This window comes from Methanoculleus thermophilus (assembly GCF_001571405.1).
GTDB classification, from domain to species: Archaea; Halobacteriota; Methanomicrobia; order Methanomicrobiales; family Methanoculleaceae; genus Methanoculleus; species Methanoculleus thermophilus.
On record NZ_BCNX01000004.1, the window covers coordinates 228,304 to 274,822 of the forward strand.

Sequence of the window (46,519 nt, forward strand, 5' to 3'; positions counted from 1 at the left end):
TTTAACGTGGTTCTGATGAGTGCCCAAAATCAGGTATCCAATATGTTACTAGGAAAAAGCGTTGGATTGATCCAATTACAGACCCGAAACCACGAGCGAAAGGGAAAATGTGGTTTCCGGTTGATATGCCTTTGTTCAGATACCGTGTTAAAAGGATTCCTCTAACTCATCCTCTGCCCAGTATCCTACAATTCCACCGACTCCGGCGCTTATCACCTCATTCCTCAGTGTTCGCACTTCAGCCGCCAGAGTTGCCGGCGGGCGGGCCGGATCCGATCGTTGTGGGTCACCCATGCCCCTCTAATATTTTTGTGGGTCAGATATTGTGTTTTGTGACCCATAATCCCCGGGATATGGTTTGTATATACTCAAATATACACAACGAACTTTGCGTATATCAGATCGGGATTTTGATATACACAAACTTCTTTGCGGATATCAGGGTATCCGAAACCGGTTCCCCCCGGTCACCTCAAACGTCGTGATGATCGGCCTTCTCCCGTCTTGCGGGAATTCTTCTAAATATAGTTCCGTAGCCTCTTTGAGGTTAGCTACCGCCCTCGCACCTACCGATGCTCAAGCTTCCGGTCCGAAAACGTGAAGCGTTTTCTCAAGTTCCGGTCTCTCAACCCCCCGCCCTCCCATAGAGCGTCATCCCTTGCGGTACTCTGCTCACGATACCCAAAAACCCGAACGGCCCCGGTAGAGCGGCAGGATTTGAAAAATCCTCGTTACCGTGCGGGTAAATGCCCGAAAAAAGAGAAAGGCTTTTTGTCGATTCGCATGCACTCCCACGTATGACTCATCGAGCAATGACCGTTCTCCTGATGGCGTCCGTTCTGCTCCTCGTCGCTGCAACGGGATGCATCGCCACAACGGAGGAGAAGAACGAGCCTCTTTCACCGGCCGACGAGGCTTACGCCCGGGGGCTCGCCGAATACGAGGCCGGCAACTACCGGATTGCCGAAGAACGGTTTACGGAGGCCTACACCCTCTATAAGGCCGCCGGGGATACGGAGAAAGCGCTGGCAGCGCGGAACGGCATCTTCCGGGCGAACCGGACATACCTGGAGTTCCCGTTCGACCGTAGCGCCGCAGAGGCGGCGATGCGGGAGAGAATCCCCGGGATCACCGATGCCGAGATAGCCGATTGGCTGGATAATCGTGCCCAGATGCTCGTCTCGGAGAACGAGACGCTCTACTACTTCGACGTTGCCGGGAACTACCTCTACGCGCACCCCGGGTTGATGCAGGAGCTGAAGGTGAGAGATCTTGACTTCGACTACGTCGGCCGGTTCGCCTGGGCAGAAGATCGGCCCAACGGGACCGGGCCGTACGTGAATCCGGTCCGTTACGCGGGGGTCGAGCGGCTCGAAATCCCGCACGAGGCGCTTCCCTCAACCGGCATCCTGAAGATCTGGCTCCCGCTCCCGGTCGAGACGGACTCGCAGAGGGACGTCACCGTCACGAACCTCTCGTATCCGGAGTACATCGTAAAGGGCCCGTTCACCACGGGGGATATCGGCTACGTCTACTACGAGATCCCGGTCGATGCGGTCAACGGCGACCTCGTCATCACGGCGGATATCGCGTTCACCTCCTACGAACAGATCTTTGAGGATATCGACCCGGCATTGGTCGGAGAGTACAACACAAGCGATCCGGAGTACCTGCTCTACACGAGGTCCGAGCGAAACATCGAGATCACGGACGCGATCCGTGAGAAAGCGATGGAGATCGTCGGGAACGAGACTAACCCGCACCTGCAGGCGCAGATGATCTACTACTACATCATCAAGACCTACCCCTACAGCCACGTTCCGCACATCTCGCTCGATGCCCGTGAGCCAAAAGCAGCTGAGTCCACGCATATGTTCGAGACCGGCCACGGCGACTGCGGCACCCAGAGCATGCTCTTTGCCGCGCTCTGCCGGTCGCTCGGGATCCCTGCCCGTGCCACCGGCGGCTACCAGATGATCCTGGCTGAGACGCCCAGCCCCCACTTCTGGGCAGAGTATTACCTGCCCGGCTACGGCTGGGTCCCGAACGACCTGACGCTTGCCGATGCGGCCGACTGGGTCGTCATGCCCGAGGAGAAGCGGACCGCGTTCAAGGACTATTACGCGGCAAACCTCGATCCCGCACGCCTGGTCATCCAGAAGAATGTCGACGCCCCGATGGACCCTGCCCTGCCCGACGATGCCGTCACCTTCCGAATCGTCAGGCAGGTTCCGGCGGTCGTCTCGGATACGGCGGACTACGACATCGATCTCTTCTGCGCGGATAATTTCAGGATCAGCCTTGAGGCCGTCGACTGATCCCACCCTTTTTTTGCACGGGCTGCTCTTTCCCGTGGGCATGCTGGCCCCTTATAATCCTGGATCGGAAACTCCGTATTGTAGTCCTAATCTAGATTAGGATCTCAGCGGCAATGAGCGGACCAGGCATCGAATCGTGCACTGCACACCGCAAAAAGTGTGGGTTGCCGGCCTTCCGTTATAGTGGACCTCCGGCCGGCCCCGGCGGGGTGCTACCTGCCGGCACCTCCGCTGTATAGATCTCCCATTGATCGGTGTTGTTGCCCATCCAGACGACCCTCCCCGCGGAGATATCCGGGAGTGACTGGTCGTACTGGTCCTCGACGAGCGGCGTCTCCACCCCGGTGCGGATGTCGTAGACGTAGAGGTCCAGGTTCCCGTTCCGCCAGTCCGAGTAGACCACGTAGTCCCCGTCGACCGCGACAGCGTCGGGCTCCCCGGACTCACCGGTCACCAGGGTCGTGTTATCCGTCGTCAGATCGTAGAGGTACACCGCCGTCTGGATGTTGAGGGATTTGATCCAGGCGACGCGGTTCCCGTCGCTCGAGATGTCGGGGTACACGTCCTCGCCCGCACCGCCAAGAAGCATAATCCTATCCATTCCTGGGGCCGCTACCGCTATATCGAGGTCCCCATCATCTGTCTCGTTGTCCGCCCAGATGAACGTCTCGGCGGCGGTGTCTGGCCAGAGCTGCAGGTACCGGTCCATAGTCGCGGGCATGGTGGTCCCGTTTGCGATATCATAGACGTAGACATCGCCGAGCTCGTCCCCGGCCACCCAGACCACATAATTCTCCGAGACGCCCGGTAGCCCAGGTCTCCCGGTCTCGTTCGCCACCTGCTGCAGCGTGCCGGAGGAGATCTCGTAGAGGTAGATGCTGGTCTCTCCCTGCGGGTTCTCCGCCGTCCAGACAACATAATCACCGCTGATGGCAAGCTCGTCCGACAGCATGAGGGGCCTCGACGCTTCGTCGGAGATCACCGTCGTGTTCCCTGTAAGGAGATTGTGGAGGTGCACCGACGAAGTGTTCTCGTCGAACCAGGCGACCTGGTTTAAGGAGATCACCGGGTTGAGTTTGTTTCCCGGGCCGCTGGAGAGCTGCATAACTGTGCTCGCCGTAGCGTTCTGTGGGGCGGGTATCTGATCCTGCGGTGGCCTCACCCCCGGGACCTGCTGTGTCGGTGCGGTCGCGGGCGGCTGCTCGCGTCCCGGCGCGACCGTCGGCTGCGCAGGAGTGGTCGTCTGCGTCTGCGTCGGTGTCGGCGGCGCGGTCGTTGGCGCTGGAGTCTGCGTGGGTTCGGCTGTCGGCGTAACCGGAAGGATCCCAACCGGTTCCTCCGGGAGCATCCCTATCGGCTGCCGCACTGTTGGTGTCGGTGTCGGCGTCGGGGGTTGCGGAGGCCCGATCACCGGCGGCGACTGGATGGGCTCTATTGGGATCACCTGGGCCGAAGCGAGTCCGGTCAGAAAGGCTATGGTGATGACGGCGGCGATCATCACCCTGCATACCATACTGTTCATACACATACGCTCACTCACCTGCTGCCCGCTCTCCTGCTTCAGAGGAGGGGGCCTGGGGCGTGCGACCTCAAAGCCCGTCTGCGGCCTTCCGTGATGGATGATGAGTGCAGGCCGGGATCTCACCGGCAGCGCCTGTGCCGCCGGGTATATGCATCTCCCTTTGGCCCTTCTCGAACAGGGCGATCTCCCTGACGATGATGTTTGGTGCGGTTATCCGTGGTACTGGTGGTCCACGCCGCGGTGGAATCGTGGATGGATATCATAAAGTTTACCGTGATGGCAGCAGGGATCCAGACCAGCCCCGGTACGGGGGCGGCGGACCGTTCTCCCCGTTCCTCGCTGTCACGAAGCCCCATTCACCGGCACAGATGGGCTCCATCCTGAAGATGCGGCGAGGCATCGAACCGGATCGCTCGCCCATAGACGGGGTCTTCCCGTGAGGGCGGTTAAAGTGTGTGGCCGGCAGCGGGCAGAGCCGGGCTTCTCCCCGGATACCAACCATTAAGTGATCTCAGGATTACGGGGGGGCCGCAGCCTGGCTGCAGATGGTGAAGTGAGATGGAGGAACAACTGAGCACACCTTCCTACCAGGTGTATACGAAGGGCATCGACTACCCGAAGTCCAAGCAGGAACTCATCTCCTACGTCAAAGAAAAGAACGCTCCAGACGCCGTGGTCCGCGTCATGGAGGCGATGGAAGAGAAGCAGTTCACCTCGGCGACCGATCTCGCCCGGGCCTTTGGGGAGGCAAAAGACCGTCTTGAAGGGCGACGGTGACCCACCTACCCGCATGGCGGGCTTAAAGCACGTCCTCTTTTTTTGACCGGTAGGTCCTCCCTCTCCTGTATCATCTTGTCGATAGCGTAGATGATCACGATCATCGGTGCCGTGCACGCCCGGGGAACGTTGCAGGGGCAAAACGGCGACTTTTTCGGCACTTATTTATGCGGACCTGCACGATGATTATGTATGCGCCATCCCGTGGAGCGGTTTGAGCACTTAGTCTATGTTGCGCTGATTGCATTCCTGATTGTGCTGCTCTTTTTTATGCTCCTTGAACTTGGGTGGATGGTGGCCGTGGGGATCTTTGAGATCTCCGTCTACCGGCTCGACAGCGGGGAGATCTTCGGCCTCCTTGGTCACTTCCTGCTGGTCCTCATCGGCCTCGAACTCCTGGAGACGATACGAGCGTACCTCGACCGGGGTGAGTTCCACGTCGAGATCGTCATTCTCGTCGCGATCATCGCCATCGCAAGAAAAGTCATCCTCCTCGAATCTGCGGATACAGGCGAACTCGTCGGCGTTGCGCTGCTCATCATCGCCCTCTGCAGTGGCTATTTCCTCGTGCGCCGGGCGAGGGTGCTGCCCTCTCCCCTGCCGGACGACGGTGCGCCCTCGCCGGCGGAGCGAAAAGAGTCGTAGCTCGGCGGTGGGGTCCGGCTGCCCTACTGCGCAAGGATCTTCTGCTTCTCCCGCTGGAACTCCTCCTCCGTCAGGGCCCCCATCTGCTTTAACTCAGCAAGCTCCCTGAGCTGGGCCATCTTCTCCTCCTGGGTCATGCCCGTCGGGGCGGGCGCCTGCTCCTCTGCCTGCGCCTGCGCCGTCTTCTTCATCTCCCTCTCCCGCATCTTCTTATCGACAGCACGGGTAGTCACGGTGGCTGTCCCCGCGATCACCGCGGTGCGGGCCACGGTCCCGATAAGGCCCGGCCGGCCGACTCTCATGGTGCCGCCTCCAGCGCTTTCTGCTCTTCGGGCTTCCATGCCAGCGCGGCATCCACCGTCTCTTTCGGGATGCGCTCGCCCGCGATCAGCCTCCCATTCGCGGCGAGAACGGCGTCGCGGAACCTCGTCGCCCAGACGTGCTCAAAGAGGAGCAGGGCCACGGAACTGTTCTTCTCCATGACCTCGCCGACCTTCTTTACATCCTCGTCGGAAAAGAGCGTGCTCGCCTCCCGTGCGAGCGGGGCGAACGCCTCCGCCGCCTCCTTCTCGAGGTCGGCAAGCTCCATCACGCTGAGGTTGCCCTGCTCATCTTTCCTCATAAAGACCAGATCGATGATGCGGATGATGCCCTTATCGACCACCTCGCGCAGTGCCGGGATGATATCGCCTTTGAACTGGTTTCCTGGGAATTCGACGACTATGTACTCCACCGGACCAAGGGACATACTGCACCTCCGGGGCAGGATGCCTGTCCGATTATATAACTCAACCTGCTGGGTACCTCGCCGTCTTCTCTTTCGTGCTCTTCGTGAGACGCCTGCCCTTCTCCGATTGCTCGGTAAACCCACCCAGGATCTCGTAGATGGCAAGGATGATCCCGACCTCCACGAACGTCATGACAGCCAGGATGAAGGCGGGGTCGAGACCAAGCCCCATACCGACGAAGGCGGCGTTCGCCGGGAGAAGGAGGGTGGCGACGACCTCTACCGCCGAACCGGCGGGGCTCCGGGCACCGGCGTTGCGGGCAGCATGAACGCGGCTGCAAGACCCACGAGAGCGAACACCGCCAGGACAACCAGGGCAAGGGCGTAGCCCAGGTTCCCCTCAACAAGGCTGGAGACGATGACGGTTCCTGCAATGGCCACGCCGAGCGATGAGCCCAGGTTCGAGACGCTGCGAGAGAGGCCCGATATCTCCCCCTGGTCCTCTTCGGGGAAACTGGACTGGACGACGGTGACCGAGGATGTCAGCATGACCCCGACGCCCAGACCGACCAGAAAGAGGCCCGGCACGAACGTGAAGACGTTGGACGTCTCCCGTACCAGCAGCAGCAGGAGGAAGACGCCAGCTACTGTCACGATAAACCCCGCCCGGATCAGCGTTGCCTGGGAATACTTCCGCGCCAGCCTGCCCGCGGCCATCGAGGAGAGCAGAATGCCGATCGTGGCCGGCGTAAGGATCAGGCCGGTCTCGATCGCGCTGTAGCCCCGCACGGTCTGCACATAGACGGAGACCACAAAGGAGAGGCCTAAGAGGACCAGCCACTGGATGTTCTGCGTGATGAGACCGAGATTGGATGTGCGGTTCTTAAACATCCTGGTGTGCAACAGAGGCTCCTTGCCTGCCCGTTCCATGGATCGGATATGCCAGAAGAACCAGATCAGCAAAATCGCTCCGATGAACACGAAGACCCATACCGGCGAGATGCCGCCTTCCGGGATCACGACCGTGCTGCCGATGACGAAATCCTGGCTGGCCTTGAACCAGCCGTACGTCGAGGCCTGCAGGATGCCGACCACCACAAAGAAGAGTCCCGCCGCCGAGAGGATGGTTCCGACGATGTCGAAACCGGGTTTCTCGCCCTGGACACCCGGGTCGACGATCTTTCGGCTCTGGATGATGATTATTCCGACGACAAGGGCCTGCACGACAAAGGCTGCCCGCCAGCTGATCGCGGTGGTGATGATCCCGCCGACCAGGGGACCTGCTGCCGCCCCGACCCCGCCCGCCGCACTGATCGCACCGAAGGCGCGGGCGCGTGAGGTGAGGTCGGGAAAGAAGACGGTTGCGAGGATATACACCGGCGGGATCAGCAGCGCGGTCCCGATGCCTTCGAGGAGCGAGTAGCCGAGGATCAGGATCCCGAGCCCCGGTGCCGCTGCCGCTACCAGTGCTCCCACCCCGTAGACGAGGAGGCCTCGCCTGAAGAGGTACGTGCGGCCCAGGATATCCGTCAACTTGCTGCCGGGGATCATCAGGGCTGCCATGGTAAGCGTAAAAACGGCGATGGTCGTCTGGACGCCGCTGACCGTCGTCCCCAGATCGGTGGCGATGTTGGTTATGGCCACGTTCATGTTGGAAGCAGCGTAACTGCAGATGAACTGGGCCAGCGCAAGCGGCAGGAGCACGCCCTGCGGGGTTGCGGTTGCTGTCCCGGGAGCCGGATCTGCGGTAGTATCCATCGTATCAGCCCTCGAATCGAATGTGTCAGATGGACCCGGTGTATATTAATGTAATTGCCCGGGCAGTGTACCCTCTGTACGGGAAAGCGGAGGGCCGATCCGGCGGCAACGGCAAGCATATCGTGGTCAGTTTTCCGTTCGAGTTGATGTGTTCCCCCGCTATCACAAATAAGAGACCTCAGGCGCTGCATAGTGCCGTTAGGGCAACCCGAAATTAAATTCTCCAAAAAATATATCATGTTCAGGATGGTCTGGCTCGCGCATGACACTGAGAACGTTTGTACCCGGGACGTCCGAGGGGCGGCGGCTGCTCGAGATCCGCGACGACGGTATCCCCTGGCGGCGGTGGGGGCCCTACCTGAGCGAGCGACAGTGGGGAACGGTGAGGGAGGATTACGGGGAGGACGGCAATTCCTGGGCCTACTTCACGCACGATCAGGCACGGTCCCGCGCTTACCGATGGGGGGAAGACGGGATTGCCGGCATCTCCGACGATACCCAGCGCCTTTGTTTTGCGCTCGCCCTCTGGAACGGTAATGATCCCATCCTCAAGGAACGGCTCTTCGGTCTGACCAACAGTGAGGGAAATCACGGGGAGGACGTGAAGGAGTACTACTACTATCTCGACAACACCCCGTCGCACTCCTACATGAAGTACCTCTACCGGTACCCGCAGGCCGCGTTCCCCTACAACGACCTTGTCGAGACGAACCGGCAGCGTAGCCGGTATGACCTGGAGTACGAACTCATCGACACCGGCATCTTTGCCGACGACCGCTACTTCGACGTCTTCGTCGAGTACGCGAAGGCAACGCCTGAGGATATTCTGGTGCAGATCACCGTGCATAACCGCGGACCTGAGGAGGCATCCCTGCACCTGCTACCCACCCTCTGGTTCCGCAACACCTGGTGGTCCGGGGAGGGCGCAAAGAGACCAACCCTCCAGAAGGCGGAGGGTCCATCGGGGATCGGTGTCGTTCAGGCCGGCCACCCGGACCTCGGGCAGCGGTATCTCTCCTGTGAAGGCGCCCCCGACCTGCTCTTCACCGAGAACGAGACCAACACGGAGCGGTTGTTCGGGATGCCGAACGCCTCGCCGTTCGTAAAAGACGGCATCAACGACTACATCGTCAAGGGGCGGACCGATGCCGTGAACCCTGAAGGTGTCGGGACCAAAGTTTCCGCACATTACCGGTTGACCCTCGCTCCGGGGGAAGCGCAGACGGTACGGCTGCGGCTCGCCCAGACCCCGCCCTCCGGGGAGGCACCGTTCGGGAGCCCCTTTGAGAACGTGCTCGCACAGCGGCAGAGGGAGGCGGACGCATTCTACGAGAACATCACCCCTCCATCGGTCGGCTCCGATGCGGCGAACGTGATGCGTCAGGCACTTGCCGGCATGCTCTGGACGAAGCAGTACTACCTCTATGAGGTCGACCGCTGGCTGGATGGGCACGATCCGGGCCAGCGGTCCTCGCTCAGGAACAACTCGTGGTTCCACATGATGAATGCCGATATCATATCGATGCCCGACAAGTGGGAGTACCCGTGGTATGCGGCATGGGACCTGGCATTCCATACTGTTGCCCTTGCCATGGTGGACCCGGACTTTGCCAAAAACCAGCTCGACCTGATGCTGCGCGAGCGCTACCTGCATCCGAATGGCCAGATCCCGGCCTACGAATGGAACTTCAGCGACGTCAACCCTCCCGTGCATGCCTGGGCCGCTCTGTTCATATACCGCACGGAGAAGGAACTTCTCGGCGCGGGGGACGTGCAGTTCCTGGAGAGAATATTCCAGAAATTGCTGATGAACTTCACCTGGTGGGTGAACCGCAAGGACCGCACCGGCCAGAACGTCTTCGAGGGCGGGTTCCTCGGCCTGGACAACATCGGGGTCTTCGACCGCAGTGCACCCCTGCCCACGGGAGGATACCTGGAGCAGGCCGACGGGACGGCATGGATGGCCCTCTTTGCCCAGACAATGCTGGAGATTGCCTCTGAACTCGCCGTCCACGATCCAGTCTACCAGGAGATGGCGACCAAGTTCTTCGAGCACTTCGTCTGGATCGCCGCTGCGATGAACAGCCTGGGTGAGAACCAGGAGGGGATGTGGGACGAAGAGGACGGCTTTTATTATGATCTCCTCCGCCTGCCTGACGGCAGTGCAACCCGCCTCAAGGTGCGGTCCCTGGTGGGGCTGCTGCCTCTCGCTGCAAGCACGGTCTTTACCCGGGAGATGGTCGAGCAGATGCCGGACTTCATAGAGCGGGCTCGATGGTTCAACCAGTACCATACGCGTATGGCGTCCACCATCTCGAACATCGGCCGGACCGGTGTCGGGGGACGGCTCCAGCTCTCGCTCCTCACCGAGGAGAGGCTGCGAAGGGTTCTTTCGCGAATGCTGGACGAGAACGAGTTCCTGAGCGATTACGGGATCCGGTCGCTTTCCCGTGCGCACCTAAAGAACCCCTACGTCTTTTACCTGGACGGGCAGGAGTACCTGGTCGAGTACCTGCCGGGGGACTCCGACTCGAGCATGTTCGGCGGGAACTCCAACTGGCGGGGCCCCATCTGGTTCCCGATGAACATCATGCTGATCCGGGCGCTGCTGAACCTCTATGGCTACTACGGGAATGATTTCACGGTAGAATGCCCGACCGGGTCGGGGAACCGGATGAACCTCTACCAGGTGAGCGAGGAGATTGCACGGCGCCTGACCCGGGTATTCCTCCGCGACGAGAGCGGTCGCCGTCCGGTCTTTGGCTACGCCCGGAAGTTCCAGGACGACCCCCACTGGCGCGACCACCTCCTTTTCTACGAGTACTTCCATGGGGATAACGGAGCCGGGATCGGTGCCAGCCACCAGACCGGGTGGACGGGGCTCGTTGCCCGGATCATCCAGCTCTTCGGGTATATGAGTCCTGAACAGGTACTGGGGGAGGAAGCACGGAAGCTCGTTTACAGGAAAGAGGGTTCTCCTCCCCCACCGGTGGAGGGGCCTGCCGCCAGATAAGGGATATACAGGCCCGGAAAGGCGGCCCGGTCCGGCGAAATCCTCCTCGCTCCGCCGGACCGGGCCGGATGGGTGAGGACAGATACCTATATATGGCGGCACCGTGCCCTCCGCACGGTGTTGTCATGGTTAACACGCAGTTTGGTGCCGGTTCCGTTGAACCCGGCGCTGCTCTGGCTCCGTCACGCTGGCTCGTCCTGCTGCTCGGCATTATCGCGGTCATCTTTGGCGTTCTCTTCTTCATCTACCCCATCCCAACGCTGGAGATCCTTGTCATGTTCCTCGGCCTGTACTGGTTGGCGAACGGTATCGTCGTGTTCATCAACCTGTTTACGGATAAAACCGGCCGGGGCTGGAAACTGCTCGTCGGTATCCTCGGCATCCTCGCAGGAGTCCTCGTGCTCACTTATCCCCTCTACAGCGCTATCCTCATCCCGACCGTCTTTGCCATCATCATCGGCGTGGAGGGGCTGATCATCGGGGCCGTCTACATGGTGCGGGGATTCTCCGGCGCCGGGTGGGGAACGGGGATCCTCGGCATCCTGAGCATCATCTTCGGCCTGGTCCTGATCGCAAACCCCCTCGTCGCGGCTGTCGGCCTGGTGCTGCTCCTTGCGGGGCTCGCCATCGTCGGCGGCATCGCGGCGATCGTCGTTTCATTCCGGTTGCCGGGGTGAAGGAGGGGAGGGGTCGGATGGTGTCCCTGGCGTGGAGGCACGATCTTTCCCCCTCTTTGCCCGTAAAGGTGTATTACGTTACCGCTTTCTCCGGTATGAGGGCGTGCGGGAGCGTCGTTGTGTAGTACCCGTAATACATCTGGATAATATTATATAACTGCAGTTATCATTCGGCTCCGGGCAGTCATTCTGCCCGGGAGATGGGTATGAAGAAAACGGGAGTACTGTTCATCGCGCTGGTCCTTGTCCTGGCCTGCGCCGGTGCCGGATGCGTCCAGCCTTCAGAGCAGGAGGCGGAGGCGCAACTCTGCCAGGATCTCGGAGACCTCAGAGCAGCGCTTGAGAGCATGGAGAACACCAGCCTGAGATCCACTGTCGGAGATCTCCGGGAGGGACGGGACCAGGTCCGGTCCGCTATGGAGAGTGTCAGGGAGTCCGCGGGCCAGGTCGCTAACGTCCGGGTCGACGAACTCAATGCGGCGTATGAAGACCTCGATCAGGCCGTAGAGAACCTCCCCAATGATGCGACCGCCGTTGAGGCCATTCAGACCATCCGCCCGCAGATCCAGGCCGTCCGGGCGGAGCAGCAGAACCTTTACGCGAGCCTGAATTGCACGGAGCAGTGAGTATTGCGAACGTTAGGGTCCGGCGGGAGGGCGCCCCCCGCCTTCCACGTCATGGCGAAACCGGCCGGGGCACGGTGCAACCTCGACTGTGCCTACTGTTTTTACAAAGAGAAGAAAGGACTGTACCCGGACGGCACCTTCAGGATGACCGATAAGGTGATGGAGGAGTACATCCGCCAGACCATCGCGGGGCACACCGTGCCGGAGGTGACGTTCGCCTGGCAGGGGGGAGAGCCGACCCTGATGGGACTTCCGTTCTTTCGGCGGGCGGTGGCGGTCCAGAAGAAGTATGCCGGGCCGAAAACCCGCATCGAGAACACCTTCCAGACGAACGGCCTCCTCCTTGACGATAAGTGGTGCCGGTTCTTCCGCGAGAACAGGTTCCTCGTCGGCCTCTCGATGGACGGCCCCCGCGACCTCCATGACGCCTACCGGCGGGACCGACAGGGCTGCGGCACGTTCGACCGGGTCGAGAAAGCCGCCCTTCTCCTCCAGAAGCACCGGGTCGCATTCAACATCCTCTGTGCGGTCACGAGCACGAATGCCGATCATCCCCAGGAGGTCTACCGGTTCTTCCGCGACGAACTCGGTGCACCCTACATCCAGTTCATCCCCATCGTCGAGCGTGAGGACGGGAGCAGAGTCTCCGACCGGTCCGTCCGGCCGGACCAGTGGGGCCGGTTCCTGATCGAGGTCTTTGATGAGTGGGTCAGGAGGGACGTCGGCCGGTTCTTCGTCCTGAACTTCGACTGGGCGCTCGCGGGCTGGCTCGGGATGGCAGGATCGGTCTGCGTCTTTGCCCCCACCTGCGGCCTTGGGGTGGCGCTCGAGCATAACGGCGACCTCTACTCCTGCGACCACTTCGTCGAACCGGACCACCTCCTCGGCAACATCCTCGCAACACCGCTCGCTGAACTCGTAGCCTCCGAGAAACAGCGGCGGTTCGGGGCGGCCAAGCGCGGGACGCTCCCCCGGCAGTGCCGGGAGTGCAGGTTCCTTTCCGTCTGCAACGGCGAGTGTCCAAAAAACCGGTTCGTCGATGGGGGCTTGAACTATCTCTGTGAAGGGTATCGGGCGTTCTTCTCCCACGCCGACCGCCCGATGCGGATGATGGCCGGCCTGCTCCGGCGGGGGCGGCCCGCGGGCGAGGTGATGCCGATGCTCGCGGCAAAGGTGGGGCGGAACGAGCCCTGTCCCTGCGGGAGCGGCCAGAAGTACAAAAGATGCTGTGGGAGAAGGGGGGCATTTAGTCCCGCTTGATCCAGGCAGCAACCTCCTTCTCATGGTCGACATAGCGCTCGCCGCTGACATCGATCACCACCCGCTCGATGGTCCCGCCCGTAAAGGCGAAGGGTGCGGCATAGTCCGGCGATACTGGCGACCCGCTGTCCCGGCCGACGCAGAGCCCGTCGCCGGTGAGGCCGAAGTATCCGGGCTGGGTCATGATCCGTCCCTCCCCCACCTTCTTCATGTCTATGTAGAGTGTGAGAGTGCCCGTGGCGCTCCCGGTATCAGGTTCGACACCGTCCTTTGTAAACTCCGCCGTGAAGACGTGCCGGCCGGCGGGGACGGTGCTGCTTGAGGAGATCTTCTGGATCACGTCCCCGAGCCAGTTGTAGACGTAGTGCAGTCGCCCATCGGCAATGTAGAGGCTATGCCCGCCCCCGACACCCCCGTGGGCAAAGAGCACTCCCTGCGCTTCCGGCCCGTCGATGACGGCGCCGGCCGCGATCGCATACGACCGCCCCCTAATACTGACCGCCACCGACTCGGGAACCTCGGCGGTATTGGGATAGTAGACGTAGCGGTTCCTGGGCCTGGATGGCTGGGGGCGCGGTGTCGAGATAAGCTCCAGTGCATTGCGGTCATCAATCGGCATACCGTTGTAAACCCCTGCATAGTAGAACCAGAGCCCCTTGAGGAGCTCAAGCACGTCTCTTTTTTCGTCCGCAAGGTTCTGCGTCTGGGTCCGGTCTTCTTTTAGGTTGTAGAGTTCCCAGACGTCGTGCTCGTAGTTGCCCCAGCCCGAGAGGGGCGGATGGACGGTGCATGCAAGCCAGCCCTGGTGGTAGATCGCCCGCTGGCCGAGCATCGCGTAGAACTGGGTCTCCCGTCCGGGGGCATCGGGGTCATCAAAGGTGGCCCTGAAACTCTCCCCCTCGATCGGGCTCTGGGTATAGCCCTTCAGCACCTCCGGCGGCTCGATCCCCAGCAGGTCGTAGAGCGTCGGGACGATGTCCACGGCGTGGATGTACTGGTGGCGTATCTCTCCTTGGGCGCTGATGCCCCGGGGCCACGCAATCAGGCACATATCCGCAATGCCGCCTTCGTACCCGGCAAACCGCTTCCAGTAGGGGAACGGGGTGTCGAACGCCCACGCCCAGCCGGTGCAGTAGTGGTTGTACGCCCTGGGGCCGCCGAGCTCGTCGATGTGCGGCAGGTTTGCCTCGACTGTGTCGGGGACGTTGTTGAAGAACTTGTTCTCGTTGAAGGAGCCGCTTGGACCGCCCTCGGCGCTGGAACCGTTGTCGGATACGACGACGATGATGGTGTTCTCAAACTGCCCGGACTCCTCGAGATAGTCGAGGATCCGCCCAATTTGAGCGTCGGTGTAGGTGACATAGCCGGCAAAAACCTCTGCCATGCGGATAAAGAGCCTCTTTTCGTCCTCGGAGAGCGAGTCCCAGGGCGGCACGAAGTCGAGAGCCGGCCACGGCTGGCCGTCCGGCCCGGTCGTTCCCGGCTCGCCGTGGGGATTGATGGGGGAGAGCCGGGTGTTTTCCGGGAGCAATCCCATCTTCTTTTGGTTCTCGAGGATCTGCTCACGGATCTTCTCGTAGCCCATATCGAACCGGCCTTTGTAGCGGTCGGCCCATTCCTTGAAGACGTGGTGCGGGGCATGGGCGCAGCCGGGGCAGAAGTACATGAACCAGGGTTTTTCGGGGGCAATCACCTTCGCGTCGCGGATGAACTCGATCGCTTTATCGGCGATATCCCTGGAGAAGTGGTAGCCGTCTTCCGGGCGGTAGGGCTGGTCTATCGGGTGGTTGTCGTAGACGAGGTCGGGGTACCACTGGTTGGTCTCCCCGCCGAGGAACCCGTAGTAGCGCTCGAACCCCCGCCCGAGCGGCCAGCGCCCCTTCCACGAGGACATATCGGTCTCCTCGGCCGGGGTCAGGTGCCACTTGCCGATGGCGTAGGTGTTGTAGCCCCGCTCGTTCAACACTTCCGAGATAAACCCGTTCTCGAACGGAATACGGGCGGATAACCCCGGAAAACCGGCGGACGCCTCGGTGATGCAGGCCATGTTGTTGCTGGTTGCGTTGCGCCCGGTCAGCAGGCTCGACCGGGTGGGCGAACAGAGCGCCGTGGTGTGGAAGTTGCTGTAGCGTATGCCCATATCGGCGATGCGCCGCATTGTGGGCGTCTCGATAGGGCCGCCGAATACGTCCATAGCCCCGTAGCCGACGTCGTCCCAGACGATCATCAGGATGTTTGGGGCATCCGCCGGCGCCTGCGGCTGCAGGTAGGGGCCCCAGTCTGGCACGGAATCCCGGATATCGAGATTGGCCGTGCCCTTCCAGCTCTTGGACATCTTGCACTCTCCATGCTGTGAGCGCCGTCTTGGGTGCCATCACGGATTAATCACTTTCGATGCCCGGATCCGGGGGTCGCAACCGGGCCGGCAGCGCCCCGATAACCGGACGGCTCCTGCTCGTTATGGCGGGATCTGCCATTCTGGGGCGCATAACCGCAGACCTGCACTGCGCAGTAACCATAATGTGTGAGCAGTGTGATTGGCGACGGCAGCCTGTGGGTGATGTCCATGTTGCGAAGGAGAGCGGAAGGCGGTCTAGCGCGGCGTAAAGAGGCCGGCGGGGCGCACCGGTATAAGATGCGCGAGAAACTCGTCTCCATCGGGGACGACTACTGGATCGAGGATCATGACGGAAACAAGGCGTTCAAGGTGGACGGAAAAGCCCTCCGGGCGAGGAACACCCTGATCATCCAGAGCAAGGAGGGGCAGGACCTTTACAAGATCCAGGAGCGGATGCTCCGGGTCAAGGATACGATGGAGATCGAGAAGGGCGAAGGCGGCACGGCGGCGACTATCAAGAAGGCGATGATCGCGCCGCTCCGGGAGCGGTGGACGGTCAGCATTCCCGGAGAGGGCGACTGGGAGGTCCAGGGGAACATCCTCGATCACGAGTACCATATCGAGGCCGGGCGGCGGGAGCGGGTTGCCGAGGTCTCGAAGAAGTGGTTCCGGATCCGGGACACCTACGGCGTTGAGGTGGAGCCGGGGCACGACGATGCGCTCGTCCTCGCCGTGACGGCGGCGATCGACCAGATGGCGCGGTGATGAGGCCGGTGCTTCACTGTCCGCGTCAGAAAACCGCCCGGACGATGCCGAGTGCGACGAGCAGGAGGAAGCCGGTGACGAGGACCCATCCCAGCGTGACGAAGAAGATCGACTGGAGTTTGTCCCAGCGCAGGAGCCACCCGATGACGACGCTGGAGTAGAGGCCGATCACAGGGAGCATGGGGAGGACGATGAGCGTGGCTGCACCGTATCTCTGTAAGATCGGGTACCTCTTCATCTTCTCTTCTGTGCTCTTCGTGAAACGTTTGACCCTATCAGACTGCTCGGCGAATGCATCCAGGATCTCGTAAATGGCAAGGACGATCCCGACCTCCACGAAGGTCATGACGACCAGGACGAAGACGGGGTCGAGACCGAGCGAGAGGCCGACGAACGCGGCGTTTGCCTGGAGAAGGAGGGTGGCAACGATCAGGGAGAGCACTCTCCCGACCGGAACGGAGAGGAGAAGGCCGAGGACTACGGGAATCAGGGTAGCGACGACGAAGGCTATGGCGATGGCCCGAAATCCTCTCCGGATCCCATCAATAATCCTGGACCGACTCGTTGTTCCATCCGAACGCCGGGACTCGTCCCTCTCCGGGCGTACCTGCAGTGCCGGCATGCCTCGGAATGCGCACTTCAAAATATGAACCTTGCCCCCGGGCAGATCGTCATCGTCTCTCTCCGGCCTTGTGGGGACGTAGGTTTAAATACCGGGATCTCAACTGGGTGCGATGCGATCTTCGGCAGTCTCCAATGATGAAGCACCCCGACTTCACAAAACCCCGCCTCTCCCAGGTGCGGGGTTCGTCCTCATCCCTCTCCGCGGCCCAATGCTGAACTCCCCTCGTCCCGGCCTCCCATATGGGGCTCAGGCGAAGCCCCGTATGACTCACAGCCGGGTGGAGGATCCCTATGGCGCCTGAGTCCGAGAGGCTCACCGGTATTGTCCTCGTCGTCGCTGTAATTGCCGCCGTCGCCGGGATCCTCTTCGGGTTCGATACCGGCGTCATCTCCGGGGCGATCCTCTTCATCAACGCGGAGTTCAGCCTGACAAGCGTCACGACCGAGGTGGCGGTGAGCGCCGTTCTGATGGGCGCGATCATCGGGGCGCTCTTCGGGGGGCCTCTCTCGGACCGGGTGGGGCGCCGCAGTTCCATCCTGGCCGCATCGCTGATCTTCCTCGTGGGCACGTTCGTGGTCGTTCTCTCCCCCGTCTTCTCTGTCTTCCTCATCGGCAGGATCCTGATCGGGATCGCCATCGGTATCGCATCGTTCGTCGCGCCCCTCTACATCTCCGAGATTGCGCCGGAACACATCCGGGGCGCCCTTGTCTCGCTCAACCAGCTCCTGATAACGGTCGGCATCCTGATCGCCTACGGCGTGAACTACTACTTTGCGGCGGCCGGCGACTGGCGGGCGATGTTCCTCGCGGGCGTCATCCCGGGCACGGTCCTCCTGATCGGCATGTTCCTGATGCCCCGGAGCCCCCGGTGGCTGGTCTTCATGAACCGCTCCGCCGACGCCGCAGCCGTCCTCAAAAAGATCCGCGGCACCGCCGACGTCTCGGACGAGCTCGGGCAGATCGAGAGGAGCGTGCGCACGGAGGGAGCGGGGACGTGGTCGGATCTCGTCGCGCCCGGTGTTCGGCTCCCGCTGCTCCTGGGGGTGGGTCTTGCGATCCTCCAGCAGGCGACCGGGATCAACACCGTCATCTACTACGCCCCGACCATCTTCCAGTTTGCCGGCCTCGCAGAGGCGACCGCCTCGATCGCCGCGACGGTCGGGATCGGCGTCGTGAACGTCCTGGTGACCCTCATCGCCATCTGGCTCGTCGACCGGGCGGGGCGCCGGCCGCTTCTCCTCTGGAGCCTTGCCGGCATGGGCATCGCCATGCTGATCCTCGGGGTCGGGTTTGCCCTCGAGGATAGCGGCGCCGGTGTGGCCGCGGTCTCGCTCGGGCAGATCACCGCGATAAGCCTCATCATCTACGTCGCCGCCTTTGCGCTGGGCCTCGGCCCGATCTTCTGGCTGCTCATCGCCGAGATCTATCCCCTTAGCGTGCGGGGACTGGCCATGAGCCTTGCGACGGTCACGAACTGGACCGCGAACTTCATCATCGCAGTGACGTTCCTCTCGCTCGTGGATCTCATCGGCGAGTCGGGGGTCTTCCTCCTCTACGCCCTGATTGCCCTGTTCGCGTGGATCTTCATCTTCAAACTCGTGCCGGAGACAAAAGGGCTGTCCCTGGAGCAGATCGAGGCCTACTTCCGTTCCCGCGGGCGTCCGGGCGGATAACGGGAGGCCCGCCGATCAGGCCGGGCCCGGGTGAGGACGTATGTTCACCGATGAGTGGATTGGACAGGTGATGGAGCGGATCGAATGAGTGCCGAGACCGGTTGGCCGGTGGGGGGACTGGGAGACCGGGCCCATACAGTATGGAGGGTGCTCTTTCTTGCTCTCCTTCTCGCGGCACTGGCAGGCACGGTCACCGCCGAGGACGATGCCATAGTCCAGGATCTTGCCGGACGCATCGAGCCCGGCCAGGCAATCGTCTACGATCTTGACCTGCAGGAGGGCTGGACCCTGTACGCCTATGCAAAGGGTTCCTCAGGAAACCTGGACCCGTTCCTCGCCGTCGCCCGCCCGGACCTCAACGCGAGCCGGGTACGTACCGAGTTTGCAACCGACGTGACCCGCTCCCTGGCAGCGGGGCAGGACCCGTTCGAGGCGATCCCGGAGATCGCCGGCAGGTACTTCCTCGCCTGGAACGACGATACGAACGGCACGTATGATTCCGCCCTGCAGTACCGCGTTCCCGCCGACGGCGACTATCTCCTGATCGTCATCGGTTCTCCGGCAAAACGCGGGCAGACCTTCGGGGACTACCGCCTTCTGGTCGGGATCGACGCGCCGCAGGTGCTGACCGGCCAGGCCGAGCCGACCGGAGCCGCCGTCGCGGTCCTGAATTCCTCCGCTTCAAGGCCGCGTGTCGGTGTCCGGGAGGTGACGGGGAATCTCTCTGTCAATAGCTCATCGACCTTCTACACCCTCGGCGGGGTAGAGGCGAACGACACGTTCTATGCCTTCATCGAAGCGACATCCGGGGACCTGGTCCCGGCGATGATCCTCCGGGATTACGGCGGCAAACCCCTCGCAGCAGCGGCTTCCGTACCGGGGACGAGGAGTGCCGTGCTCCAGTACACGTTCTCCGGCGCCAGCAGCAACAACCGGCTGGAGGTGCTTGCAAGCCCGCTGAACGGGGCCAACACGACGGGAGACTTCCGTCTGCTCGCCGGCTTAAACGCCCCCGGCGTGCTGGCGGGTACCGAACCGCCGGGGGGAGTCGCCGTCCTGCGGGAACCCATTCGGGTCAAAGTCGGCATCGAACTGGAGCAGATCACCAATGTGGACCAGGTCGGCGAGAACTTTGCCGTAGTGGCCAATATCTGGATGGAGTGGAACGATCCCGCTCTGGCGTTCAGTCCGGACGAATGCAACTGCCAACTCAAGATCTATCGGAGCGTCGATGATTTCGTCGATGCCGAGGGCTCACGGTGGCCGGAGTTCACGCTCTACAACCAGCAGGCGCAGCGCTGGACGCAGAACCAGATCATTGTGGTGCAGCAGAGCGGCACCGCCACCTACTTCGAACACTTCTGGACGACCCTGCAGGCGCCGGACTTCAACTTCAGGGCTTACCCGTTCGATACCCAGGACTTCTTCATCCGCATCGACTCGCTCTACCCCGAAGAACTCTACGTCTACGAACCCTGGCCGGAGAAGACCACCATAGGCACCCAGCTCGGGGAGGAGGAGTGGTACATCACCGCAAGCGAGACCAACATCAGCACGGTCGAGATCACGACCCGGAACTCGCGCTACTCCTTCTACTTCGAGGCGGCCCGCCACCTGACCTTCTACGTCCTTCGTATCCTGGTACCGATCCTGATCATCATTCTCCTGACCTACGTTACGTTCCTTCTCAAAGACTACGGCAAACGGGCCGAGATTGCCAGCGCCAACCTGCTCCTCTTCATCGCGTTCAACTTCACCATCGCCGGAAGCCTGCCGCATCTTGGCTACCTCACGTTCCTCGATGCCGTCCTGGTCGCCACTTTCGTGATCACCGGCATCACGGTCGCCTACAATCTCTACCTGAGGTGGCTGGCGACGGAGAGGCAGAAGGAGATCGCGGATCGTATCGACCGGGTGATGGTCTGGCTCTACCCGGCCGCATACATCGCCGCGCTCGTTCTTGCCTCATTGCTGTTATGAGTTGAGCGGCGTATCGGATCTTTTCCCCCTTTCCCGACTATATGGGGCGGTTCTGGGTGGAAAAGAGGGAGCATTGAAAAGGGGCTTCTTTGAGAAGCTGGTAATGCCAAATTTCTATTCATATATTTTTATATAATGTCGCTCATTTGGTCTTGGCCCGCCTCAGGTGTGCACATTTTCAGGAAGATGAGACGTTCGCAGGCAGAGTTGCCCGGATTCGTATTCCGGCACGGTGACAATCGGGTGCGGGCAGGCAATCTATGCATCTATCATAGGAGGAATGGAAGAATGGCTGAAGTGATGTATGGGCCGATGCAGCTCCTGGTCATCGGATTCAAGAACCCTGACTTCCACGGCCAGATCCGGCAGGCGTTCGGGTCAGCTATGAAAGCGGGTGTCATCAGACTGATTGATCTCCGGTTCGTCTGGAAGGATGCGGACGGAAACGTCGAGGGTATGGAGGCCACACAGCTCAGTGATGAGGAGCGGCAGCGTTTCGGCTCCGTCGTCGGCGCGCTCATCGGCCTTGGCGCCGCCGGTGAGGAAGGGGCACGGGAAGGTGCGGAAGCCGGCGCTACGGCGGCCGCCCGGCGGACCTTCGGTATGACCGAGGATGATCTCCGCTCAATTGCGGATACTATCCCGAACGACAGCGCTGCCGCGATCTTCCTCATCGAGCACCTCTGGGCGAAGGAACTCAAGCAGGCGCTCCGCGATGCCAACGGCTATGTTATCTCACAGGGCCTGGTCACGCCGGAAGCCCTCGTGCTCGCCGGCGCGGCGCTTGATAAAGCGCTCGAGACTGCGGCATCGGGAGAGCAGAAAGAACCGATGGCGGCGCCGGCACGCTGAAGAGGGCCGTGCCGGCCCCGCTCTCAATTTTCCACCAGGGCACCCCGAAGCGAGAGCAATACATTGCGGTGGAATGGCCGGAACGGCTCCACTCTCCGGGTTCGTCGAAACGTATATCCACTCCCCTTCTATCTACTCGCCTCATGTTGCCCGATGATGTTACCCCCGCGACGGAGGAAGGGGAACGGCTCCGGCAGGTCTACAGGGAGGGCGTGCCCTGGCGCCGGTGGGGCCCCTACCTGAGCGAACGGCAGTGGGGGACGGTGAGAGAGGACTACAGCGACGACGGCAATGCCTGGGCGTACTTCCCCCACGACCACGCACGCTCCCGCGCCTACCTCTGGGGGGAGGACGGGATTGCCGGTATCTCGGACGATTCACAGTATCTGTGTTTTGCCCTTGCCCTCTGGAACGGTGCCGACCCCATCCTCAAGGAGCGGCTCTTCGGTCTGACCAACGCCGAGGGGAACCACGGGGAGGACGTGAAGGAGTACTACTACTACCTCGACAACACCCCGACCCACGCCTACATGAAGTACCTCTACAAGTACCCGCAGGCGGCGTTCCCCTACAAAGACCTTATAGAGACGAACCGAAGCCGCACCCGGGATGAGCCGGAGTACGAACTGATCGATACCGGCATATTCGACGACGACCGCTACTTCGACGTCTTTATCGAGTACGCGAAGGCCTCCACTGACGACATCCTGATCAGGATCACCGTGCATAACCGCGGACCCGAGGAGGCAATCCTGCACCTGCTGCCCACCCTCTGGTTCCGCAACACCTGGTGGATCGAGCGGGGCACGAGGAAGCCCATTCTAGCGCAGGTGGAAGGCCCTCCCGGCACGAGCGTCATCCACGCCGCTCACCCGGCTCTCGGGGACCGGTACCTCCACTGCGAGGGCGCCCCGGAACTCCTCTTCACCGAGAACGAGACGAACACGGAGCGCCTCTTCGGGAGACCGAACACCTCGCCGTTCGTCAAAGACGGCATCAACAACTACGTCGTCGAAGGGCGGACCGATGCTGTGAACCCCGGCCGGACCGGGACGAAGTCTTCGGCATACTACACGATGACCATCCCGCCCGGCGAGAGCCGGGCAATCCGGCTGCGGCTGAACGAGACTCCACCTGCGTCTGGGGAGGACTTGTTTGGGGAGAGGTTTGAGGAGATCTTTTGCACGCGGGCAAAGGAGGCTGACGCGTTCTACGACAACATCACCCCCCCGTCGGTCAGCCCCGATGCGGCGAACGTGATGCGTCAGGCACTCGCCGGCATGCTCTGGACGAAGCAGTACTACTTCTACGACCTGGACCGCTGGCTCCGCCAGCACGGGTCCAACATGGCTCAGGGCAGCCAGCGGGCCATCCGCAACAGCCAGTGGTTCCACATGTACAACGCGGACATCATATCCATGCCCGACAAGTGGGAGTATCCCTGGTATGCGGCCTGGGACCTCGCGTTCCATGCCGTTGCCCTTGCCATGGTGGACCCGGAGTTTGCCAAAGAGCAGCTGGAACTGATGCTGCGCGAGCGCTACCTCCACCCGAACGGCCAGATCCCGGCCTATGAGTGGAACTTTGGCGACGTCAATCCCCCGGTACATGCCTGGGCAGCCCTCTTTGTCTACCGTGTCGAGGAGGAGGTCTTCGGCGTGAGCGATGTCCGGTTCCTCGAGAAGGTGTTTCAGAAACTGCTGATGAATTTTACCTGGTGGGTGAACCGGAAAGACCGCTACGGTCAGAACGTCTTTGAAGGAGGGTTTCTTGGGCTCGACAACATCGGCGTCTTCGACCGCAGCGCAACGATCCCGTCGGGAGGATACCTGGAGCAGTCCGACGGGACGGCGTGGATGGCGTTCTACTGCCAGAACATGCTCGAGATCGCTATAACTCTTGCCTCTCACGATCCGGTCTACGCGGAACTCGCCATCAAGTTCTACGAGCACTTCCTCTGGATTGCGTCTGCGATGAACCGAATGGGCGAGAACCAGGAGGGGATGTGGGATGAGTGGGACGGGTTCTTCTACGACCTCCTGCACCTGCCGGACGGGAGTGCGACGCGTCTGCGGGTCCGAACCATCGTCGGGCTCCTCGCTCTCTGCTCGAGCACCGTCCTCTCCCTGGAACTCTTCAAAGGGGCGTCAGTATTCCTCGAACGCGCACGCTGGTTCACCCAAAAACACCCGCTGCTCACCGCCAATATCACGTCGCCCGGCCGGCCCGGGTTCCGCGGCCGCCGCCTTTTCTCCCTGGTAAACGAAGAGAGGTTGCGCCGGATCCTCGCAAGGATGCTCGATGAGAAGGAGTTCCTGAGCGATTACGGCATCCGCTCCATCTCCCGCGTCCATGCTGAGGAGCCCTACACCTTCGTCCTGGACGGGCAGGAGTTCAGGGTCGAGTACGAACCGGCGGAGTCCAATACGGAGATGTTCGGCGGAAACTCGAACTGGCGGGGGCCGATCTGGTTCCCGATGAACATACTGATCATCCGGAGCCTGCTCAACCTCTATGCGTTCTACGGGAACAGTTTCACCATCGAGTGCCCTACCGGTTCCGGCCGGTGGATGAACCTCTACGAGGTGAGCGAGGAGATCAAGAACCGGCTCGAGCGCATCTTCCTCCGCGGCGAGGACGGCCGGCGCCCGGTCTTCGGGCAGGTGGCGAAGTTCCAGGAAGACCCGCACTGGCGCGACTACATCCTCTTCTACGAGTACTTCCACGGCGATAACGGCGCAGGGCTGGGGGCGAGCCACCAGACCGGATGGACCGGCCTCATCGCACGGCTCATCCAGGGATATGCGTATCTAAGGCCGGAACAGATCCTGACACCGGCGGCAAGGCAGCTCACTTACAGGAGAAGAGCGGCTTCCCCGCCTCCTCCGGTGGCGTCGGTCCCCCGTTGAAGGCTCTTATGGCCCACTCCTGTTTTTATACGAGTATTTAGAGATCCAGTTACGGAATCTGCGAGGAGACCGCGGAGGAGCATGGTTGAGCACGCTTGAGTCGTACCTCGATGCACTGCACCAGGGGGTCTTCCAGGTGGTCGTCCCGAAGGACCTGGTGACCGAGCCGCTCGATCCGGGCTGGAAACGGTCCGCCATCAACGTCCCAAGCCCCGGGACCATCGCGAGCTACCGGAAGGGCCAGTACCATGCCCACGAGACGGCGACGGAGTACCGCGTCCACATGGACCGGTACGACCCCGAGAAGAACCCCATCATGCACCTGATCGACGACGCACCCCTGGTGCTCATGATCCATGAGACGATGGAGACCATCCTCGTGACGGCCAAAGATGCAGCGCGGAGAGATCCCCGGCAGCGCCGTTTCGATCAGAAGATGAGCTGGAGACTCCGGATGGGATGTGGAGTGCTCCTATGGGTGATAGCCACGATTCTTTTCATCCTGGCGCTCACCGATCTTGAACCCATCTTTACCTTAATCCTGCCGTCCTTTGTTCTCTTTCTTGGGCTTCTCATGATCGTTAGGAGCATCCAGCAGAGGGAGCATGGGAGCAAGGAGATCGTCCGGGGGAGCCTCGTGGCAGGCGCAGCGATTCCTCTATTTGTCTTCTGGGAAGAGTACCTCATCCTCATGCTGCTGGTTCTCGCGGTCTGGTTCTTTGCCAGCGCCGCCGTCACGCTGCTCCGGGTGATCCGGGAGCGAGGGAATTTGCCGCAGGGCTTCTGATATACGCTCGGGATGGGCGTGAATTCGCTGGTCCTCGGGGTTCTCGCCGTGACCCTGCCGGAGTGGCTGGTCGATCTCCTCGTCATCCTGTTCGCCGTGATCGTGTTCATGGCAGGCGCGTTTCTGGTTCTGGACGCGTGGGGGTTGAGGAATGCCGCCCGGCTGATGGAAGCGGGCAGTTTTGTTTGACGATCGTCTTCTCCGATTGGGGCGGTCGTCCAGTTCTATCAGCTGATACCCTCGGTAACTTGGGGTTTGAAGGCCTGCCATGCAGTGGGCCTCGACCTCATCAAACCCTCGGATCGCTGCTTGGTTGGTTCGTTATAGGTTCCACCGTTTTTCAATGCACCGATAGCAGAAGTTGATCGTCGGTTTGAAGGTGGTATCAATCCGCGTATAGTATTCGATATCCCATTCGTACTCTTTTTCGGCAATCAGTCCCTTGCATACGTTTCCGGCGCTCCCTGCGATGCAGTCCATGAGTCCGTTCTGGACAAGGAGCATGACATCCTGATGATCTTTTATTCCGTAATCCATGTGTGTGGTGAGCCGTTCAAGTTCCATTGAGACGGACTGTATCAGGTTGGCCGGTTCGTCCCCCTCGGGCATTGCGAGGACGAAGATATGAGCCATGCTCCGATCGATCAGTTGTATGCTCAAGCGACGATCGTATATAGGGTCCGATGGATTTCGTGCTTCTTGAGGTCTGTCGTCTAAGTCCTCAGATATGCACGCATTGAGGTAACCGTGCTCCCTGATGGCATCCCTCAGCCAGAGAGGTCGTTCTTTCTCTCCCGGTAGAACGAGCCGTAAATGCCGATGGGAAGCTCTCGCTTCAATCTCTCAAAACGAGTGCGAGGTGCATTCTCCCTGGTCGAGCGCCCCCCCGGAGAAGTCATTAAGAAAGTATTATCATCGCGATATTATAATTATTAGTTACACAATACTAACTAATGTTGGCGATAGGGTTAATATCAGTTATCAATATGTAACTAATATCCATGTTAGGTGAGGTATGGAGCAGACAGTCGTTGAAAAATTCCTGAACGAAGTCCCCTACGAAGCCCGGGCTGCCGTGACGGAACTGAATAGCGATCTCCGGTGGGCCGTGTATATTGCCCTGGTGCTCGAGGGCAGGAAGTACTTCAGCGAGATCAAAGAGATGTTCAAGGCAAACCCGAACAGTATCGGCCCTGTTCTGAAAGGTCTTGTCGACGGCGGGCTTGTGGCAAGGAAGATCGCTAAACTCGAGGACTTTGCCGATAAGCGGAAGGTCTTCTACGAGCCGACCGAGCTGGGGCTCCGGCTATTTCGGGTTCTGAACGATGTCGCCATTCCGGGGGGACGGGCGCCCCGGGGGTCGCGTGTCGGGGTGGAGGCAGGATCGGCTGCCGGCACAGGGACGAAACGGGATACGGGAGTCCGGGGAAACTACGTTGGGCAACCGGGGATAACATCACGAAGTGTTGCGGAGCCGGGAATTCCGTGGAGATGCATTGGGCGACCAGGGATAACGGCATCGAGGATGGGTTTGGTAGTGGGTAGATCCCGGGAAGCAACGAAGGGGATCCGGAACAGGACGCTAAGAAGAAGAGCAGAGTAATGTACCCATGACGGAGGGGAGAACTGCCCGGCCGGTGCCCGGGATGTGGTGAGGGGGAGAGTTGCCAACCGCTAACGGCGCAGGTTGCGTCTCAGAGCCGGGTTCCTCATGGGTACGTCGTCGGGGCTCCTGCGCAGGGCAGTTTTACTTACTTGCAACGGTTCATTCACGCGGGGGTTGCCCGTCGTTATCAGGTTCATCGCCATCGGGAGGAGACAGAGCGGATTTCCGCGAGTGTCACTGCCCGCCAGATCGAGTGGCGAAAGACTGCCGGGCTCCGGGCTAAAAGTACCGGATGGTTATGCGGCCGAGGAATCGGCACTGCCCGCCCGCTGCAGCCTCCGTGCCGCCACGGCGATCAGGAGAACTGCTCCCGCAGCGAATACGGCGTTGCCGGCAAGATCGATGGCGGAGTTGCCGAGAGAAACTGAGGGTTGAGGGAACGCATACCAGGCATAGGTGAGGAGCGCCCCGCCGGCCAGCGCCAGCCGGTGCCAGTCGCCCCAGCCCTGTCGTTCGGACCACGACCGGATAACGACGATCACGACGGCGTCCAGGAGGAGATAGAGGGCCACCGGTATCCACCAGTCTGAAAGATGCAGTGTCTGCGCGAATATCGTTATCAGCATGAATATCGAGCCGGCTGCGAGCGAGAACGCACCGACCGACCAGGCACCCGGTGCCGGCCGCGTGCTGGTATCTGCAGGCCTGTGCAGTTCGGGCGGCAGGCTGAATGCGGCGACGATCAGGACGATGACGGCTGCCGCAGCGCCTGCCAGTTGAGGCACCGGGGCGACAAAGGCCTCGGTGCTCAGGGTGGCTGCCGTTATGGCGATGCTGCCTATGGCGAAGAGGACGAAGGTGCTTGCCAGTCCCGGACGGCCAAGCCAGGGGGTGGTCCGGCGTTCCGGGAAGAGAACCTCGACGAGCGCTATCGGCACGCTGATGCTCCAGACGGTATGGAGGGTAAGCACGAAGAGAGTCCACGGGAGGGCGATCCCGAGCGCCGGCAGAAAGCCGTAATCGAGAAGGCGTTCACCAAGGTAGTTCGGATTGAAGAGCGACTGGGTGATGATGCCTTCTTCCAGAACGGCGTAGGCAAGGGCGAGCACGATCATGCCCGGCCAGCCTCTGCCGGTCCGCCGGACAACCTCCCTGATCAGGAGCGCACCGCCGCCGTACATCGGCGCCAGCACGATAAGGGCGGGGAGCATGGTGATGGCGAGGTTCCCGAGCAGGAACTCGGCGACGAGGGGAGCGAGGAAGAAGAGTATGACTGCGGGAGCGATGCGGCTAAAGGTCATCCCGATTGAATCCCGGGATCCATCGGTTGTATTCGCCGGGCCGGCGGGGGGCATGATTCTACTAGATCAGCCGGATTGACTTAAGCCCTTTTGGTACCGGGTCTTCGGCGTCTGGATGATTGCTTTGACTTCCCGGGGATTCATCCGCACCGATGTCGAGAGGCAGGCCCCGCGATAGCGTTCGAGGATGTTGATCGCCGTGGTGGCAAGGGGCAACCCTTCCGGCTCCATTGCCTCGAGCGCTTTCATCGCCTCTGGTTCGTGCCGGATCAGGTCGATGAGCACGAAGCTTTCCTCATCTCGCGTGACGCTTTCTCGATCGAGTCGGCCAGCTCGGGGTTCGGCCCGAACTCCTTGAGGACCTCGGAGAGTTTCTTCTTTGGTGGGGTATACTTCAGGATCACCTCGGAAAAACTCATCTTCGAGGTGCCTTTTAACTGCAGGAGCCTCTCGTATGCCTCATCGCTGATGCAGTTCGTCCTGTTTCCCACGACTGTGTATCTGTATGTGCCTCTATTTAGGCCCTCCCCGGGGACACAGATGGCGGCCACGGCCGCTACGGGGAGCACGATGAGGTGGTCTTCATACCATTCTCCTGACTGTGTACTTCCAATGCACGAGCCCATTCTGTGGGGAGTCACTTTGACAAGATAATCTTCGATAAACGCTAAAGGATCCGTGGTTCTGGTTTTCCTTTCTCCACATCTAGGTTGGCTCTGAGGCCAATTCAAACTCACTATTGAGGGTAGAAATATTCTGAAATTTTTGGGATAATTGGTAACAAAGTATGATTAACAACCAGTCTGATTGTAGAATTCATTTGATGCATTAAGACGATAAAGAATAGGTTTCCAACCGTAGAATTACATTAATTCGAACTGTTGGAGCCGATCAAAGACTCGCTTCGGGTGGGGCAGATTCCCCACGTTTTGACTGATCACAGGTTCATACCCAAGTGCCTCCCTTCCTCTTCATGAGAGTACTCGGAAAAACTCTGCACTTTTTATCTGCCTGGGATAATTTCCATAATCTCTATCGATCCCTAGGTTTACCAGCGCGTATGCTGATCACTACAGACCTTCTAAATACATACTACCTTTTTGTCCGAACTCATAGATGTAACCCAGGCCATTAAATTTCAAAACAGAATGCTGCTATGGGGATTTGAACCCCAGTCGTCGGCGTGAAAGGCCGACATGATTGGCCCCTACACTATAGCAGCGAGTGTGTGCACCAAAGTGCTATACAACTTCGGCGTCTGAAGATAAAAAAGTTATGCCAGGAGAATCCCCGGCCGCCCTGCGGCCCGGGGATCTCACTCGTAGATCGGGGTTCCTTCCTTCTGGGTGAGGGCTTTGTAGGCCGCCATCAGCTGGCGGGTGATCGGACCGGGCTTGCCGTTCCCGATGACCCGGCCGTCGATCTCGCGGATCGGGCCGACCTCGGCCGCGGTCCCCGTGACGAAGACCTCGTCGGCCGTATAGAGGTCGAAGTAGCCGAGGTTGCGCTCGATGATGGTAAGCCCCATCGACGTAGCGATCTCCAGCACGGCATTACGGGTGACGCCGCGCAGGTTGTTCAAGGTCGGCGGGGTGAGGAGGACGCCGTTCTTGACCAGGAATATGTTGTCCCCCGAGCCCTCGGCAATGTGGCCCTTGGTGTCGAAGAAGATCGCCTCGTCGACGCCGCGGTAGTTCGCCTCTATCTTTGCGAGGATGTTATTTAGGTAGTTGAGGCTCTTGACGTTCGGCGGCATCGACTCCGGGGGAGTGCGCCGGACCGAGACGCAGACGGCCCGCAGGCCCTTCTCGTAGAGGTCGCCGTACATTGCACCCCAGGTGACGGCGATGACGATGACGGTTGGCTTTGGGCATTTCCGGGGGTCAAGACCGAGATCGCCCTTGCCGCGGGTCACGATCGGGCGGATGTAGGCGTCTTTTAGGTTGTTCCGCCGGAGCGTCTCCTTGATGACCTCGGCCATCTCCTCCTTTGTGAGCGGGACGGCGAGATCGATCGTCTTTGCTGAGTCGTAGAGCCGTGCGAGATGCTCGTCAAGACGGAAGATCCTTCCGCTGTAGGCGCGTATCCCCTCAAAAACGCCGTCGCCGTAGAGGAGCCCGTGGTCAAAGACCGAGACCTTCGCCTCCTCCTCCGGGACGTATTTGCCGTCAAGGTAAATGATCATGGAAGTAGTGTGGTCTTGAGTTGCTTGTATCTTTTACGTTTCATGCCTTCGATATCGGTGTAGAATTCACGCCCCCCTCATTCCCGGCAGCAGTCCACAAAATGCGCGAGCATCTTTCGGCTCGTCACCGGGTGGAGGTGGGTGTAACTCCCGATAGTCCGGTCCCGGACCGCACCATCGAGCCCGTCGCGGATCCCGCTCCCCCGGGAGAGCTGGTAGGCGTAGCGGGTTCCCGGTGCGAGGTCGACGCTGCTGTAGTGAAACTCGTGGCCCTTGAACGCCGCCTCGCCCACGGGGCTCTCGGCCGCGCTCGTCCCCACGACGTAGCCGAGCATCCGGCGGGCCGGCATCCGGGTCTCCCCGGCAAAGACCCCGGCGAGGTCGTACGTCCTCTCCGTTTCGGCGTTCATGAACCCCGGAGCAAGGACCACCCGGTCGGTGAGGTAGATGAGCCCTCCGCACTCCGCGTAGATCGGCGTCCCGTTCCGTGAGACCTCGCGGACCTCCTCCCGCATCGTGGTGTTCGCCTCGAGCTCCGGGCCATAGAGTTCCGGGTAGCCGCCGCCGAAGATGTAGCCGTCGGCATCCGGCAGCGTGTCATGGATCGGGGAGAACGGGACCACCTCTGCACCGAACGCTGCAAGCAGGTCAAAGAGGTCGGCGTAGTAGAAGTTGAAGGCCTCATCGAGCGCGACGCCGATCCGGACGTCCGGGTCGCGGGGTATCGGATACAGATCGTCCCCATCCGGGACCGGCGTAACGTCCCGGGCGAGTCCAAGGAGCGCCTCTAGGTCGACGTGTTCGCCGATCATCCGTTTCACCGCCTCGATCCGGGCATGGAACTCCTCGTGCCCCTGCCCCTCAAGGTAGGGCACAAGGCCCAGGTGGCGCATCGCAAGTTCCATCTCCTCCCCCCGGGGGATAGTGCCGACGACCGGTATGCCGCAGTAGTGCTCGATCGCTCTGACTGCCTTCTCCTGATGGCGGGTCCCGGTGACGTTGTTCAAGATCACCCCCCGGATATCGACCTCCGGGTCGAAGGCCAGAAACCCCTTCACGATCGCCGCCGCGCTCCGGGTGATGCTCCGGGCGTTGATGACCAGAATGACTGGGAGATCGAGCTGCTTTGCAATGGCGGCGGTGCTCCCGAGGTCCGTGAGCGCCTCTGCGCCCTCAAAGAGCCCCCGCACCCCCTCGACGACGGCGATATCCGCTCCCCGGCACCCGTAGGCAAAGACCGCCCGGACCTCGTCCGGGCTCATGACGTAGCCGTCCAGGTTCCGGCAGGGCCGGCCCGTCACCCCGGTAAGGTAGGAGGGGTCGATGTAATCCATCCCGACCTTGAAGGTCTGGACGGTCCGGTCGGCCGAGAGGAGGGCCGAGAGCGCGAGCGTGATGCTTGTCTTCCCGCTCCCCGAGCGGTCGCCGGCGATAAGAAAGGACTTCATCGCATACTCCGAAGGACTGCCCCGAACTCACTCTCGACGATCTCGCGGACACCGAGGGTTTTAGGGTGTAAGTCGATCTCGACCATCACGTGCCGGTGGCCCATCTCCCGGAGCGGCTCCACCTGCCGGGGGCCGTTCGTGATCGAGAAGACCTCGATCCCGCGGGTGTACTCCGGTGGAACGGCGTGCGGGACCCCGACGAGGAGGGCGAAGTCGGGATCGAGCTCGCGGATCCGCTCCCCGATCGCGGGCCCGTTCGCCCCGTACTCATCGAGCGCACCAAGCAGTTCCGGGTCAACCCCCATCTCCCGCATCCCGGCAAGGATCCGGGCGGCGTCATCCCGGACCTTCGGGAGCCCCCTGTCCTCGAGGTTTGCCAGATACGTGACCGCGGCGTCCGGGCAGACCTCGTGGAGCGCAACGAGTTCGTCGGCAAACATATACGCGGTCTCTTTCTTCGCGTTCATCACCGCGACCCCGGTGGCGCCGGAGTCTGCGAGCTCGACAAGCCTTCTCGCCGCGACGTGCTTGAGGTCGCCGCGGGAAGGCTCGATGTAGGTCCTGGAGGCCGCTCCCCGCAGCCGCTCGACCTCGTTTGCTTTTGCAAGGAGATACCGCTGCCGCTCCAGTTCCTCGGCGCTGATCCAGCCTGCGTCAGCCGCAGGCTCGAGTGCCGCAAGAACGCCCTCGATGTTCTCCCGAAACCCTGCATGGATATCGACGGCGATCGTCGGGGTCTCAATTTTAGCGTCCTGGACCGCCGACTGGAGGTCTTCGCCGATGATCATCGCAACACACGTCCCGACGACCGCCATCCGCCGGGGGTGAAACGCCTCCTCGGCGTAGCGGAGCACCCGCACAAGCGGGTCGTGCCCGCCGAAGATGAACTCGTTATCGGCAAGCGACGTCGTCAGGACCCGCATGCCGTCCTCCTCGAGGAGCCGGGCGTGCTTGAACGAGCAGCCCGACGGGCCGTGGAGGACCGCCACGTCCACCCCCAGGTCGCGGGCGGTATAGAGCGCCGCGACGATTGAACTCGGTCTTGGTTGAATGTAGTCCATGTTTATCTCCACGTCTTGACTGCAAGGACGATCGCCGCTCCAGCCGGGGTGATGCTCCGGGCGGCGGCAAGCCCCTCCTCAAGCGTCGCCGCCGCGTGGCCCTCCCCGACATAGACGGTTGCAGCCGGCGCGACGGCCTCGACCGTCCGGCGGACCTCCTCGGCCGGGAACCCCTCGCAGATTGCTCGCGCCTCCTCGCCGATGACGAGCGTTAAGGGGGCGTTGCCCGAGAGGTTCCGGGCATAGCGGACGGCCTCAACGGTGGTCGCCATGTTCGTCCCGCTGTTTGCGTTATCGAGGACCAGGACCTCCCCTTCCCACCGGGCTGCCATCCGGCCGGGGAGGGCGGAAAAACCCCCGAGGGGCGAGGGATGGATCCCGAGGATGCAGGCCGTCGCCGCCGCGAGCGCTAGCGGGGTCTGGTAGCCGGGGAGCGTGCAGAGCGGGTTTGTAAACGTCCCGGTAACCCCGTTTCCGGAGTAGCGGCACGTTTCTTCTTCAAAGGATACGATATCCCCGGCCGCGATCCCGCCGGGAAGATCGATCCCCGGCGGGAGGACGACCGTCTGTGCCCGGGAAAGCAGCCGGCACTTCTCCGTTATCGCGCGCTTCTTTCCTGCCGCGATCGGGTAGTCTTCCGCCGAGGTCAGCACCGCCACGTCCCCGGCGGCGGTCACCCCGAGCGACTCTTCGGCGACCAGCCACCCGCCGATCCGCTCCGCCTCGCGGACCGCCGGGATCAGGGAGGCGGGGGTGATGCTCTTCCTCCAGAGCAGTTCGCGCTCAGGGTAGCGGTAGGTCCCGGTCGATGTGTGCAGAATGCCCGGGCCCGGGAGCAGCGCCGCGATGGCATGGGCCGTCGTGGTCTTCCCTCTCGCTCCGGTGATCTCGATGAAGGGGTGCGGGAGCCGGCCGCCCAGGATGCGCCGCACCATCTCGTGGTGCGGGACCGCTGGCCCGTGTTTACGTAAGATCGGGTGGTCGGGATCGAGGTGAACCGGCGCGGTGACGAGGTCGTAGGTGCGGACGAGCGCCTCGGAGGTGGGGATCCCGGTCTTTCCACGGTAGACATCCACTTCGTCCGTCTCGTGGCCGGCATCCCGGAGCGCCGCGGCGAGGTCTGCCCCGCCGTGGATGGTATCCAGCACCAGGACCCGCATATCCTCCCTTCAGGGTTGCAGGTTTGCGATCGCGTCGGCCGCGTTCTTCAGCATCAACTCCGCAAGCAGCGGGTCGCTGCCGATGGGATTGGCGTAGACGAGCGGGATCGTCTTTCCGTTGAGCTGGAACTCGCCTCTCCGTGAACCTTCCGGAAGGCCGAGGATCTCGGGGATGTCTTTATCGATGTGCACTCCTCTTGCGAGGAAGAGCGGGACGACGACGAGCATCTCGATATTCTCCTTTCGGAACGCTTCGAGCTGCTCCTCCACCGTCGGTGTGTTGATGCTCATGAATCCGGGCTTGACGATATACTCGTTGGTCTTCCTGGCGATGAGTTCCGCAGTCGTCTCGATCAGTTCCTTATTATATGGGAGCTTGCTGCCATGCCCCACCAGTAACATTCCTTTAATACCCATATGTTACAATGTAATACGATGCCCTATTAAAATAATTACCGATTGTTTTTAAGGGCCTGGTTCGAGATCTATGTGATGGCAAATTTCGAATTGGAGGTCGCCTCATGTATCAACCGATTTTTCGCTCAGCGGAAGATGCAGGGGTTTGCCTACCGGCTCAAGCAGAGTAAGTTCAATACCCAGTATGTTGACGTTCTCGTCGACTCCCTCGACCCCCGCTACTACCTGGCCATCGAGTGCAAGTCGATCTCCGGAAAGAAACTCTACTTCTCGAAGCACTTTCACCTCGATAAGAATAACGTCCATCAGGTCGACTCGATCACCGATTTCATCCGAAAGACCGGACGCAGGGGGTTTCTTGCCGTTGAGTTCAGGTTCGGGGCGGGAATACCTAAGGAGGCGTACCTCATGCCATGGGAGCAGGTCCTTGAGCGCTACCGGACCGCCCCAGGCATCTCAATCGAGGATTTCCGTCTCTGCTGTGCGCTCACCCGTTCCAATGGCGAGTATGAACTTGGGGCGGATACAAATCAATATCCTCTCTCACCACCAACGGATGGAGAAGCATGATGGAAGCATATGATCGTTTTGAGCTCCTCATAAACGATCGTGTCGTAAAAACACCGGTGGCAATCGCATCCATGGCAGGGATCGTGGATGCCGCCTATGTTCTTGAGCGGGCGGCTCATGTCGGGGTCGCCTTCATCGGCGGCTATTCCATCGACGCCCCCACCCTTGAGGCGAGCCGGAAGATGGCCGCAGAGGGCCGCAAAGAGTTTCTCTACGACGATCCCATTGAGGCGCTGGAGCAAGAGGTCAATGCCTTAAAGCAGAGCGATGTCGTTACCGGCCTCAACCTCCGCGGGAGCACGCCTGCCGCGTATGCCGAGGTCGCCGCTGCGTTTGAGGACCAGGTGGTCTACGAGATCGATGCGCACTGCCGGCAGCCCGCGATGCTTGAGGCGGGGTGCGGGGAGTACCTCCTCAAGAATCCGGCAAAGCTCGTCGAGATCATCCGTGCCCTAAAGGCGGAGGACGTGACGGTCTCGGTGAAGATGCGTGCCGGTGTTGCCAATGATGCCGATCTTGCCAGGACCGTCTGGAAAGCGGGAGCGGATATCCTTCATGTCGACCTGATGGACTTCGGGCACGTAAGGCTCCGCCAGATCCGCAACGCCTCCCCCCTGATGCTGATAGCAAACAACTCCATCAATACCTTCGACCGTGCGATGAACGCCTTCTCACACGGGGCTGATCTCGTTTCGCTTGCCAGGCAGTCCGACCCCTGGACGCTTGCCGGCCTCGATGCCGCTATCACCCGGTTCGCCGATGAGTGCGGGTGGTACAACGCCCCAAAACAGCTCTGCCGGGGCGGCGATATCCGGTCGCTAGCCTTCTGCTGCATGCCGGTGAAGGCCTGCCCGCTCATCCCTGCCCTCCAGAAGTTTGGGCTCTCACGGGAGGAGTACCTGAAACTCAAACAGGAGGCGGTCAAGGGGACTCCGCTCGACGGCGGTAAGACCACCTGCTTTGGGGGCCTCGCCTGGTGCTGCAAGATCAGCTCGCCCTGCATGTTCCGGAACATGACGCTTGAAAAGATCGATCTCTCTCCACGCGAGTACATGCGCTGCAAGCGCCGCCTCTCCGAACAGATCGTGCATAGGATATTCGAGGAAGAATCCGCCGATGAATCGAGCTGAACGTGCGCAGATGGCGATGATGCTCGAGGTCTGCGCCTATCCGAAACCCGGGAACGTGGACCGGTGCCACGACTATGAGGATACGCGTCTTGAACACTTTCTCGCCTCGACGATCCTCGCACGACCCGTCTTCGATGCGGCCGAGAGGGACGGCGGCCGGGTCGGAAGCCTGATCCGTGAGGCGGTCCGCCGGACGAACAATCATTCCGGAGGAAACACCCATTTTGGGGCGTTCATCCTCCTCGTTCCCCTCGTCCTCGGCGGGGATATCGAGGGAGCACGGAGGGTCGTTGCTGAAACCGATGTCGAGGACGCGGTCGATTTTTATGCGGCCTTCGGCCTCACGAGCGTTCGGATGGGAGAGAGCGACGACCTGGACGTGAACGACCCGGCCTCAATCGCCGCGATCCGGGAGCGGGGGATGACCCTTGCAGATATTATGGCCTACTCGGCGCCCCGGGATATGGTTGCCCGGGAGTGGACGAACGGATTTGCCCTGACACGCCGGTGTGCGGACCTGCTGCATGCGCACGGGTGCGGACGGAAGGCAATCGTGGATGCATTCCTCGACCTTCTTGCGACGGAGCCGGATACGTTTATCGCAAAGAAGCACGGGATGGAGGTTGCGGAGCGGACGATGCGGTGTGCGGCAGAGGTGCTTGAGAATAAGCGCGATCTCACTGCATTCGATGTGGAGTGCATCAGAGACGGCATAAATCCCGGCTCGATCGCCGATATCACGATTGCCGGGATCTACGTAGCCCTCGGGGAGGGGTGGCGGTGGGATTGCTGACCGAAGGGATCAACGAGGTGATCGCGACCACCGACGGCAACGCCGCCCCGATGGGGATCATCAATCGGAACGGAACGCTCCATATGGTCCTCTTCCGCGGGAGCCACACCGCCCGGAATGTCGTCCGCGACCGCTGGGTGGTGGCGAACTTCACCTTTGACCCCGTCATCTATGTCCGCACGGCGTTTGACGACCTCCCCGATGATGCCTTCGTCCGGGAGGAGGTCGACGGGATGACCGTCTGTCGGCTCCGCGATGCCGAGGCCTGGGCTGCATTTGCTGCGGACGTGGAGCGGTCGGGAGACGAGGCGATCACGGTCCGGCTCACTCCCCTCCGTGAAGAGGTGCTGGATCTCCAACTGCACCCGGTGAACCGGGGCTTTGCGAGCATCGTGGACGCGACGGTCCACGCCACCCGCTACGTCAAAAACCGCGACCCCTGGCTCGGAGAACTGATCGAGCACCACGCCGGCCTTGCGCGGAAGTGCGGGGGGCCCCGGGAATGGGAGGCGCTTGAACTCCTCAAGCGATATATCGCCGACCGGGCCGGTGAGTGAGGGAGTATAATACTCCTCCATCCGGTCAGAATGCGAGCAGGCGCTCGCATTGAGCACTTTTTCTATGATGTTTGAACTATAATAATCAATATATAGAATGATCTCCACGGAAGGCCCTTACAGGAAGGTGCCTGGTATGGCGAAGATCTTTGAGATACTCAAGAGCGATGGAAGATTCAGCCGGCTCATCGAGATTGTCCAGACCCTCGGTGAGGATGCGATGCTGCAGGGTGAGGGGCCGATGACGTTCTTTGCTCCGGTTGACTCGGCATGGGACGCGATCCCCGAGCCGAACAGGTCGATGATCTTAAACGACAAGCAGATGCTCTCGCATCTCATCGACTTCTTTACGATAGGGAACCATGCGTGTACTCTCGATAAACTGCTTGCAAAGAATGTCGTGGAGACTCTCGAAGGAAATCGCATCATGGTCCGAAAGACCGAGCGGGGCACGCAGGTTGATGAGGCTCTCGTGCTCGAGGGGGATATCAAGGCCGACAACGGCATCATCCACGCCCTTGATAGCGTTCCCTTTGTGACCCTCTCGCAGGCCTTTGAGGCTTACACGCCATCGGCAAGCGAGTGAACGAGAAACCCTTTTTTTGCCCGGCGTTTGTGCCTCTGTATCCGGGGTTGCGCTAGTTCGATGCCAAATTCAGCTCCATGCTGCCACAAGCGGGCATATCCAGTCTGGCCTCTCAACCAGTCGCATGCAGTCCCTGTCCGGTCGGGATTGTTGACGGAGAACTATTGACGTAATTATATATACTTCTACAAATGATCCCGCAGTCCATCTTGGGGGACAACCGATGAAGAGCATCTTTGAGACTGCCCGTGAGGACGACCGGCTGAGCACCTCGCTTCGGATAGTACAGGTCGGTGAGATGGTGCCCCTCCTGGACGAGGTTGGAGAGTATACTGCGTTCTTCCCGACGAACGAAGCATTCTCCAGATTTCCCGCAGAGGTGCTGCATGCGGTCATGGTCGACCGGGAGCGACTTACCAGCCTGATCAAGTACCATGTGGTCCAGGGTAAACTCACCGTACAGGAACTGGCTCAGATGGAGGCGATCCGGACTCTTCAGGGCGACCACCTGGAGATTGAGGGGGGTCCGGAGATGGTGAAGGTGAATGATGCTGCCATCATCCAGGCCAACGTCGACTGCACAAATGGGATGTACCATGTCATCGATCAGGTGCTCCTGCCCCGTGCAGTCGAGGCGCGGGTGACGCGGTGATACGGATATCACCCCGGTCTGCAGGCTCTCACGGGGATCGTGCGGGACCACCCGCAGTTTTATAACCTCGCCACCCCATCCCACGGCGGGAGCTGGTTTGCATGAAGAGTATCCTTGAAACTCTACGGGAATCGGGGTCGTTTACGATCTTCCTTGACCTCGTTCGAACAGCCGGTCTGGAAGGGAGGCTGAGCACCGAAGGTCCGTATACGCTCTTTGTCCCGAACGACGACGCGTTTGGGATGGTATCCCGGTCGGAGCTCGACGCCATCCGGGGAGATGCCGACCGGCTCATCGATGTCCTGAACTACCATATCGTCCCGGGAGTGCACTCCATGATAGATCTCCTCGGGATACGGACCCTGCGGTCGCTGGAGGGTGATGACCTGACCGTGGAGATCGCGCCGGAAGGAGTGTTGGTCAACAACGTCCCGGTTGTAGAGTCCGATGCCTGGTGTACGAACGGGATCTGCCACGCGATCTACACGTTGCTCCTTCCCCCGGTTGCGAGAACCGTGGCTGCATAGAGTGGATCCTGGATGAGCCGTGAGAATGTATAAATAATCCTGCATAGAGTGAGGGAACACCATGAAGAGCATCATCGAAACCCTGGAGGATTCCGGAAGCTTCACCGTGTTCCTTGAATTCGTCAGAATTGCAGGGATGGAGCCGATGCTTCGCGAGAGGGGGCCATTCACGGTCTTTGTCCCGACGGACGAGGCGTTTGCCCGGGTCCCGAAAGAGCGGATGGACGAACTGCGGCAGGACCCGGACAAACTTCTCCTGATCATGAGTTACCATGTGGTTCCGGGGCAGTTTACCTCGGAGGATCTCAAGAGCCTTGCCGCCGTCAGGTCGAGTATCGGAACAGAGATCGTCCTCCGGTCGTCCGATCGGGGCATAACCGTCAACAGCGTTCCGATCGTCGAGAGCGATGCGTTCTGCACGAACGGGATCTGCCACGCCATCGCGTCGGCGCTCGTTCCGCCGGTGGTTGAGATCGTCCCGTCCTGACCCGGGCTCTTAGTGCTCTATCTTGGGAGGAACCGCCTATCCGAGCGGGCGATCTCGACGGCGGCAAGAGCGCTCTTTTCTTTGTCCTTGATCTCGAGCATGATATCCATATCTGTCGGTGCGGTCTCGCCGAGGAACTGCGCAAAGGCCGCTCCGTCCAGGCTTTCTGTATGCCTGCCCTTCCGGGCTTTGGGCATCTGGGTGCTGTAGTCGACCATCGGGATGCCGTCTTCTGGCCCCCAGGTTGCGCTGCACAGTTCAACCGCTTCGGTCACCGTCTCCCCGGAGGAGTTGACCTGATGATGTAGCGAGTCGAAGAGGACCGGTATCGCGGTCTCCTTGTGGATCGCGAGGCAGTCGGCCAGGGTGTAACGCGGGTCGTCGTTCTCGATGACCAACCGGCGGAGGATACTCTCGTCGAGACGGGCATACTCGCGGCAGAAGCGCTCCATCGAGGCCTTGCGGTCGCCGTAGATGCCGCCGACGTGAATCTGGATCTTCGCGGTCGCATCAAGGTGCAGGGCGTCGAGGACCGCGGCGTGGTAACGAAGTTCGGCAAGGCTTCTGTCGATGATCTCCGGATCTTTGGCGTTGATGATGACGAACTGGTCCGGGTGCATGGAGATCCGCATATCGTGCTCGCGGATGAACCGGCCGATCTCTGAGAACGTCTCAGAGAAGGTCTCCCGCCAGGGGGCGGTGCAGACCGGGTGCGATGCAAACGGGACGAGGTCGGAGGTGATCCGGAAGAAGAGGATATCCGATGCCAGGTTGAAGCGGAGGATCGCATCGAGGCAGCGGAGATTCTTGCTGAGGGTCTCTTCCAGCCGCTCGCGGGAGTACGAGGCGAGCCGGAACGTGCGCCCGGAGGAGCAGCCGATGCTCCTGTTGATGCACGGGTAGCCGATCTTCATACCCCGCGGGGTGGCGCCCTTCCGGCATCAACCTTCACCTGCAGGTGTAGGTCCCGTCGCTCTCGGCGACGAACCCCTCCTGGGCGAGGTCGGCGAGGATCCTTCTTACCCGACCGGGGTCTTCACCGGTTCGGGCGGCGGCCTCACCTTCCGTGACTGCACCCTCCTCGAGGACGAGGGCGAGCAGCCGGCCGCGGACCTGCCGGTCGGAGCCTTCGAACCGGCTCTGCCGGGAGTAGGATGCGCTCCGCCGGTTTGGGTTTGCCGTCCGTTTCTTTAGGACCGAACCGTAGTCCATTAACGCACTGTACCACTCGCGGGGGTTCTCCCGGTAGAGGGCCCGCTCCACGACCGGGAGGATCTCATCATCCCTGACTCCCTCTTTTTCGGGGAAGAAGAAGTGGATGAAGACCCGCCGGATGTTCGTCTCTATGTAGACGACCGGCATATTGAAGGCATACGCGCAGATGGCAGCCGCGGTCGCCTTCCCGATGCCGGGGAAGGTCGCGAGCGTCTCGACGTCCGCGGGGAGCCGGCCGCCGTACTCCTCGACGACGCGCTGCGCCGTCTTCTGGAGGGCGATTGCCCGGCGGTTGTAACCCATCCCCTGCCAGGCGAGGAGGATCTCGCTCTTTGGCGCGCGGGCGAGGCTTGCAAAGTCGGGAAACCGGTTGAGGAACTCGCGGTACTTCCCGGCGACCCGCTCGACCTGTGTCTGCTGGAGCATGATCTCGGAGACGAGGATCCGGTATGGGTCGGTGGTCCGCCGCCAGGGGAGATCGCGGCCGTGGTTGCGGTAGTGGGAGAGGATGAGGTCTTGAAAGAGGGCGATGGCCCTCTGGGTGATCCCGTGCGCCCGGGTCTCTTCGAGGATTCGCCGTTCGAGGTCGTTCTGGTCGGGGTCGAGGCTGCCGATCACGGTATCTGGTTTGTCGGACAGGGGGAAATAGGTTGGGCGGGGGGTGATCGGGATCAATGGGTCGGCTTTTTCATCGCTGTAGATGTCAGGGTGTGATGATGGATGGGGTACGATGAAGGGCCCTCTATACTACTTGACTGCCCATATACTGGACCGTGGGGGATATCGCCATAGGGGGGAGAGGTTACAGGGGAGGGGGGAGCATCCCCCCTCGAAACTCTCCGAGTTTCTCAAGCTCGCTTCGCTCGCACTCCCCTGTCCCCACCCCCCAGTTGCGATGCCCCCTGGAAAGCCGTGCATGGGTCATGGGGTCACTGAACACTAGGTTGCTCGGAAGATCCCCTGGTTTTAGGAAGTGGCGCAACTGGTGGTTACGCGTTCTCTATTCCTCCTCCCGCGCCCGCATCACCGTGAGCCTGATTCCCGCCTTATCGTCGAGGGAAAACGTCCGCACATCCCCGTGAGCCCTGCAGAACTCCTGGAGGTCGAGCATATGGGTCAGCCCCTCTGCCGCCTTCTGATTCTGGACGAGGTCAAGCGGCGGCTCCAGCAGCGGCCGGGGCAGGAAGACCACACATTTCGCCCGGCTCCGGGTCAGTGAGACGTTTAAGCGGTTCTTGCTGTAGATGAACTCGGCTTCGGCAAGAGCGGTCTCTGGATCGCTCACCCCGTAACTGACGATTGCGCACTCGGCCTCCTGCCCCTGCATCTTGTCGACGGTATCAATGAACGGCGGATACTTCCAGTCCCGTATCCTGGAGACGGCGTTCCGGATGGCTCCTATCTGGGCGTGGTGCGGGCTGACGATGAAGAGCCCGCTCCGCCAGAATCGGTAGTTTCCATCCTCTGTCTCAGGATACGGGGCCCCGGATTCTGGGTCGATCAGCCTCTCCCGGAGCGCTCCGACCAGCCGGGTGACCAGAGCCGCCTCGGTGGGGTTCTCTACCGTCGTCTGAACGCCCTCGAGGATACAGAGGACGAGCGGGCATTCTGGATCGAGGACCCACTCGACCCACTCCTCGCCGGGCTCGTCGGGGGCGAGGGCGATCTTTTGCGCTGCGATCGCACTGGTCGCGGGGGCGTAACCGGTCCCATAGAGGGTCTCCGCCGGGAACCGGCAGAGGGTCCGGTTCATCCGCCAGTTCTCCAGGAGCTGGCAGGTATAGACGGGGTGCTCCGGGTCGTCGCGGCGTCTGAGGTAGGCAAAGATTGAGTCCTCAAGCCCCGGGAGACCGTCCTCAGGCACCGGGTAGGCTCCGAGAATGACCGGGGGGAGTTGAAGGTCGTCGCCCGCAAGGACGAGCCGCCCACCGTCTGCGAGCAGCGGGAGGACCATCGCGAGTTCCGCCGGCCGCATCTGCGAGGCTTCGTCGATGATCAGGAGATCGAAGGATGGGAGGAATTTCTCAAGCCTCTCGAAACTGTGCACGGTCCCCCCGAGGAGGAGGGACGGATAGCCGACGACGGTCTCGACCCGATCGTGGGGCAGCACCTCGAGGCATCGTTTCCCCCCCGGGGTGTGGATGCTTCTTAATTTGTATATGGGAAGAGCCGCAGTAAGGCCGAATCCCTCGACCGAGTCCTGCACCTTGACGAGCAGGTTCTCGATGGCGGCGTGGGTGAACGCGGCCACTCCCACCCGGATCCGCTTACCGTGCTCCTTTCGGGCCTTGACGAGCGAGAGGACGGCATTGGCGAGAAAGTGTGTCTTTCCGGTTCCGGGCGGCCCCCAGACGAGCGTCAGGCGGCTTTCTATCATCCTGGAGAATGCCCTGGCCTGGCTTTTCGTGAACCCTGCGTCGCCGGCGAGCCGTCTGGCATCGGCGATGACCTCTTCCGACTCGAGGACCGGTGCCGCGAACCCCCGTGGGTCCCGGAGGAGGCGGATGAACGGGTTATTCGGCTCCCCGTCCAGGGCGAGGAGGCGGTCTACGTAGCGCGGCGTGACGAAGTCGGTGAAGCGCGGGTTTAGCACCGCACAGTCGCCCTCGGAGAAGGGCTGATGATTCCAGGGATAGGTTACCTCCAGCACAAGCCCCCTCACCTCACCGGCAGCATGGTTGACGATGGTGTCGCGGACATGGGCGAAGCAGACCCCGCTCTTGCCGGGGTTAGGGCTCGCCCGGTAGCGGAGGTCGTCGAATGCGAGGAGCGCCTCCTCGCCCGCGTCGCCGTCCGGCACCAGGAGGTAACTGAACGCCTGAGACTGCTCGAACGTCGCAAGGTCGAGAGGCGAAAGCACCTTCCAGAAGTTCCCCTCGATCTTTCTGACCGGGATGCTGATACCGTCCCGGATGCGCACCGCCGGCGGTCTGCTCCGCAGTTCCTGGATCTTTCGGGCGCCCAGGCTTGACTCGTACTCCGCGATGAAGAGGAGGCGTGAGACCTCCGGCGTCGCTGCGTCCCAGGGGCGCGGGAACCGGAAGTTCTCCGGCCACCGGACGAGGCTCTCCTTAACCCGTTCGCGGAGCCCCTCGAGGAGACTCCCTGCAGCAAGGAGGCGGCGCGCGATCTCCTGGCGGATCCAGCCCGTGGCCTCCGGTCTTGCTCCGCTCCAGGCCATGATGACGGCATCGCTCTTCATGGCGTTGCTCTGCTCGTTCCAGAAGAGGGTGTTTGGACTGAGCTGATACGGAAAGCGTGAGGAGGGGATGGCCGCGAGGACCTCCGGGAGACGGAGGGTGAACGGGACGGGGAGGGCCAGCAGCCGCCGGATCTCGCGCGTCAAGACGACGATCGGGAAGGAGACCGATGCTGCCGGGTGGCAGAACCCGAGCGCAATGCCGGGATCCTGGTAATAGAACCGCAGCCTGAGGGCCGTCTCTGCCGTGGCGGGGTCTTTGATCGCTTCGTTCAGGAGTTGATTGAAGAGTTCCTCCTCGTAGGTATCGTAGACGTAGGTCTGCACCGAGATCTGGTCCGCCCACTCATGCTCCCGGTTGTACCCGTCGACGGCTTCAAGTTCCGCGGCGAGCGCCTGGAGAAACTCCCGCTGCACCCTGGTGCAGTCGTCGGGGTTCTGGGCGACGAAGATGGCTTCATGCGCGGGGGTGCCGTAGACCTTCTTCCCCTTGCTTCGTCGAAACCCGAGGGCGTATACCCGGCCGGAGACGGGGTCCTTCTGGAGCGTCAGGACGATGCTTACCCCTTCGTAGACGGGGAGGGCAAGCGATGTCCCGGTCCCGCGGACGACCTCTCCCGTGGTGAGCGCCCGGACGGTTGCGCGGAGGCGGTCGCCCTGGCCTGCGAGTGATCCGCAGTTCTCGAGGTGCCGGTCGTTATCCCGGTCTGCAAGGAACCGTTCAAGCTCGGGAAGCGTGTTGATGGGGTTCCCCCCGTTCCAGGGGGCCTCCCGGAGATAGCGCCTTCCTACAGGCGAAAGCCCCGGGATCTGCGAGACCGAGGCAGTGGTCTCTGCCTCCTTGCGGCAGTATGGGTAGAACTCGCAGGTCTCGCACCGCGAAGTGATGTGCCAGGGCACCTCCTCCGGCGGTTCTTCAAGGATCTCCGGGAGGCGGTAGCGGAGGAAGTCTTCGACCACCCTGATGTTGAGGTGGAGATCGAAGGGTTCCGGCTCCTCCTTTCCATGGAGCCAGATCCCAGCCCGGGAGAGGTCGACCTCGAGATCGATCCCGAGCAGGTCGAGAGCGTGATCGAGGATGAGGGCATAGAGAGTCGCCTGGATCCGGTGGGTGATGCTGAGTTCTTCGCTTGCTTTGATGTCGATGATTGAGAGTCGTGACTTCCCATTCTCTTTCTGCTCCATCCGAATGAGATCAGGGCGGCAGGGAGAGAACCGGTAGGTCTCCGGGTCGAGGCCATAGTTGCGCAGGAAGTGAACTGAGACCGGAATGGTCGCCTGGTAGATTGCCTCGCCGGGGGAGAGTCGGGGGAGGAGGTTGAAACTCTCTTCGATGGAGAACGATCGGTCGGTGAAGGGACCCGCGCCGCCCGGGATCCGGGCTCTTCCAGAAAGTTTGGTGCGGATGACCTCCTCTTCCCACCGGATGCCTGCATCCATGAGGGCCTGCGTCACTGCGCTTCGCCCGGCTCTGACCGCCGGGATGCCTGCGTCCGCGCGCTCCTTCTCGGGGGTTGCATGGTAGCGCAGGTAGCGCTCGCAATCGTGGTAGAAGAACCAGCCGATGAGCGATGGGCTGAGATTGAAGCGGGGCATGGGTATTCGTCTGGCTCCGGGGGTTTCCCCTGTTGTGCCATTCTGTTTGCGCGGCCGTAACAAAACAGTTGTTATTTGTGGCTTTTTGTGTTCCCGCGCGGAATACGGTCAGACCGTTTATGCCCGGGAGAATGAGCGGGTTGGAGAACGGTGTTGCTGTGGTCTGAACGCTAAACCCCGGTGGAAACGGCTTGTTTTGGTGGATCCTGCAGGAGGATTTATATCTTAGTAATTCTAACGTTATTCCTCACATAGGTGAGTAGGTCGTCGGGCGATACGTCTCGAGAGATCATGTCACCGTTCCGGGGGTTTAGAGTAAATCCCCGGAATTGATTCCCATGCAGGAGCGCAATGTTTATATGTAAGCGCGAACAACATTGGATCCTGCACAGGTGAATCGGGTTCGAGCCGAAACTTCGTATTTCGGCTGGGATCTGGGTGCGGGGCAAGAGTTTCAGAGAACTCTTGCTGCGAGGCCTGAAGCAGGAACATAATGTTTATATGTGATGAAGAACAAACATTATTTCCTGCGCAGGTGAAAAAGTTCGGCCGGGTTTGGGCCGACTCACCTGTAATCAAAGGGATATGAGGGTTTGAGGCCCAAGCCTCAAATCTGATGCAGGGAGCAAATGTTTATATACTTACAAAACAAACATTGTTTCCCTGTTGATGGAGAACTAACAAGACCGTGCTTTGAGCCGGGTTGGTTCTGACGTTGGCATTGGCAATGCGGAATTTTGTCCAGTAACCGCTAATTCCGTCCCAAGTTTAGTAGTG

General features: G+C 61.1%; 43 protein-coding genes and 1 tRNA gene. 24 read left to right on the plus strand and 20 right to left on the minus strand.

Annotation, left to right across the window (positions count from 1 at the left end):
* Positions 1 to 797: 797 nt before the first annotated feature.
* Positions 798 to 2,318 (plus strand): transglutaminase domain-containing protein, encoded by a 1,521-nt coding sequence (locus tag MCUTH_RS02970; RefSeq protein WP_066955311.1) that lies wholly within the window; start codon positions 798 to 800, stop codon positions 2,316 to 2,318.
* A gap of 178 nt (positions 2,319 to 2,496) precedes the next feature.
* Here MCUTH_RS02970 and MCUTH_RS02975 read toward each other — a convergent pair whose 3' ends face one another.
* The gene (locus MCUTH_RS02975; RefSeq protein ID WP_150468685.1) at positions 2,497 to 3,840 is read right to left on the minus strand and encodes a TolB family protein; all 1,344 of its coding nucleotides are present in this window, start codon (positions 3,838 to 3,840) and stop codon (positions 2,497 to 2,499) included.
* 248 nt (positions 3,841 to 4,088) lie between these two features.
* Here MCUTH_RS02975 and MCUTH_RS11535 point away from each other — a divergent pair, with 248 nt between their 5' ends.
* The 3 genes from MCUTH_RS11535 (at position 4,089) to MCUTH_RS02990 (ending at position 5,262) form a co-directional block, all read left to right on the plus strand.
* Entirely contained in the window at positions 4,089 to 4,280 is a 192-nt protein-coding gene (locus tag MCUTH_RS11535; RefSeq protein WP_150468684.1) for a hypothetical protein, read from the plus strand.
* Positions 4,281 to 4,398: 118 nt separating this feature from the next.
* A complete protein-coding gene (locus MCUTH_RS02985) occupies positions 4,399 to 4,617 on the plus strand; it encodes a DUF2795 domain-containing protein (protein WP_066955322.1) in 219 nt (72 codons plus the stop codon).
* A 192-nt stretch (positions 4,618 to 4,809) separates the two neighbouring features.
* Positions 4,810 to 5,262, plus strand: a complete 453-nt coding sequence (locus tag MCUTH_RS02990; protein ID WP_066955325.1) for a phosphate-starvation-inducible PsiE family protein — start codon at positions 4,810 to 4,812, stop codon at positions 5,260 to 5,262.
* A gap of 23 nt (positions 5,263 to 5,285) precedes the next feature.
* On the opposite strand, the gene MCUTH_RS02995 is transcribed toward MCUTH_RS02990, so the two are convergent.
* The 4 genes from MCUTH_RS02995 to MCUTH_RS03005 are packed head-to-tail and all read right to left on the minus strand — an operon-like array spanning position 5,286 to position 7,747.
* Entirely contained in the window at positions 5,286 to 5,564 is a 279-nt protein-coding gene (locus MCUTH_RS02995) for an SHOCT domain-containing protein (protein WP_066955328.1), read from the minus strand.
* Positions 5,561 to 6,010, minus strand: coding sequence for a DUF6325 family protein (locus tag MCUTH_RS03000; RefSeq protein WP_066955331.1), 450 nt, complete (start codon positions 6,008 to 6,010; stop codon positions 5,561 to 5,563). The genes MCUTH_RS02995 and MCUTH_RS03000 overlap by 4 nt, the downstream gene beginning before the upstream one ends.
* 40 nt (positions 6,011 to 6,050) lie before the next feature.
* On the minus strand, positions 6,051 to 6,221 hold the full coding sequence (locus MCUTH_RS11695; RefSeq protein WP_161937565.1) for a hypothetical protein: 171 nt from the start codon (positions 6,219 to 6,221) through the stop codon (positions 6,051 to 6,053).
* Positions 6,222 to 6,268: 47 nt separating this feature from the next.
* Positions 6,269 to 7,747 (minus strand): MFS transporter, encoded by a 1,479-nt coding sequence (locus MCUTH_RS03005; protein WP_066955335.1) that lies wholly within the window; start codon positions 7,745 to 7,747, stop codon positions 6,269 to 6,271.
* 262 nt (positions 7,748 to 8,009) lie between these two features.
* Between MCUTH_RS03005 and MCUTH_RS03010 the strand changes: the two genes are divergently transcribed.
* From MCUTH_RS03010 to MCUTH_RS03025, 4 genes are all read left to right on the plus strand, one after another.
* Positions 8,010 to 10,760: an MGH1-like glycoside hydrolase domain-containing protein gene (locus MCUTH_RS03010; protein WP_066955338.1), complete on the plus strand. Its 2,751-nt coding sequence runs from the start codon at positions 8,010 to 8,012 to the stop codon at positions 10,758 to 10,760.
* Positions 10,761 to 10,885: 125 nt separating this feature from the next.
* Positions 10,886 to 11,437: an HdeD family acid-resistance protein gene (locus MCUTH_RS03015; protein WP_066955468.1), complete on the plus strand. Its 552-nt coding sequence runs from the start codon at positions 10,886 to 10,888 to the stop codon at positions 11,435 to 11,437.
* A gap of 206 nt (positions 11,438 to 11,643) precedes the next feature.
* Entirely contained in the window at positions 11,644 to 12,063 is a 420-nt protein-coding gene (locus MCUTH_RS03020) for a hypothetical protein (protein ID WP_066955341.1), read from the plus strand.
* A gap of 3 nt (positions 12,064 to 12,066) precedes the next feature.
* On the plus strand, positions 12,067 to 13,323 hold the full coding sequence (locus MCUTH_RS03025; protein WP_201784934.1) for an anaerobic sulfatase maturase: 1,257 nt from the start codon (positions 12,067 to 12,069) through the stop codon (positions 13,321 to 13,323).
* Here MCUTH_RS03025 and MCUTH_RS03030 read toward each other — a convergent pair.
* Positions 13,310 to 15,658, minus strand: a complete 2,349-nt coding sequence (locus MCUTH_RS03030) for an arylsulfatase (protein WP_066955346.1) — start codon at positions 15,656 to 15,658, stop codon at positions 13,310 to 13,312. The two genes, MCUTH_RS03025 and MCUTH_RS03030, sit on opposite strands and share 14 nt — an antisense overlap.
* Positions 15,659 to 15,847: 189 nt before the next feature.
* Here MCUTH_RS03030 and MCUTH_RS03035 point away from each other — a divergent pair, with 189 nt between their 5' ends.
* Positions 15,848 to 16,426, plus strand: coding sequence for an LURP-one-related/scramblase family protein (locus tag MCUTH_RS03035; protein ID WP_236707427.1), 579 nt, complete (start codon positions 15,848 to 15,850; stop codon positions 16,424 to 16,426).
* Between the two features lie 25 nt (positions 16,427 to 16,451).
* On the opposite strand, the gene MCUTH_RS03040 is transcribed toward MCUTH_RS03035, so the two are convergent.
* The gene (locus MCUTH_RS03040) at positions 16,452 to 17,048 is read right to left on the minus strand and encodes a small multi-drug export protein (protein WP_066955352.1); all 597 of its coding nucleotides are present in this window, start codon (positions 17,046 to 17,048) and stop codon (positions 16,452 to 16,454) included.
* A 293-nt stretch (positions 17,049 to 17,341) separates the two neighbouring features.
* On the opposite strand from MCUTH_RS03040, the gene MCUTH_RS03045 reads away from it, so the two are divergent.
* From MCUTH_RS03045 to MCUTH_RS11930, 6 genes are all read left to right on the plus strand, one after another.
* On the plus strand, positions 17,342 to 18,724 hold the full coding sequence (locus MCUTH_RS03045) for a sugar porter family MFS transporter (RefSeq protein ID WP_066955354.1): 1,383 nt from the start codon (positions 17,342 to 17,344) through the stop codon (positions 18,722 to 18,724).
* An 84-nt stretch (positions 18,725 to 18,808) separates the two neighbouring features.
* Positions 18,809 to 20,704, plus strand: a complete 1,896-nt coding sequence (locus tag MCUTH_RS03050) for a ligand-gated ion channel (protein WP_066955357.1) — start codon at positions 18,809 to 18,811, stop codon at positions 20,702 to 20,704.
* Positions 20,705 to 20,992: 288 nt separating this feature from the next.
* Positions 20,993 to 21,556 (plus strand): DUF1269 domain-containing protein, encoded by a 564-nt coding sequence (locus tag MCUTH_RS03055; protein WP_066955360.1) that lies wholly within the window; start codon positions 20,993 to 20,995, stop codon positions 21,554 to 21,556.
* A gap of 143 nt (positions 21,557 to 21,699) precedes the next feature.
* Positions 21,700 to 24,465 (plus strand): MGH1-like glycoside hydrolase domain-containing protein, encoded by a 2,766-nt coding sequence (locus MCUTH_RS03060; protein WP_066955363.1) that lies wholly within the window; start codon positions 21,700 to 21,702, stop codon positions 24,463 to 24,465.
* Between the two features lie 85 nt (positions 24,466 to 24,550).
* A complete protein-coding gene (locus tag MCUTH_RS03065) occupies positions 24,551 to 25,252 on the plus strand; it encodes a hypothetical protein (RefSeq protein WP_224732741.1) in 702 nt (233 codons plus the stop codon).
* 18 nt (positions 25,253 to 25,270) lie between these two features.
* On the plus strand, positions 25,271 to 25,441 hold the full coding sequence (locus MCUTH_RS11930; protein WP_236707428.1) for a DUF308 domain-containing protein: 171 nt from the start codon (positions 25,271 to 25,273) through the stop codon (positions 25,439 to 25,441).
* 132 nt (positions 25,442 to 25,573) lie between these two features.
* Here MCUTH_RS11930 and MCUTH_RS03070 read toward each other — a convergent pair whose 3' ends face one another.
* Positions 25,574 to 25,912 carry a hypothetical protein gene (locus tag MCUTH_RS03070; RefSeq protein ID WP_150468683.1) on the minus strand — a complete coding sequence of 113 codons (339 nt, stop codon included), beginning with the start codon at positions 25,910 to 25,912 and terminating at the stop codon, positions 25,574 to 25,576.
* A 355-nt stretch (positions 25,913 to 26,267) separates the two neighbouring features.
* Here MCUTH_RS03070 and MCUTH_RS03075 point away from each other — a divergent pair, with 355 nt between their 5' ends.
* Positions 26,268 to 26,855: a MarR family winged helix-turn-helix transcriptional regulator gene (locus tag MCUTH_RS03075; RefSeq protein ID WP_066955369.1), complete on the plus strand. Its 588-nt coding sequence runs from the start codon at positions 26,268 to 26,270 to the stop codon at positions 26,853 to 26,855.
* A 299-nt stretch (positions 26,856 to 27,154) separates the two neighbouring features.
* On the opposite strand, the gene MCUTH_RS03080 is transcribed toward MCUTH_RS03075, so the two are convergent.
* The 9 genes from MCUTH_RS03080 to cfbA form a co-directional block, all read right to left on the minus strand.
* Complete coding sequence (locus MCUTH_RS03080; protein WP_083524743.1) at positions 27,155 to 28,159, minus strand: hypothetical protein; 1,005 nt, start codon at positions 28,157 to 28,159, stop codon at positions 27,155 to 27,157.
* A 66-nt stretch (positions 28,160 to 28,225) separates the two neighbouring features.
* A complete protein-coding gene (locus MCUTH_RS03085; protein WP_066955374.1) occupies positions 28,226 to 28,444 on the minus strand; it encodes a PIN domain-containing protein in 219 nt (72 codons plus the stop codon).
* The gene (locus MCUTH_RS11540) at positions 28,429 to 28,650 is read right to left on the minus strand and encodes an antitoxin VapB family protein (protein ID WP_066955377.1); all 222 of its coding nucleotides are present in this window, start codon (positions 28,648 to 28,650) and stop codon (positions 28,429 to 28,431) included. Before MCUTH_RS11540 ends, MCUTH_RS03085 begins: the two co-directional genes overlap by 16 nt.
* Positions 28,651 to 29,308: 658 nt before the next feature.
* Positions 29,309 to 29,381 (minus strand) — tRNA-Glu (locus tag MCUTH_RS03095).
* Between the two features lie 93 nt (positions 29,382 to 29,474).
* On the minus strand, positions 29,475 to 30,344 hold the full coding sequence (ilvE, locus tag MCUTH_RS03100; RefSeq protein WP_066955380.1) for a branched-chain-amino-acid transaminase: 870 nt from the start codon (positions 30,342 to 30,344) through the stop codon (positions 29,475 to 29,477).
* Positions 30,345 to 30,421: 77 nt separating this feature from the next.
* Positions 30,422 to 31,792 carry a Ni-sirohydrochlorin a,c-diamide synthase gene (gene cfbB / locus MCUTH_RS03105; RefSeq protein WP_066955383.1) on the minus strand — a complete coding sequence of 457 codons (1,371 nt, stop codon included), beginning with the start codon at positions 31,790 to 31,792 and terminating at the stop codon, positions 30,422 to 30,424.
* Positions 31,789 to 32,853, minus strand: a complete 1,065-nt coding sequence (gene cfbD / locus MCUTH_RS03110; protein WP_066955386.1) for a Ni-sirohydrochlorin a,c-diamide reductive cyclase catalytic subunit — start codon at positions 32,851 to 32,853, stop codon at positions 31,789 to 31,791. Before cfbD ends, cfbB begins: the two co-directional genes overlap by 4 nt.
* A gap of 2 nt (positions 32,854 to 32,855) precedes the next feature.
* On the minus strand, positions 32,856 to 34,013 hold the full coding sequence (cfbE, locus tag MCUTH_RS03115; protein ID WP_066955389.1) for a coenzyme F430 synthase: 1,158 nt from the start codon (positions 34,011 to 34,013) through the stop codon (positions 32,856 to 32,858).
* A 9-nt stretch (positions 34,014 to 34,022) separates the two neighbouring features.
* On the minus strand, positions 34,023 to 34,430 hold the full coding sequence (gene cfbA / locus MCUTH_RS03120) for a sirohydrochlorin nickelochelatase (protein ID WP_066955393.1): 408 nt from the start codon (positions 34,428 to 34,430) through the stop codon (positions 34,023 to 34,025).
* Between the two features lie 75 nt (positions 34,431 to 34,505).
* On the opposite strand from cfbA, the gene MCUTH_RS03125 reads away from it, so the two are divergent.
* The 8 genes from MCUTH_RS03125 to MCUTH_RS03160 all read left to right on the plus strand — a co-directional run bounded on the left by MCUTH_RS03125 (position 34,506) and on the right by MCUTH_RS03160 (position 39,732).
* Positions 34,506 to 35,000 (plus strand): Holliday junction resolvase, encoded by a 495-nt coding sequence (locus tag MCUTH_RS03125; protein WP_066955396.1) that lies wholly within the window; start codon positions 34,506 to 34,508, stop codon positions 34,998 to 35,000.
* Positions 34,997 to 36,130 (plus strand): methanogenesis marker 9 domain-containing protein, encoded by a 1,134-nt coding sequence (locus MCUTH_RS03130; RefSeq protein WP_066955399.1) that lies wholly within the window; start codon positions 34,997 to 34,999, stop codon positions 36,128 to 36,130. Before MCUTH_RS03125 ends, MCUTH_RS03130 begins: the two co-directional genes overlap by 4 nt.
* Positions 36,117 to 36,923, plus strand: coding sequence for a triphosphoribosyl-dephospho-CoA synthase (locus MCUTH_RS03135; RefSeq protein ID WP_066955402.1), 807 nt, complete (start codon positions 36,117 to 36,119; stop codon positions 36,921 to 36,923). Before MCUTH_RS03130 ends, MCUTH_RS03135 begins: the two co-directional genes overlap by 14 nt.
* Positions 36,911 to 37,480 carry a DUF447 domain-containing protein gene (locus MCUTH_RS03140; RefSeq protein ID WP_066955405.1) on the plus strand — a complete coding sequence of 190 codons (570 nt, stop codon included), beginning with the start codon at positions 36,911 to 36,913 and terminating at the stop codon, positions 37,478 to 37,480. The genes MCUTH_RS03135 and MCUTH_RS03140 overlap by 13 nt, the downstream gene beginning before the upstream one ends.
* Before the next feature lie 136 nt (positions 37,481 to 37,616).
* The gene (locus MCUTH_RS03145) at positions 37,617 to 38,066 is read left to right on the plus strand and encodes a fasciclin domain-containing protein (RefSeq protein WP_066955408.1); all 450 of its coding nucleotides are present in this window, start codon (positions 37,617 to 37,619) and stop codon (positions 38,064 to 38,066) included.
* Positions 38,067 to 38,289: 223 nt separating this feature from the next.
* Positions 38,290 to 38,718 carry a fasciclin domain-containing protein gene (locus tag MCUTH_RS03150; protein WP_066955411.1) on the plus strand — a complete coding sequence of 143 codons (429 nt, stop codon included), beginning with the start codon at positions 38,290 to 38,292 and terminating at the stop codon, positions 38,716 to 38,718.
* 101 nt (positions 38,719 to 38,819) lie between these two features.
* Positions 38,820 to 39,245 carry a fasciclin domain-containing protein gene (locus MCUTH_RS03155; RefSeq protein WP_066955414.1) on the plus strand — a complete coding sequence of 142 codons (426 nt, stop codon included), beginning with the start codon at positions 38,820 to 38,822 and terminating at the stop codon, positions 39,243 to 39,245.
* Positions 39,246 to 39,306: 61 nt separating this feature from the next.
* Complete coding sequence (locus MCUTH_RS03160) at positions 39,307 to 39,732, plus strand: fasciclin domain-containing protein (protein WP_066955417.1); 426 nt, start codon at positions 39,307 to 39,309, stop codon at positions 39,730 to 39,732.
* A 17-nt stretch (positions 39,733 to 39,749) separates the two neighbouring features.
* On the opposite strand, the gene uvsE is transcribed toward MCUTH_RS03160, so the two are convergent.
* The 3 genes from uvsE to MCUTH_RS03175 form a co-directional block, all read right to left on the minus strand.
* Entirely contained in the window at positions 39,750 to 40,646 is an 897-nt protein-coding gene (uvsE, locus tag MCUTH_RS03165) for a UV DNA damage repair endonuclease UvsE (RefSeq protein WP_066955420.1), read from the minus strand.
* A gap of 34 nt (positions 40,647 to 40,680) precedes the next feature.
* Entirely contained in the window at positions 40,681 to 41,565 is an 885-nt protein-coding gene (locus MCUTH_RS03170; RefSeq protein ID WP_066955423.1) for an HhH-GPD family protein, read from the minus strand.
* Between the two features lie 382 nt (positions 41,566 to 41,947).
* Entirely contained in the window at positions 41,948 to 45,742 is a 3,795-nt protein-coding gene (locus MCUTH_RS03175; protein WP_066955426.1) for a bifunctional RecB family nuclease/DEAD/DEAH box helicase, read from the minus strand.
* Between the last annotated feature and the right edge of the window lie 777 nt (positions 45,743 to 46,519).

Excerpts from the sequence above, each read along its gene's own strand:
- MCUTH_RS03130 (WP_066955399.1), top strand. The coding sequence starts at position 34,997 with ATGATGGAAGCATATGATCGTTTTGAGCTCCTCATAAACGATCGTGTC.
- MCUTH_RS03080 (WP_083524743.1), bottom strand. The coding sequence starts at position 28,159 with ATGACCTTTAGCCGCATCGCTCCCGCAGTCATACTCTTCTTCCTCGCT.
- MCUTH_RS03040 (WP_066955352.1), bottom strand. The coding sequence starts at position 17,048 with ATGCCGGCACTGCAGGTACGCCCGGAGAGGGACGAGTCCCGGCGTTCG.
- MCUTH_RS02995 (WP_066955328.1), bottom strand. The coding sequence starts at position 5,564 with ATGAGAGTCGGCCGGCCGGGCCTTATCGGGACCGTGGCCCGCACCGCG.
- MCUTH_RS03000 (WP_066955331.1), bottom strand. The coding sequence starts at position 6,010 with ATGTCCCTTGGTCCGGTGGAGTACATAGTCGTCGAATTCCCAGGAAAC.
- MCUTH_RS02975 (WP_150468685.1), bottom strand. The coding sequence starts at position 3,840 with ATGAACAGTATGGTATGCAGGGTGATGATCGCCGCCGTCATCACCATA.
- MCUTH_RS03045 (WP_066955354.1), top strand. The coding sequence starts at position 17,342 with ATGGCGCCTGAGTCCGAGAGGCTCACCGGTATTGTCCTCGTCGTCGCT.
- MCUTH_RS03135 (WP_066955402.1), top strand. The coding sequence starts at position 36,117 with ATGAATCGAGCTGAACGTGCGCAGATGGCGATGATGCTCGAGGTCTGC.
- MCUTH_RS11695 (WP_161937565.1), bottom strand. The coding sequence starts at position 6,221 with ATGGGGCTTGGTCTCGACCCCGCCTTCATCCTGGCTGTCATGACGTTC.
- MCUTH_RS03030 (WP_066955346.1), bottom strand. The coding sequence starts at position 15,658 with ATGTCCAAGAGCTGGAAGGGCACGGCCAATCTCGATATCCGGGATTCC.
- MCUTH_RS03075 (WP_066955369.1), top strand. The coding sequence starts at position 26,268 with ATGGAGCAGACAGTCGTTGAAAAATTCCTGAACGAAGTCCCCTACGAA.
- cfbE (WP_066955389.1), bottom strand. The coding sequence starts at position 34,013 with ATGCGGGTCCTGGTGCTGGATACCATCCACGGCGGGGCAGACCTCGCC.
- cfbB (WP_066955383.1), bottom strand. The coding sequence starts at position 31,792 with ATGAAGTCCTTTCTTATCGCCGGCGACCGCTCGGGGAGCGGGAAGACA.
- MCUTH_RS02990 (WP_066955325.1), top strand. The coding sequence starts at position 4,810 with ATGCGCCATCCCGTGGAGCGGTTTGAGCACTTAGTCTATGTTGCGCTG.
- MCUTH_RS02985 (WP_066955322.1), top strand. The coding sequence starts at position 4,399 with ATGGAGGAACAACTGAGCACACCTTCCTACCAGGTGTATACGAAGGGC.
- MCUTH_RS03125 (WP_066955396.1), top strand. The coding sequence starts at position 34,506 with ATGGCAAATTTCGAATTGGAGGTCGCCTCATGTATCAACCGATTTTTC.
- ilvE (WP_066955380.1), bottom strand. The coding sequence starts at position 30,344 with ATGATCATTTACCTTGACGGCAAATACGTCCCGGAGGAGGAGGCGAAG.
- MCUTH_RS03010 (WP_066955338.1), top strand. The coding sequence starts at position 8,010 with ATGACACTGAGAACGTTTGTACCCGGGACGTCCGAGGGGCGGCGGCTG.
- MCUTH_RS03005 (WP_066955335.1), bottom strand. The coding sequence starts at position 7,747 with ATGGATACTACCGCAGATCCGGCTCCCGGGACAGCAACCGCAACCCCG.
- MCUTH_RS03050 (WP_066955357.1), top strand. The coding sequence starts at position 18,809 with ATGAGTGCCGAGACCGGTTGGCCGGTGGGGGGACTGGGAGACCGGGCC.
- MCUTH_RS03145 (WP_066955408.1), top strand. The coding sequence starts at position 37,617 with ATGGCGAAGATCTTTGAGATACTCAAGAGCGATGGAAGATTCAGCCGG.
- MCUTH_RS03150 (WP_066955411.1), top strand. The coding sequence starts at position 38,290 with ATGAAGAGCATCTTTGAGACTGCCCGTGAGGACGACCGGCTGAGCACC.
- uvsE (WP_066955420.1), bottom strand. The coding sequence starts at position 40,646 with ATGAAGATCGGCTACCCGTGCATCAACAGGAGCATCGGCTGCTCCTCC.
- MCUTH_RS03015 (WP_066955468.1), top strand. The coding sequence starts at position 10,886 with ATGGTTAACACGCAGTTTGGTGCCGGTTCCGTTGAACCCGGCGCTGCT.
- MCUTH_RS03055 (WP_066955360.1), top strand. The coding sequence starts at position 20,993 with ATGGCTGAAGTGATGTATGGGCCGATGCAGCTCCTGGTCATCGGATTC.
- cfbD (WP_066955386.1), bottom strand. The coding sequence starts at position 32,853 with ATGGACTACATTCAACCAAGACCGAGTTCAATCGTCGCGGCGCTCTAT.
- MCUTH_RS03060 (WP_066955363.1), top strand. The coding sequence starts at position 21,700 with ATGTTGCCCGATGATGTTACCCCCGCGACGGAGGAAGGGGAACGGCTC.
- MCUTH_RS03160 (WP_066955417.1), top strand. The coding sequence starts at position 39,307 with ATGAAGAGCATCATCGAAACCCTGGAGGATTCCGGAAGCTTCACCGTG.
- MCUTH_RS03155 (WP_066955414.1), top strand. The coding sequence starts at position 38,820 with ATGAAGAGTATCCTTGAAACTCTACGGGAATCGGGGTCGTTTACGATC.
- MCUTH_RS02970 (WP_066955311.1), top strand. The coding sequence starts at position 798 with ATGACTCATCGAGCAATGACCGTTCTCCTGATGGCGTCCGTTCTGCTC.
- MCUTH_RS03175 (WP_066955426.1), bottom strand. The coding sequence starts at position 45,742 with ATGCCCCGCTTCAATCTCAGCCCATCGCTCATCGGCTGGTTCTTCTAC.
- MCUTH_RS03020 (WP_066955341.1), top strand. The coding sequence starts at position 11,644 with ATGAAGAAAACGGGAGTACTGTTCATCGCGCTGGTCCTTGTCCTGGCC.
- cfbA (WP_066955393.1), bottom strand. The coding sequence starts at position 34,430 with ATGGGTATTAAAGGAATGTTACTGGTGGGGCATGGCAGCAAGCTCCCA.